General features: G+C 70.1%; 46 protein-coding genes and 3 rRNA genes (2 of these 49 running past the window's edge). 14 read left to right on the forward strand and 35 right to left on the reverse strand.

Annotated features, from left to right (window positions below; genetic code table 11):
• The 3 genes from BN6_RS08920 to rrf form a co-directional block, all read left to right on the forward strand.
• Positions 1 to 397: ribosomal RNA gene (locus BN6_RS08920) — 16S ribosomal RNA — on the forward strand; it begins 1120 nt to the left of the window's first position.
• 353 nt (positions 398 to 750) lie between these two features.
• Positions 751 to 3830: ribosomal RNA gene (locus BN6_RS08925) — 23S ribosomal RNA — on the forward strand.
• Between the two features lie 115 nt (positions 3831 to 3945).
• Positions 3946 to 4062 (forward strand): 5S ribosomal RNA (gene rrf, locus BN6_RS08930).
• Together the 16S, 23S and 5S rRNA genes form the textbook arrangement of a ribosomal RNA operon.
• Before the next feature lie 131 nt (positions 4063 to 4193).
• On the opposite strand, the gene BN6_RS08935 is transcribed toward rrf, so the two are convergent.
• The 4 genes from BN6_RS08935 to BN6_RS08955 all read right to left on the reverse strand — a co-directional run bounded on the left by BN6_RS08935 (position 4194) and on the right by BN6_RS08955 (position 7276).
• The gene (locus BN6_RS08935) at positions 4194 to 5129 is read right to left on the reverse strand and encodes an NAD(P)/FAD-dependent oxidoreductase (RefSeq protein WP_015099252.1); all 936 of its coding nucleotides are present in this window, start codon (positions 5127 to 5129) and stop codon (positions 4194 to 4196) included.
• Between the two features lie 308 nt (positions 5130 to 5437).
• Complete coding sequence (locus BN6_RS08945; protein ID WP_015099254.1) at positions 5438 to 6028, reverse strand: LURP-one-related/scramblase family protein; 591 nt, start codon at positions 6026 to 6028, stop codon at positions 5438 to 5440.
• Positions 6029 to 6035: 7 nt separating this feature from the next.
• Positions 6036 to 6374 (reverse strand): nucleotide pyrophosphohydrolase, encoded by a 339-nt coding sequence (locus BN6_RS08950; RefSeq protein ID WP_015099255.1) that lies wholly within the window; start codon positions 6372 to 6374, stop codon positions 6036 to 6038.
• Positions 6371 to 7276, reverse strand: a complete 906-nt coding sequence (locus BN6_RS08955; protein WP_015099256.1) for an AraC family transcriptional regulator — start codon at positions 7274 to 7276, stop codon at positions 6371 to 6373. The genes BN6_RS08950 and BN6_RS08955 overlap by 4 nt, the downstream gene beginning before the upstream one ends.
• 71 nt (positions 7277 to 7347) lie before the next feature.
• Here BN6_RS08955 and BN6_RS08960 point away from each other — a divergent pair, with 71 nt between their 5' ends.
• Positions 7348 to 8142 (forward strand): NAD(P)H-binding protein, encoded by a 795-nt coding sequence (locus BN6_RS08960; protein ID WP_015099257.1) that lies wholly within the window; start codon positions 7348 to 7350, stop codon positions 8140 to 8142.
• On the opposite strand, the gene BN6_RS08965 is transcribed toward BN6_RS08960, so the two are convergent.
• The 12 genes from BN6_RS08965 to BN6_RS09020 all read right to left on the reverse strand — a co-directional run bounded on the left by BN6_RS08965 (position 8108) and on the right by BN6_RS09020 (position 25932).
• Entirely contained in the window at positions 8108 to 8755 is a 648-nt protein-coding gene (locus tag BN6_RS08965) for a class I SAM-dependent methyltransferase (protein WP_015099258.1), read from the reverse strand. The two genes, BN6_RS08960 and BN6_RS08965, sit on opposite strands and share 35 nt — an antisense overlap.
• 44 nt (positions 8756 to 8799) lie before the next feature.
• Positions 8800 to 10911 (reverse strand): DEAD/DEAH box helicase, encoded by a 2112-nt coding sequence (locus BN6_RS08970; protein ID WP_015099259.1) that lies wholly within the window; start codon positions 10909 to 10911, stop codon positions 8800 to 8802.
• Positions 10904 to 12223, reverse strand: coding sequence for a BREX system ATP-binding protein BrxD (brxD, locus tag BN6_RS08975; RefSeq protein WP_015099260.1), 1320 nt, complete (start codon positions 12221 to 12223; stop codon positions 10904 to 10906). The genes BN6_RS08970 and brxD overlap by 8 nt, the downstream gene beginning before the upstream one ends.
• The gene (gene pglZ / locus BN6_RS08980) at positions 12223 to 14850 is read right to left on the reverse strand and encodes a BREX-2 system phosphatase PglZ (RefSeq protein WP_015099261.1); all 2628 of its coding nucleotides are present in this window, start codon (positions 14848 to 14850) and stop codon (positions 12223 to 12225) included. Before pglZ ends, brxD begins: the two co-directional genes overlap by 1 nt.
• The gene (locus BN6_RS08985) at positions 14847 to 18503 is read right to left on the reverse strand and encodes a hypothetical protein (RefSeq protein WP_015099262.1); all 3657 of its coding nucleotides are present in this window, start codon (positions 18501 to 18503) and stop codon (positions 14847 to 14849) included. The genes pglZ and BN6_RS08985 overlap by 4 nt, the downstream gene beginning before the upstream one ends.
• Before the next feature lie 127 nt (positions 18504 to 18630).
• On the reverse strand, positions 18631 to 19062 hold the full coding sequence (locus BN6_RS08990; RefSeq protein WP_148302780.1) for a hypothetical protein: 432 nt from the start codon (positions 19060 to 19062) through the stop codon (positions 18631 to 18633).
• A 71-nt stretch (positions 19063 to 19133) separates the two neighbouring features.
• Positions 19134 to 19898: a hypothetical protein gene (locus tag BN6_RS08995; protein ID WP_015099264.1), complete on the reverse strand. Its 765-nt coding sequence runs from the start codon at positions 19896 to 19898 to the stop codon at positions 19134 to 19136.
• Between the two features lie 7 nt (positions 19899 to 19905).
• Positions 19906 to 20217, reverse strand: a complete 312-nt coding sequence (locus tag BN6_RS09000) for a type VII secretion target (protein ID WP_015099265.1) — start codon at positions 20215 to 20217, stop codon at positions 19906 to 19908.
• On the reverse strand, positions 20214 to 20867 hold the full coding sequence (locus BN6_RS44820; RefSeq protein WP_085983490.1) for a YbaB/EbfC family nucleoid-associated protein: 654 nt from the start codon (positions 20865 to 20867) through the stop codon (positions 20214 to 20216). The genes BN6_RS09000 and BN6_RS44820 overlap by 4 nt, the downstream gene beginning before the upstream one ends.
• 91 nt (positions 20868 to 20958) lie before the next feature.
• Positions 20959 to 24843: a BREX-2 system adenine-specific DNA-methyltransferase PglX gene (gene pglX, locus BN6_RS09010; RefSeq protein ID WP_148302781.1), complete on the reverse strand. Its 3885-nt coding sequence runs from the start codon at positions 24841 to 24843 to the stop codon at positions 20959 to 20961.
• Between the two features lie 58 nt (positions 24844 to 24901).
• Positions 24902 to 25075, reverse strand: coding sequence for a DUF397 domain-containing protein (locus tag BN6_RS09015; protein WP_015099268.1), 174 nt, complete (start codon positions 25073 to 25075; stop codon positions 24902 to 24904).
• Positions 25072 to 25932 (reverse strand): helix-turn-helix domain-containing protein, encoded by an 861-nt coding sequence (locus tag BN6_RS09020; RefSeq protein WP_015099269.1) that lies wholly within the window; start codon positions 25930 to 25932, stop codon positions 25072 to 25074. Before BN6_RS09020 ends, BN6_RS09015 begins: the two co-directional genes overlap by 4 nt.
• A 127-nt stretch (positions 25933 to 26059) precedes the next feature.
• On the opposite strand from BN6_RS09020, the gene BN6_RS46540 reads away from it, so the two are divergent.
• Positions 26060 to 26374 carry a hypothetical protein gene (locus BN6_RS46540; RefSeq protein ID WP_015099270.1) on the forward strand — a complete coding sequence of 105 codons (315 nt, stop codon included), beginning with the start codon at positions 26060 to 26062 and terminating at the stop codon, positions 26372 to 26374.
• 72 nt (positions 26375 to 26446) lie between these two features.
• Here the strand turns inward: BN6_RS46540 and BN6_RS09030 are convergent, their stop codons facing one another.
• From BN6_RS09030 to BN6_RS45410, 7 genes are all read right to left on the reverse strand, one after another.
• A complete protein-coding gene (locus tag BN6_RS09030; protein ID WP_231905155.1) occupies positions 26447 to 27172 on the reverse strand; it encodes an ESX secretion-associated protein EspG in 726 nt (241 codons plus the stop codon).
• A gap of 50 nt (positions 27173 to 27222) precedes the next feature.
• Positions 27223 to 28503 carry a PPE family protein gene (locus BN6_RS49495; RefSeq protein ID WP_015099273.1) on the reverse strand — a complete coding sequence of 427 codons (1281 nt, stop codon included), beginning with the start codon at positions 28501 to 28503 and terminating at the stop codon, positions 27223 to 27225.
• 13 nt (positions 28504 to 28516) lie between these two features.
• Positions 28517 to 29065, reverse strand: a complete 549-nt coding sequence (locus BN6_RS43385; protein ID WP_158509354.1) for a DUF3558 domain-containing protein — start codon at positions 29063 to 29065, stop codon at positions 28517 to 28519.
• Positions 29066 to 29088: 23 nt separating this feature from the next.
• Complete coding sequence (locus tag BN6_RS09045; RefSeq protein ID WP_015099275.1) at positions 29089 to 29457, reverse strand: PE family protein; 369 nt, start codon at positions 29455 to 29457, stop codon at positions 29089 to 29091.
• Between the two features lie 104 nt (positions 29458 to 29561).
• Entirely contained in the window at positions 29562 to 33764 is a 4203-nt protein-coding gene (gene pglW, locus BN6_RS09050; protein WP_015099276.1) for a BREX system serine/threonine kinase PglW, read from the reverse strand.
• Between the two features lie 202 nt (positions 33765 to 33966).
• A complete protein-coding gene (locus BN6_RS09055; RefSeq protein WP_015099277.1) occupies positions 33967 to 34797 on the reverse strand; it encodes a DUF6338 family protein in 831 nt (276 codons plus the stop codon).
• Between the two features lie 5 nt (positions 34798 to 34802).
• Entirely contained in the window at positions 34803 to 35009 is a 207-nt protein-coding gene (locus BN6_RS45410) for a hypothetical protein (RefSeq protein ID WP_148302782.1), read from the reverse strand.
• A 151-nt stretch (positions 35010 to 35160) separates the two neighbouring features.
• On the opposite strand from BN6_RS45410, the gene BN6_RS09060 reads away from it, so the two are divergent.
• A complete protein-coding gene (locus tag BN6_RS09060) occupies positions 35161 to 38790 on the forward strand; it encodes a caspase, EACC1-associated type (protein WP_041312344.1) in 3630 nt (1209 codons plus the stop codon).
• A gap of 7 nt (positions 38791 to 38797) precedes the next feature.
• On the opposite strand, the gene BN6_RS09065 is transcribed toward BN6_RS09060, so the two are convergent.
• Together BN6_RS09065 and BN6_RS09070 are read right to left on the reverse strand one after the other, a co-directional pair.
• Positions 38798 to 39163: a peptidase inhibitor family I36 protein gene (locus BN6_RS09065; RefSeq protein ID WP_015099279.1), complete on the reverse strand. Its 366-nt coding sequence runs from the start codon at positions 39161 to 39163 to the stop codon at positions 38798 to 38800.
• Between the two features lie 46 nt (positions 39164 to 39209).
• On the reverse strand, positions 39210 to 39968 hold the full coding sequence (locus tag BN6_RS09070) for a DUF72 domain-containing protein (protein ID WP_041312346.1): 759 nt from the start codon (positions 39966 to 39968) through the stop codon (positions 39210 to 39212).
• Between the two features lie 28 nt (positions 39969 to 39996).
• On the opposite strand from BN6_RS09070, the gene BN6_RS09075 reads away from it, so the two are divergent.
• On the forward strand, positions 39997 to 40740 hold the full coding sequence (locus tag BN6_RS09075) for an arylamine N-acetyltransferase family protein (RefSeq protein ID WP_015099281.1): 744 nt from the start codon (positions 39997 to 39999) through the stop codon (positions 40738 to 40740).
• Positions 40741 to 40793: 53 nt separating this feature from the next.
• Here the strand turns inward: BN6_RS09075 and BN6_RS09080 are convergent, their stop codons facing one another.
• On the reverse strand, positions 40794 to 41534 hold the full coding sequence (locus BN6_RS09080; RefSeq protein WP_015099282.1) for a DUF72 domain-containing protein: 741 nt from the start codon (positions 41532 to 41534) through the stop codon (positions 40794 to 40796).
• Positions 41535 to 41600: 66 nt separating this feature from the next.
• Between BN6_RS09080 and BN6_RS09085 the strand changes: the two genes are divergently transcribed.
• Both BN6_RS09085 and BN6_RS09090 read left to right on the forward strand, forming a co-directional pair.
• Complete coding sequence (locus tag BN6_RS09085; RefSeq protein WP_015099283.1) at positions 41601 to 41885, forward strand: type II toxin-antitoxin system Phd/YefM family antitoxin; 285 nt, start codon at positions 41601 to 41603, stop codon at positions 41883 to 41885.
• Positions 41882 to 42277 carry a PIN domain-containing protein gene (locus tag BN6_RS09090; protein WP_015099284.1) on the forward strand — a complete coding sequence of 132 codons (396 nt, stop codon included), beginning with the start codon at positions 41882 to 41884 and terminating at the stop codon, positions 42275 to 42277. The genes BN6_RS09085 and BN6_RS09090 overlap by 4 nt, the downstream gene beginning before the upstream one ends.
• A gap of 101 nt (positions 42278 to 42378) precedes the next feature.
• Here the strand turns inward: BN6_RS09090 and BN6_RS09095 are convergent, their stop codons facing one another.
• The 5 genes from BN6_RS09095 to BN6_RS09115 all read right to left on the reverse strand — a co-directional run bounded on the left by BN6_RS09095 (position 42379) and on the right by BN6_RS09115 (position 47734).
• Entirely contained in the window at positions 42379 to 42831 is a 453-nt protein-coding gene (locus tag BN6_RS09095) for a hypothetical protein (protein ID WP_015099285.1), read from the reverse strand.
• A 145-nt stretch (positions 42832 to 42976) separates the two neighbouring features.
• Positions 42977 to 45088 (reverse strand): 3-hydroxyacyl-CoA dehydrogenase NAD-binding domain-containing protein, encoded by a 2112-nt coding sequence (locus BN6_RS09100; RefSeq protein ID WP_015099286.1) that lies wholly within the window; start codon positions 45086 to 45088, stop codon positions 42977 to 42979.
• Positions 45085 to 46305, reverse strand: a complete 1221-nt coding sequence (locus tag BN6_RS09105) for a thiolase family protein (RefSeq protein WP_015099287.1) — start codon at positions 46303 to 46305, stop codon at positions 45085 to 45087. The genes BN6_RS09100 and BN6_RS09105 overlap by 4 nt, the downstream gene beginning before the upstream one ends.
• An 86-nt stretch (positions 46306 to 46391) precedes the next feature.
• Complete coding sequence (locus tag BN6_RS09110; RefSeq protein WP_015099288.1) at positions 46392 to 46841, reverse strand: ABA4-like family protein; 450 nt, start codon at positions 46839 to 46841, stop codon at positions 46392 to 46394.
• Positions 46838 to 47734: a hypothetical protein gene (locus BN6_RS09115; RefSeq protein ID WP_015099289.1), complete on the reverse strand. Its 897-nt coding sequence runs from the start codon at positions 47732 to 47734 to the stop codon at positions 46838 to 46840. The genes BN6_RS09110 and BN6_RS09115 overlap by 4 nt, the downstream gene beginning before the upstream one ends.
• Before the next feature lie 86 nt (positions 47735 to 47820).
• Here BN6_RS09115 and BN6_RS09120 point away from each other — a divergent pair, with 86 nt between their 5' ends.
• A complete protein-coding gene (locus BN6_RS09120) occupies positions 47821 to 48522 on the forward strand; it encodes a MerR family transcriptional regulator (RefSeq protein WP_015099290.1) in 702 nt (233 codons plus the stop codon).
• A gap of 30 nt (positions 48523 to 48552) precedes the next feature.
• Here the strand turns inward: BN6_RS09120 and BN6_RS09125 are convergent, their stop codons facing one another.
• Together BN6_RS09125 and BN6_RS09130 are read right to left on the reverse strand one after the other, a co-directional pair.
• Entirely contained in the window at positions 48553 to 49839 is a 1287-nt protein-coding gene (locus BN6_RS09125; protein WP_015099291.1) for a ribonuclease D, read from the reverse strand.
• 67 nt (positions 49840 to 49906) lie between these two features.
• The gene (locus tag BN6_RS09130) at positions 49907 to 50623 is read right to left on the reverse strand and encodes a response regulator (protein WP_015099292.1); all 717 of its coding nucleotides are present in this window, start codon (positions 50621 to 50623) and stop codon (positions 49907 to 49909) included.
• Between the two features lie 254 nt (positions 50624 to 50877).
• Here BN6_RS09130 and BN6_RS09135 point away from each other — a divergent pair, with 254 nt between their 5' ends.
• Positions 50878 to 52050 carry a dipeptidase gene (locus BN6_RS09135; RefSeq protein ID WP_015099293.1) on the forward strand — a complete coding sequence of 391 codons (1173 nt, stop codon included), beginning with the start codon at positions 50878 to 50880 and terminating at the stop codon, positions 52048 to 52050.
• Between the two features lie 66 nt (positions 52051 to 52116).
• Here the strand turns inward: BN6_RS09135 and BN6_RS09140 are convergent, their stop codons facing one another.
• Entirely contained in the window at positions 52117 to 52665 is a 549-nt protein-coding gene (locus BN6_RS09140) for a DUF3000 domain-containing protein (protein WP_015099294.1), read from the reverse strand.
• An 85-nt stretch (positions 52666 to 52750) separates the two neighbouring features.
• Between BN6_RS09140 and hemE the strand changes: the two genes are divergently transcribed.
• Genes hemE through hemQ form a run of 3 tightly spaced genes read left to right on the forward strand, consistent with a single transcriptional unit; the run spans position 52751 to position 55932 of the window.
• Entirely contained in the window at positions 52751 to 53803 is a 1053-nt protein-coding gene (gene hemE / locus BN6_RS09145) for a uroporphyrinogen decarboxylase (protein ID WP_015099295.1), read from the forward strand.
• A complete protein-coding gene (hemG, locus tag BN6_RS09150) occupies positions 53800 to 55227 on the forward strand; it encodes a protoporphyrinogen oxidase (RefSeq protein WP_015099296.1) in 1428 nt (475 codons plus the stop codon). Before hemE ends, hemG begins: the two co-directional genes overlap by 4 nt.
• 12 nt (positions 55228 to 55239) lie before the next feature.
• Entirely contained in the window at positions 55240 to 55932 is a 693-nt protein-coding gene (gene hemQ / locus BN6_RS09155; RefSeq protein ID WP_015099297.1) for a hydrogen peroxide-dependent heme synthase, read from the forward strand.
• 99 nt (positions 55933 to 56031) lie between these two features.
• Here hemQ and BN6_RS09160 read toward each other — a convergent pair whose 3' ends face one another.
• Positions 56032 to 57671 carry the 3' portion of a S8 family serine peptidase gene (locus BN6_RS09160; protein WP_015099298.1) on the reverse strand. It continues 1618 nt past the right edge of the window, so 1640 of the gene's 3258 nt are visible here — the last part of the coding sequence; its start codon lies beyond the right edge, outside the window; its stop codon occupies positions 56032 to 56034.

A 57671-nucleotide genomic window follows, 5' to 3' on the forward strand; every position in this document is an offset into this window, starting at 1 on the left:
CATGGGAGACTGCCGGGGTCAACTCGGAGGAAGGTGGGGATGACGTCAAGTCATCATGCCCCTTATGTCCAGGGCTTCACACATGCTACAATGGCCGGTACAGAGGGCTGCTAAGCCGTGAGGTGGAGCGAATCCCACAAAGCCGGTCTCAGTTCGGATCGGGGTCTGCAACTCGACCCCGTGAAGTCGGAGTCGCTAGTAATCGCAGATCAGCAACGCTGCGGTGAATACGTTCCCGGGCCTTGTACACACCGCCCGTCACGTCACGAAAGTCGGTAACACCCGAAGCCCGTGGCCCAACCCGTAAGGGGGGGAGCGGTCGAAGGTGGGACTGGCGATTGGGACGAAGTCGTAACAAGGTAGCCGTACCGGAAGGTGCGGCTGGATCACCTCCTTTCTAAGGAGCACCTCTCGCCTCGGTCTTCGGATCGTGGTGGAGACCACGCCTGCGGCGGATGATCGCAGGGTGGGGCTCACAGATGTGGATGCTGGCTAGTGCAGAGCTTCGGGTTGTCGATGGAGTCAGTACTGTCCCTCCGGGGGCGTGGAAGGGTCTGTCGAGGGTCAAGGGTTTCTGTTCGGTACGCTGTTGGGTCCTGAGGGAACACGTGTTTCGTGTTTTCTTCGGCGAGAAACGACAGGACGGTCTCCGTCCGCGAACCGCCCGGTGTTGAGTCGGGTCGGCGTGGGCTGTGTGGGATGGTGTCTGGTTGTTCTTTGAGAACTGCACAGTGGATGCGAGCATCTTTGTGGCAAGTTATTAAGGGCATACGGTGGATGCCTTGGCACCAGGAGCCGATGAAGGACGTAGGAGACTGCGATAAGCCTTGGGGAGTTGTCAACCGAGCTGAGATCCAAGGATTTCCGAATGGGGAAACCCGGCCCCAGTCATGTGGGGTCACCCGCGCCTGAACACATAGGGCGTGTGGAGGGAACGCGGGGAAGTGAAACATCTCAGTACCCGCAGGAAGAGAAAACAACCGTGATTCCGTGAGTAGTGGCGAGCGAAAGCGGAAGAGGCTAAACCGTATTCGTGTGATACCCGGCAGGGGTTGCGTGTGCGGGGTCGTGGGACCTACTGGCCAGTTCTGCCGGACTGGCAAAGAGTGAGAAAACACTGTGGTTAGCGGAACGCGTCTGGAAAGCGTGGCCGTAGAGGGTGAGAGTCCCGTACGCGAAAACCCGGTGTCTCTTTGTAGTGTTCCCAAGTAGCAGCGTACTCGTGAAATTCGCTGTGAATCTGGCGGGACCACCCGCTAAGCCTGAATACTCCCTGGTGACCGATAGCGGACTAGTACCGTGAGGGAAAGGTGAAAAGTACCCCGGGAGGGGAGTGAAATAGTACCTGAAACCGTGTGCCTACAATCCGTCGGAGCCTTTCGGGGTGACGGCGTGCCTTTTGAAGAATGAGCCTGCGAGTTAGTGCTGCGTGGCGAGGTTAACCCGTGTGGGGTAGCCGTAGCGAAAGCGAGTCCGAATAGGGCGTTTGAGTCGCGTGGTCTAGACCCGAAGCGGAGTGATCTAGCCATGGCCAGGGTGAAGCGTGGGTAAGACTGCGTGGAGGCCCGAACCCACCAGGGTTGAAAACCTGGGGGATGAGCTGTGGTTAGGGGTGAAAGGCCAATCAAACTCCGTGATAGCTGGTTCTCCCCGAAATGCATTTAGGTGCAGCGTCGTGTGTTTCGTGCCGGAGGTAGAGCACTGGATGGTCTAGGGGGCCCACAAGCTTACCGAAATCAACCAAACTCCGAATGCCGGTACGTGAGAGCGCGGCAGTGAGACTGCGGGGGATAAGCTTCGTAGTCGAGAGGGAAACAGCCCAGAACGCCGGCTAAGGCCCCTAAGTGTGTGCTAAGTGGGAAAGGATGTGGGGTCGCTCAGACAACCAGGAGGTTGGCTTAGAAGCAGCCACCCTTTAAAGAGTGCGTAATAGCTCACTGGTCAAGTGGTCCTGCGCCGACAATGTAGCGGGGCTTAAGCACACCGCCGAAGCCGTGTCATTCAGATTATGTCTGGATGGGTAGGGGAGCGTCGTTCAGCCATCGAAGCGCCGGAGTGATCCAGGTGTGGAGGCTGGACGAGTGAGAATGCAGGCATGAGTAGCGAAAGCAGAGTGAGAAACTCTGCCGCCGGATGACCAAGGGTTCCTGGGCCAGGCTAATCCGCCCAGGGTAAGTCGGGACCTAAGGCGAGGCCGACAGGCGTAGTCGATGGACAACGGGTTGATATTCCCGTACCCGTGTGAACGCGCCCATGGCGAACCTTGTGATACTAACCGCCCGAAGCCCGCTCTGATTCTTCGGATGAGGGGCGATGTGGAGCGCGGGACCTGAACTTGTAGTAGTCAAGCGATGGGGTGACGCAGGAGGGTAGCTCCGCCAGTGAGTGGTAGTACTGGTGTAAGCGTGTAGGCCGTCTGGTAGGCAAATCCGCCAGGCATTCAAGGCTGAGACGTGATGCATAGCCGATTGAGGCGAAGTAGGGTGATCCCATGCTGTCGAGAAAAGCCTCTAGTGAGTGTTCACGCGGCCCGTACCCCAAACCGACACAGGTGGTCAGGTAGAGAATACCGAGGCGATCGGGCGAACTGTGGTTAAGGAACTCGGCAAAATGCCCCCGTAACTTCGGGAGAAGGGGGGCCGAGGGATTTGAAGCCCCTTGCGGGCTAGGATTTTTCGGCCGCAGAGACCAGCGAGAAGCGACTGTTTACTAAAAACACAGGTCCGTGCGAAGTCGCAAGACGATGTATACGGACTGACGCCTGCCCGGTGCTGGAACGTTAAGGGGACCGGTTAGCTCTTCGGGGCGAGGCTGAGAACTTAAGCGCCAGTAAACGGCGGTGGTAACTATAACCATCCTAAGGTAGCGAAATTCCTTGTCGGGTAAGTTCCGACCTGCACGAATGGCGTAACGACTTCTCGACTGTCTCAACCACAGGCCCGGCGAAATTGCACTACGAGTAAAGATGCTCGTTACGCGCGGCAGGACGGAAAGACCCCGGGACCTTTACTATAGCTTGGTATTGGTGTTCGGTTCGGCTTGTGTAGGATAGGTGGGAGACTGTGAAGCGGCCACGCCAGTGGTTGTGGAGTCGTCGTTGAAATACCACTCTGGTCGTACTGGATGTCTAACCTCGGTCCGTGATCCGGATCAGGGACAGTGCCTGGTGGGTAGTTTAACTGGGGCGGTTGCCTCCCAAAGGGTAACGGAGGCGCTCAAAGGTTCCCTCAGCCTGGTTGGCAATCAGGTGTCGAGTGCAAGTGCACAAGGGGGCTTGACTGTGAGACCGACAGGTCGAGCAGGGACGAAAGTCGGAACTAGTGATCCGGCCATGGCTTGTGGAAGCGTGGTCGCTCAACGGATAAAAGGTACCCCGGGGATAACAGGCTGATCTTGCCCAAGAGTCCATATCGACGGCATGGTTTGGCACCTCGATGTCGGCTCGTCGCATCCTGGGGCTGGAGTAGGTCCCAAGGGTTGGGCTGTTCGCCCATTAAAGCGGTACGCGAGCTGGGTTTAGAACGTCGTGAGACAGTTCGGTCCCTATCCGCCGCGCGCGTAGGATACTTGCGGAAGGCTGTCCCTAGTACGAGAGGACCGGGACGGACGGACCTCTGGTGTGCCAGTTGTCCTGCCAAGGGCATTGCTGGTTGGCTACGTTCGGAAGGGATAACCGCTGAAAGCATCTAAGCGGGAAGCCTGTTCCTAGATGAGGTATCCCACCCTTCGTGGGGTAAGGCCCCCAAGAGACCATTGGGTTGATAGGCCGGAGATGGAAGGCCGGTAACGGCTGGAGTTGACCGGTACTAATAGGCCGAGGACTTGCTCACAAACATGCTACGCATCCACTGTGCGGTTCTGAAAGAACCGAACCGGACCACCACGGTCCCAGGCCGAACTGGTCTCGGGGGTTGGGGTGCCTACGGGTTGGTAATTTCATAGTGTTTCGGTGGTCATAGCGGTGGGGGAACACCCGGTCCCATTCCGAACCCGGTAGTTAAGCCTTCCAGCGCCGATGGTACTGCACTCGTGAGGGTGTGGGAGAGTAGGACGCCGCCGAACATTCTTTCGCCTTCAGGGGCACTCGTGACGGGTGCCCCTGAAGGCTTTTTCGCGTTCTGTGCGACGGCTGCGGGGGGGGGGTGCGCAGCCGAAAGGGGGAATGGCTGTGGCGGGGCGTGGCCGGGGAACGGTCAGGTCAGGTCGGTGAGGATCGCTTCGGCCAGCAGGGTGCCGGAGAGCCACGCGGTTTCGACCTTGGGGTGGCCCCAGGCGTCGCCGGCGATGCCGACTCGTTCCGGGCCGTAGTGGAACCGGGCGGCGCCCGGCTCGGCGGGACGGGCGAACGTCCACCGGTGCACGTCCACCGACAGCGCGGCGGGCAGTCCGAGCAGCTCGCGGACCGCCGACTCGATGTCGTCGGCCGCGGCGCCCGCGTCGGCCACGAACTGGTCGGCGAACTCCGACGTCGTGTGCGCGACGAGCACCGGGGCGCCGTCGCCACGGCGGCTGCCGTCGTCGAACAACGTCGTCAGCACGGGGTGCTCGTTCACGAACGCCCCGGCGAAGTCCCAGGCACGTTCGTCGAACCGCAGGGTCGCCACCATCGACGGCAGCCACGCGTGGCCCATGGCCGCCTGCGTGGTCTGGCTCAGGCCGGGGTCGACCAGGCGCACGGCCTGCGGCCCCGGCATCGCGAGGACCACGGCGTCGGCGGGCACGCCGTCCACCCTCGGGCCGGCGTCGACCCATTCCACGAGGTGCCCGGTCCGGACGTCGAGGCCGTCCGCCAGGTCCTCGACCAGCGACCGCAGGCCACCCGGCGCGGCCCACCGCTGCGGGCCGGTCGTGGTGCTCCACCCGGACGGCGAGTGCACGGCCATGGTCGACGTCCACGGGCGCGCCAGCCCGGCTTCCCGCCACCGCTCGGCCACTTCGGAGAACCGCGGCGACGAGGCGGTGAAGTAGCCCGCGCCGATGTCCGCGTGCCGACCTCCATACCGCTTGGTCGCCATCCGTCCGCCGCAGACGTGCGCCCGTTCGAGTACTCGGACCGTCACTCCGGCGACAGCCAGCGCACGTGCGCAAGCCACTCCAGCGATGCCCGCGCCGACCACTGTCACCTGCACGAAGCCATCCTGTCAGAGCCGGTCACCGGTTCGGTGGCCCGTACCGCTGTCCGAGCGATCCGGCTGCGCGACCGGGTGACGTGAGGTCGACTTTTCTTTCCCCTCCATAGCGTGGGGCGCATGAAAAGCCAGGGCTGGGACGCTGTGGGTGCGGGGGAGGCCGCGGTGCGATGGCGATCGCGTTGGCGCAGGGGGAGACACTCGAGGGCGAGGCCGTCTCCGACCTCGCCCACGTGGGTGTCGGCCCTACTGGCGATGATCCTGCTGGTGTCCCTGATCCTGCTGCTGCTGACCTACCTCTGACCGGCTCAGCGGGCCTGGAGCGCGTCCACGGCGACGGCCTGTGCGATCACCAGGCGGCGGTCGACGGTCGGGTCCTGGATGCGGATCAGGTAGTGGTCGCGCAGCCACGTCTTCTTGTCCACGCTGAACACCGGGGCGCCGTCGCGCACGAAGTCGAAGTGGTAGCGGAACGGGAACGGCAGGTCGTTGATCAGCGGCAGGAAGCCCCAGATACGGCGCAGGACGGCGATGCCCTGGTTGCGCTCGCTGCCGGTGGTGGTGCCCGAGCCGGGCTGCTCGACGTGCCAGGTGGAGTTCACCAGGGACTTGCCGAAGTCCTTGCGGAACAGGCCGATCGGCTGCCCGTCGCCGGCGGTCACGTCGTAGCCGCTGCCGAGGTCGATCACCTTGCGCGCCTTGAACCCGGCGAGGACGTACTGCTTGTCCGCGCCGGTGAAGATCGTCACCTGTTCCTTGAACGCCATCCGCTTCTGCTCGACGAACGCGACCGGTTGGCCGGGCGCGCCGTGGCCGTCGTCGGCGAAGGCTTCGTAGCGGTTCACCATCATGGTGACCTTCTGGTGCAGGTGCAGCGTGTCCAGGGACTGGATGTCCATGGCCCCCTCATTCGACTGGCCGGAGGTCTCCGGTAGGGAAGCGCCGTTCGTTGCGGTCGATCTTGGCGAACGCCGCCTCGACGAGGTCGACGTCCAGCTTGTCGGCCAGGCGCACCAGGTAGTGCATCACGTCGGCCAACTCGTCGCGGACGTTCCAGGCAAGTTCCTCGTCGCGCATGGCGTTCGCCGCCTCCTCGGGTGTGAGCCACTGGAACAGGTCGGTCAGCTCGCCCACCTCGCCGGACAACGCCATCACCAGGTTCTTGGGCGTGTGGTAGGTGTCCCAGTCGCGGGCGGCGGCGAACCGGCGCAGCGCGTCGCGCAGGTCTTCGAGGCTGTTGGTCATGCCCGCAGAGCTACCACACGGTGGTCGCTGGGCCGAACGCCGCGTACCCGTTTGAACGCGGTGCTGAACGCGAAGCCGTCCCGGTAGCCGACCGCACGCGCCACCGAGTGCACGGTCGCGTCGGGTTTGGCCAGGAGATCCGCGGCGACCGACATGCGCCACTCGGTGAGGTAGGTCAGCGGTGGCACGCCGACCTGCGCGGTGAACCGCTTGGCCAGCACCGCGCGGGACACCTTGGCCCGGTCGGCGAGCTCGCCGACCGTCCACGTGCGGGCCGGCTCGTCGTGGATGGCGCGCAGCGCGGGGCCGACCACGGGGTCGCCGAGCGCGCGGTACCAGGCGGGCGGGTTGGCCTCGGGGCGGTCGAACCACTCGCGCAGCGCGAACACCAGCAGCAGGTCCAGCAGGCGGTCGAGCACGCTCTCCTGGCCCGGCTGGTCCTTGGCGATCTCGTCGGAGAGCAGGTCGACGGTCGGGCACGGCCCGCACGGCACGACGAACGCTTGCGGGAGGGCGTTGAGCAGCCGGTCGGAGATGCTGCCCTCGACCTCGTAGCTGCCGGTCAGGACGCGCGTGCCGCCTTCATCGCCCAGGCGGTAGGTGCGGGTGCCGACGATCCACCGGTCGCAGCCCGCCAGGCTGGTGTCCACCTGGGGCGGTGTCGCCGGGTCGTCGGCCAGGACGAACGGCAGCGGGCCGCGGATCAGCCCGACGTCCCCGGCGCGCAGCCGCATCGGCTGGTGGCCGTCGGCGACCAGCCAGGCGTCGCCGTGCGAGGTCATGACGGCCGTGAGCGAGGCCGGTCCGGCGTAGCGCACGGCCCACGGCGGCGACGCGGAGGAGCGGCACATCAGTGCGCTTTGGGCGCGTACGCCGCGCAGCAGGTCGGTGAGAGCGTCCACAAAGACGATTGAACATGCGATCGGGCGTCTCGACCATGTTCCGTCCAGCACCATCTTGATTGGGTGGTGGCATGACAATCCTGGTTCTCGGAGCGACCGGCAAGACCGGCAGCCGCGTCGCCACCGCCCTGGGCTCGGCCGCCCGCCCTGCCTCCCGCTCGTCCGCGCAGCGCTTCGACTGGTCCGACGAGTCCACCTGGGACGCCGCCCTGGCCGGTGCGTCGGCGGTCTACCTGGTGCCGCCCGCCACGAACCTCGACCCCACCGAGGTGGCCGCGTTCGTGCCGCGGGCCGTCGCGGCCGGCGTGACCCGGATCGTGCTGCTGTCCGCGCGCGGCATCGACCCGGAGGACGGTCGCGAAGCCGCCGTGCGGGCGTCCACTGTGGACTGGACGATCCTGCGCCCGACCTGGTTCCAGCAGAACTTCAGCGAGGACTTCCTGGCGCCGATGGTGCGGGCGGGCGAGGTGGTGCTGCCGCTGGGGCCGGGCGGGCACCCGTTCATCGACGCGCAGGACATCGCCGACGTGGCCGTGGCCGCGCTGACCCGGGACGGTCATGCCGGCCGGGTCTACGAGCTGTCCGGCCCGGAGGCGCTGTCGTTCCCGGCCGCGGTCGGCCTGGTCGCCGAGGCCACCGGCCGGCACATCGAGCTGGTCGACGTGCCGGGCGCGGTGATCGCCGAGGCGTTGCGGGCCAACGGTTTCTCCGAGGAGTACGCGACCGTCCTGGGGTACGGGCTGGAGGCGATCCGGGACGGCCACGACGCCGCGCCGTCCACCGGCGTGCAGGAGGTGCTGGGTCGTGAGCCGCGCCCGTTCGCGGACTACGTCAAGGCTGCGGCGTCGTCGGGCGCGTGGGCGTAGCCAGCACCAGCAGGTGCTCCTCGTCCGGCTGGCCCTCGCGGTCGGGCGAGAAGACGGCGCGGTGCGTCTCGACGACGTCCAGCCCGGCCCGCTCCACGTGGCGGAGCAGGTCGGGCGCGGCGAAGCTGGTGACGTGCACGGTGTTGCCGAGGAACGGCACTTCGAGGTCCTCGACGTCCATCGGCACGGTGACCAGCGCGGCCACGCCGTCCGGTTTGAGCCAGCGGGAGATGTCGCCGAGGACCTTCACGGCGTCGGCGCGGGACATCATGAGGAACGGGAAGAACGCGCACACCGCGTCCCACGACCCGTCGGCCGAGTCCCACTCGCGGATGTCGGCGTGCACGAAGTCCGCGTCCGGCACCTGCTCGCGTGCGATGGCGACCATCTCGGCGGAGACGTCGACCCCCATCACCCGGTGCCCGGCGGCGGTGAGGTCGGCGGCGACGGGCTTGCCGGTGCCGCTGCCGATGTCGAGCACGCGGGCGCTGTCCGGGAGGCGGTCGAGGAGCAGGCGCAGGCCGGTGTCCACGATGGGCGGCCGGCCGAACGCCTCCTCGTAGCCGCGGCCTACGGCGTCGAACAGTTCGGCGGCGGTGAGCGGTCGGTCCACGTTCGGTACCTCCGGTTCGTGATTGCGCGGTCCAGTCCCGCCGATCATGGTCCCGTCGAGTCGCGGTGGTGGCGTCGGGGCGCGTCGAGTGCGGCTCGTGCACCGGCGAGGTCGACCAGACGTTCCGCGACGGTCGCGATGGCGAGGTCCTCGGGGAGGGCCGCGGCGAACTTCAGCCCGGAGACGGCGCTCGGGTTCACCTCGGGCGGGCGGAGTTCGCACATCGACAGGGAGCGGTGCATCTCGTCGACGGTCAGCTCCGGGCGGAGCCGCAGTGCGTGGTCGCCGATCCGTTGCCGTGGGTCGACCAATTCGGGGAGCGACGCGTGCAGCGTCCGGTTGGCGGCGGTGCCCGCCCACGTCCACCAGTGCACCTCACCGGTCGACGACCAGCCGACCACTGTGGCGTCGGCGGCGGTGTGGGTGCTGTGCCGTTCGCGCAGCTCGGCCAACGCGGACACCGCGCGCCGCGTGAGGTGCACCCCGGTCGGGTCGTGGCCGAGGACGACGTTGCGCATGCCCTGGGTGATGTCGTAGGACATGCCGCCGCCTCCGCTGCCCCACCGCGCCCGGCCCGGGAGGTCTGTCGGCTGCACGTGGCACCGCCGCCGCGACCAGTCGACGTGGGTCACCAGCCACGTCCGGCCGGCCAGCAACAGCACCCGTGGGCCGTCCACGTCGGCCAGCAGGACGTCGTCGCCCACTTGGCCGATCTCCTCGCGTCCGGACAGCACCAGGAACTCCGGCGGCGCGGTGAACACCGCCGTGATGTCGGAGAAGTGCCGCCGACCGAACCTTCGTTCGGCCTCCGGACCGATGAACGCCAGATCGCCGTCGAGGTCGAGGAAGCCCGCGTCGAGCAGGTGGGCGAAGATCCGCGGTGAGTCATCCCCGAAGACCGGCAGTCCTGCCCACCGCTCGCGCCACGTCCGCAGCCCGATCGTGTTTTCCTGCAACGCCGCCGCGATGAGCTGCTGGGCGACGATGTGCCGCGGCGAGGGGGGCGCGGTGATCGGCTCCACCCAACCTGCCGCCCACCGGTCCAAGAGCCCTGCGGCGGTCAGCGTGGATTCCTGGCCGAGGCACAGGATCAGGCAGTTGCGGCTGCTGTCGGGACGTCGTCCGGTCCGACCCAGCCGTTGCAGGAACGAGGCCACGGTGCGCGGCGAGTCGATCTGGATCACCCGGTCCAGGTCGCCGACGTCGATGCCGAGTTCGAGGGTCGAGGTAGCGACGATGACGCAGTCCCGCGCCTCGGCGAACGCCTCTTCCGACCGACGCCTCTCGCCTGCGGACAGTGATGAGTGCGAGAGGAACGTCGTCACGTCGCGCGTGCGCAGGGCCGCGCCGAGCTCTTCGGCCCGGCGGCGGCTGTCGACGAAGACGAGTCGTTTCTCGCCCTTGTGCAACGCGGAGATGACCTTCGCCGCGTTGTCGACCGTGCCCACGTGGTCGAGCGTGACCTCCGGGGTGACGGAGGAGGTGGCCTGGGGCGCGACCACCTCACGCGGCCGGTGGCGAGCGCCTCCCTGGAGCCAGGTCAGCAGTTCGTCCGGGTTGCCCACCGTGGCGGACAACCCGATGCGCTGGAGTTCCCGGCCGGCGACCCGCGCCAGTCGTTCCAGCAGCGCCAGCAGGTGCCATCCCCGGTCGTCGCCCGCGAAGGCGTGCACCTCGTCCACGACGACGGCCCGGAGATCGCGAAAGGTGCGCTGGGTGTCGACGTTCACCGACACCAGCATGGCTTCCAGCGACTCGGGCGTGGTGAGCAGGACGTCGGGCAGGTCCCGCAGGATCCGACGCCGTTGTCCTTGGCCGACGTCGCCGTGCCATACCTCGGCACTGCGCCCGAGCCACCCGGTGTAGCCGGCCAGTCGTGGTGCCAGGTTGTTGAGCAGAGCCCGCAACGGGCAGACGTAGAGCACCGAGATGCCGGACCACCGTTCCGACGCCATGCGGGTCAGCGTCGGCAGCATCGCCGCCTCGGTCTTGCCCCCGGCGGTGGGGGCCAGCAGGAGGCAGTCCACCCCGGACAGCACCGGCCCGACCGCCGCCGCCTGGAACGGTCGGAGACCGGGCCAGCGCAGGGTGTTCACGACGTGGTGCTGGACAGCCGGGTGGAGCGCGGCGAGCGCTGCGGCCGTCGCGTCAGACATCGAGGTCGATGTCGTCCGCCGACGTGGCGGCGGCTTCCCGTTCGACGCTCGTCAGTTCGGCGCGTTCGACCGCGACGGTGTAGTCGCTGCGCGGGTCGAAGTCGGGGTGCAGCTCGATGGTGTCGAACACGTTCAGCACCAGCTTGCGCAGGAACACCCTCGGTGCGACACCGACTTTTCCGCCGAGGCGGCCGGCCACCGATGCGGCGAAGTCCCGGAGGTAGGCGTCGTCCACCAACTGCAGGATGCGTTGTGCGGCAGGCGATCCATTCGCATAGAGGCTACGCACTCGGCTGCCGAGCTCGACCAGGCGGTCGAGGGTGAAACCGGTCAGCCGGACCTGCGGGGCGCGCGCGTTGTCGAACCGGTTGTCCGTGCCGAAGTCGGTGTGCAGCCGATCCGCCAGTGGCTGGAGCAGTTGCACGCCTTGACGTCCGTCGAAGAAGGCCGGTGTTCCGGTGACCATCAGGTACAGGCCGGGGAAGCGGCCCTTGTCGATCTCGTCGATCAACTGGCGCAGGGCGTTGAGCGCCTTGGCCCGCGCATCACTGCGAACCCGTTGCAGGGTTTCGACTTCGTCCAGCACCAGGAGCAGCCCGGGGTGCCCCGCGTCGCGGAGCACGGTGAGCAGTCCCTGCAGGAACCCCAAAGCCTGGAAGTGGTCGATGTCGCCCTTCACCGCTGCGGCGCGTTTCGCGGAGGAGGCCACGTGGGGCTGCCCGGCCAGCCACGCGGCCAAGCCGTCGGCGGTGTCCGTGTTGCCCTCGGCCACCGCTCGGCGGTAGCCGCGGAGGCCGGTCGCGTAGCCCGGTGTGGTTCGGGCCAGTCCGCCCAGCCGCAGCTCCAACAGGTCGTCCACCGCCGAGCCCAGGCGCTGTGCGTCGGACGCGTCGACCTCGCCCTCGGCCAGCACGTCCTCCTCCAGCGCGAACAGCCAGCTGTCCAGCACGGCGCGGAACGCACTGGGCGGCGCGGCGGCGGTCGTCAAGTTCTCACACAGCCGCCGGTACACCGTTTCCAAGCGGTGCAGCGGGGTCTCGGTCTCCGAGATCTGCACTTCGCTCACCGCCATGCCGGCGGCTTTGGCGCGTTCGGCCAGCCAGCGGGCCAGGAAGGTCTTCCCCGCTCCGTACTCGCCGCGCACGGCCTTGAACTCGGCGGCACCCGAAGCGCACGCCGACAGCTCCTCGTCCAGGGTGGGTGCCAACCGGTCCAAGCCGACCGCGAACAGGTCCAAGCCGCTTTCCGGTACGGTTCCGCGTCGCAGCGCGGCCAGCACCGCCCTCCTGCGTGCCGGACTGACCGTCGTCATCAGCGCCCCTCGGGAAACTGCTCGTCCAGCAGCTTCTCATTGATCACGAGCGTGCGCCCGCCGTCGATCAGGTCCACGACCGGGAACTGGTCGATGTTCAGCACCCGGCCGAGCGCGGCGACCAGACCGCGTGGATTGCGTCCCGGCGTCCCGGCGGCCTGGAGAGCTTCCGCGACCGGTAGCCGCCCACCGGCGGCGAGCACCGCGTCCACGACATCGCGGAACACCTCGGCCTTGAGCACCCGGTTGGCGGGCTGGCCCCGGTGGGTGTTGACGAACGTCTCGCCGGCGACCAGCCGGGCACCGCGTGATTCGTCCCCGGTGAACAGGTCCGGCTGTGCGGGTGCCGGCTCCCGCCTGGCTCGCGGTGGGCGGGTGGGCTTGCGGGGTTCCCTGCCCGTCCACCAGTCCGGCTGGCCCTGTGAATGGACGGCCCAGCCATCGAGTTCGTCGGTACCGGGCGGCAGCAGCACCACGAGCGGGATCGCCACCTCGGCGAGCGACGCCCCACCGTGGTAGCCGTGGGAGCGGGACCCGTAGCGGACGGACTCCGTCGCGGCGAGCACGGCGGTGCCGCCGTCCACGAGCACCCGTGGTCCGGCCAGGACGACCTCGTCCTCATGGACCTGGTCGCCCGGTTGCCGCCAGCGTGCCGTGCCGGTCGGGTCGGGGCGGTGGCGCGAGCCGTGTTCCAGCACGTGGCCGTGGTCGCTGGTGAGCACGACGACCCAGCCGTTCTCGGCAGCCCGTTCCAGCAGCGCCGGCAGGTACGCGACGTCGCGGTAGTGCCAGCCCGGGTCGTCGGACTGCCTGCCCTTGGCCAGCGCGTCGTCCACGGTGTTCAGCACGACCGCCAGCACCTGCGGTTCCGTCCTCGGGGCGAACTCGGCGTCGAGGGCCGCTCCGAGGTCCAGGCCCGAGGTGCCGGCGACACCGGCCTTGTGCACGACGGTGGCCCTGGTGCGCGGCGGCCAGAACGGGTGCTTCGGGAAGGCACGTCGTTCGGTGTCGGCGTTCCCGCTGGACAGTGACGCGGTGAGCAATGACGTGCGGCTGTAGGCCGTTTCGGTTGGGAACGCCGCGAGCACCGCCTCCCGTCCGCCGTCCTCCGACCGCACGACCTCGGTCCAGCCGAGCCTCGGGTTCTCCGCGATCGACAAGGTGATGTCCGCCGCCGCCGCGCCGGACATGCCGTCCACCACGATCAACAGCACTTTGTGCCGGCGAGCGAGCGGCGCGATCATCTCCGGCAGCACGGTCTCCACGCCCAGCACGCCGTTCGGCACCGTGTAGGCGGCCTCGGCGAGAGTTCCAGCGAACCGGATGTCGAGTTCCGCGCGCCGTTTGCCCACCCGGGACGCGATCCGCTCGAACGCCTTGGCGACCTCCGGGGACGACGAGCCGTGGCGCACCCTGATCAGCTCGCTGTCCACCCAGGCCAGGTCCCTCGCGTGCCGGCGCAGCGCGTCCGAGGTTGTGGTGATCTCGGACGGCCGGGAATCCAGCCAGCGGCGCAGCCGCACGGCCGCGTGCAGCCTGCGCACCTGCGCGGACTGCTCGGTGGCGTCGTGGTGCGCTCGGACTTCCGCGAGGTCGCGGTCGTCCAGGGTCTTCGCGGCGCGTTCCAGCCGGGAGGTGAAACCGCTGGGCAGCACGCGGCTCACGTAGGCGATGGCCGAACCGTTGAGCTGGGCGAGCAACGTGTCCGCGTGACGGATTCGCGGCCACACGTCCGGGGAGTCGGTGCCCGTGGCGATCTCGACCGCAGCCGTGGCCGCAGTGGCGATCGCGGCACGGTTGGGTTCGTCGGGACCGAACCGGGAGTGGGTGAACGCGCCGAGCGCGTGGGCCGCAGTCAGGTCGTCCTCCGGTGCGCCGGTCAACACGTCGGCGACCAGGAGTTCCGCGAGCACGTCGTCGCGCGCTGCGGCCAACCGCAGCACCACATCGGCCGCACCGCCCAGCCGCTCCACGAGGTGGGCGGTGATGCCGAGCCGTTCGGCGGGGGCGAGAGCCTGCCAGCGGGCCCGGTTGCCGGGCACGTCCGCCGCTGTGATGAGGGACGTGAGGTCGAGCGCCGTGGAGTCCACGGACAGCCGGGCGCGCACCACGTGCCGCAGCGCCACCTCCCGGCCGAACGACAGCCCCGTGGTGTTCGGCAACTGGCCCGTGCGGGCCAGGTCGACCAGCGCGTCGACCAGCCAGCCGTTCTCCCGACCGCGCAGGCGGGGGTCCAGCTGTCGGACTTTGAGCAGGTCTTGGAGCAGGGTGTACTTGCTGACGTCGTGCAGGTGGGCGCGGTGCAGCCGGGCCATCACGGCCTCGCCGAGTTCCCGCTCGTCGCGATCGGTGAGCACGACGAGCACCTCGTACGCGGACTTGCCGGCGGGCGGCGCGGCGAGGGCGTCCAGCACCGACAGCACGGAGGGGCATGCGACGTACCGGACTGGATGTCCGCCGATCTCGCCGTCGCGGTCTCCGTGCCACACGGGCTCGCGTCGGGTGCGCACGCCGATCACGACCCGGCGGCCGACTGCGGTCGGGTCCTTGTCGAGGCCGTCGACGATGTCGGAAACCCGGCTGACGACGGCGTTCTCGACGGCCGAGTCGAGGTCTGCCGGCGTCATCCGCGTTCCACGATCCGGTAGGTCACCTCGATGGTGACGTCGGGGTGCTCCTCGCCGAACCTCGTCAGCTCCGCCATCACGTCGGTCAGCCTGCCGGTCGCCTGGTGCACACCGCCACCGGGATTCAGCGGAGTCGGTTCTGGCGAGGGCGGAGGCGGCGGCGTCGGCTTGCTGATGAGCGCGATCAGCCGGCGCTTCGCCTGGTCGAGCGCACGCCGCAGCGGTGTCGCGTGCTCGTTGGCGTTCACACCCTGACGCAGCTCGGCCGCGATGTCGGCCGCAGTCGGGTCGTCCAGCATCTCGAAGATCGCCCAGTCCGCGGCGCGCAGGGCCGTGGACACGTCTTCCGCGGTCTCCAGCGATCGGCTGATCACCATCGGCTCGATGTCGTGCAGGTCGGCCGCCGCGACCGCGGCGACCAGCCCGGTCGGGTCCGTGACGGTGTGCAGTTCGATGGCCAGGTCGCTCGCGGCCACCGCCGTGGCGTAGCGGCCCCGGGAAGCCGAGCGGTCCAAGCCCAGGCGTCCGCTGTGCTGGTCGAGCAGCTCGACGAGACCGACGGCAGGCAGCCGCAGTTGGTCGACCTTCTTGCCGACCACGCGGGCGAACCGGGCCACCGCTCGCGGCGAGATCACCGCAGTGCGGAGGTCGGTGCCGGTCAGCGCGGCGGCGAGCAGGCAGGCCCGGTCCCACTGCTCGGGGGTCGGCAGCGCCTGCCGGTACAGCACCATGTCGTCGGCGACTGCTTCCGGGCTCTCCGGCGGGTCGACCAGGCGGTCGCGGTGCCGCCACGCCCGGTGCGTGAGTTCGGCGAACGTGGCGATGACGAGGTTCTCCACCCGGCGTTCCATGCCCAGGTCGCGCAGCCAGCCGCGCACCGTGCGCACCGGCAGGTCGGCGTCCTGCTCGTGCTCCCGCGCGGCCCGCCGCTCCAACTCGTCCGCCCAGTGGCGGCTGAGCACGAACGGTCCGTTGTGCTCCTCGCCGAGCTTCAGCGGGTGGGCGATCCGGCGCAACGCCTCGCGATGCGGGCGGTCGACCTCGACCCGACCCTCCGGTGCGTCGGCGGCCCGCCGGATGATGGTGAGCGTCGTGCGCAGGTCCGCGTCCCGGACGAGGTCGCCCTTTCGTTGCGGGTCGAAGTCCGGGTGGTCCGGGTAGGTCATCGAGTGCACCTGGTCGACCAGCGACTTCAGTGCCTCGGCGAACGAGCGGCCGGCGTCCACCCGGGGCGTCACGGTGGCGTCGAGGCTCACCAGGTGGTCGTGCCAGTCCTGGACGATCTCCTCCTTCGGCCTGGTCACCAGGCCGTAGGCGTTCTTGAGCGCTTCCTTCAGCTCCGAGTGCAACGAGGTCCGCAGGTTGCCCAGCAGGTCCCGGGCGCGTTGCCGGTCCTCTGCTCCGATCGTGCGGGTGTGCTCCTCCAGCCGGGCCCGGTCCGCCAGCAGGTACTCGACCTTGATCAACCGGCCGAGCTTGTCCAGCACGTCCGAGGTGAAGAAGCCGGGCAGCCACGCGACGGCGGACCGGTTGCCCTTCTCCGCGCGCAGTCGGACCACCCGGTGGTAGTCGTCCGCGGCCGAGGGGCTGTCGGGGTCGAACGGGTAGTCCAGCAGCAGTCGCCAGCGGTCGTCGTAAGACGGCTCGAACAGGTCGTCCCGCAGGTCCTGCTGGTCCCGCACGTTGCCGTAGACGATCTCCAGCACCCGCCTGCTGCCGCGCCACGCCACCGGGTGCTCGATCGGGGTGGTCCCGGTGTCGGTGACGCCCAGTTCCTTGAACAGCAGTTCCCGCACGAGCCTGCGGCGCGCCGGCTGCTGGTCGAGCGTCGTGACCCGTTCCAGGATGGCGTTGACGTTGACGCCGACCAGGTTCAGCCGCACGCTCGGGTCCGAGCCCTCGCCGAGTTGGAGTTCGGCGACCCGGCTGGCCCAACTGCGCAGCCTGCGCACCACCTCGGCGACTTCCTGGCCCGGGATGGGGGTGGTGATCGTGCCGTGGTTGAGCGCGGTCAGCCGCCGGGCGGTCAGGTCGCGCAGCGCGTCCACGTCCGGGGCGAGCGCTGCCAGCAGCAGCGTTTTCACCAGGCGGTCGTCGCTGCGGAATGCCTGCAGCACTGCCGGCCCGACCGCGGCCTGACCGGCGACCTGCTCCTCGCGCAGATCGCGGTCACGCAGCAACATCGGCCGCAGGGTGCGCTGGTAGAGCAGACGAGCCTCGTCGAACTCGTGCTTGAGCTGCTCGGTGAACGGCTGGTCGGCGCCGTCCGCGACGGCGTCGAACAGATCGCCCAGCGGCACCAGTTGACCCAGCTTGATGTCGTCCCGCCGGTTGACCAGGATCTGCCGCATCAGCAGCAGCGCCGTGCGCTCCCGTTGCAGGGCCGACGACACGTGCACGAGCGTGTCCATGAACGCCGGGCTGAACGGGTAGGTGCGCTCGAACGAGTCCCCGTCCCCGCTGCCCAGCAGCACGTCCCGCACCGATCCGGGCAGGGCACCGGTGCGCTGGAACGCCTGCCGCACCTGCTCCTCGCCGCCGGGCAGCCTGCGCAGCACCCGTTCCCGGGCGATCACCGGGAGGTTGCGGTCCTCCAAGGGGATCTTCTCGATGCGGCCGTCCCAGTGGTTGAGGCGGTCGTGGAAGGACTGGAGTTCCGCGCCGGTGCGGTCCGCGCCGATGCCGAGTTCCCGCAGGTCGCGCTGGCGCGCGATGAAGCTGATGATCGGTGCGGGCCGGTGGGCGTCGCCGGCTTCGACCAGCTTGGCGACCTTCTCGGTCTCCCGGCTGATGAACGCCTGGTCGCCGATCTTGCCCGCGAGCCAGAGCACCAGTTCGTCCAGGAAGAGCACGATGCCGTCGTAGCCCAGCGACTTGGCGTGCCGGCTGATCTCCGACAGGCCCTGGTCCAAGGGCTTGAACGCGCTGGCCGCGCCGCGCACGGAGTCGACGTAGTTGGGGAAGTACGCCTGGACGACCTTGGTGATCAGGTTGTCGGAGGCGGGGCTGCCGATCGGCGCGTCGAACCCCTCGTCCAGCTTCTCCGGCGTCATCACCGCGCCCAGATCGCCCCAGCCGGTGTCGGCCTCGTTGGGGAAACCGGAGAGGAACTGCTGGTCGCCGAGCTTCTCGCGCAGCTTCCGCGCGTCCTCCAGCAGCCCCTGCGCCCGATAGACCTGGGGAATCGGGGCGTCCGACCGGTACCGGCGGACGTGGTCCACGTAGCCGCCGAGGATCGCGGCCTCCAGGCTCTCCGAGCCGGTGAGGTGGTAGGGGACGAGCAGGAAGCGCTTCTCGCCCAGCCACCGGTGCCGGGTCGTGACCTCGGCCAGGTCGGGTCGGTCCAGCGCCCGGGAGTCACCGTCGAGCAGGGCGTGCAGGACCGCCATGAAATGGCTCTTGCCCGACCCGAACGAGCCGTGCAGGTAGGCGGCTTTGGAGCTGTGCTCGTCCAGCGCGGACTTGATCAGCTTCAGCGCCTCGCCGAACGCCACCCGCAACTGCGGGGTGACCACGTAACTGCGGAGCGCGTCGTCGCGCTTGCTGTCGACACCCTCGGTGAGCTTGAGGACGAAGTCGCCCCGGTGGACGCCTTCCGGGATGTCGATGAGTTCACGCAGCAGCGGCGCGGAACCCGACGCGGCGGTGGTCACGCTGTGAATCCCCCTGGTTCGTTCGGTGGCGAAACCGACGGTAGCCGTTCACCGTAGCGTTCCACCCACCGGCCTGTGGTCATCGCACTGTCGATATAGGACCGTCGGCAAGGGGCGTTTCACGCTGTCACCCGGTTGGCGTAGAGGGGCGGAGGGTGGTGCGCCCTGCGACGAACGCCACGCCTCCGAGGAGGACCACCACGAGCAGGAGCAGGAGGTAGATCCAGTTCGCCGGGGAGACCGACCAGGACCGTCCGTCCGACGCGAGGCTGATCGCGGAGAGCCTGGCCCCGGCGGCCACCCCGGAAGACAGCAGGACGCAGACACACAGCACAGCGAGCCCACGCCGCGCCTTGCGCGCACCAGCCAGGTCCAGGTGCTCGCCCCGGACGTGCACCCGGGCGTTCACCAGGACAGCACCCGCCAACACCAGCGGCAGGACGCTCACCGGCCCGAAGATCCACGCGGTGGCGTCCAGGGCGTTGCCCGGGGTGCTCAGGCTGATCCCGACGGCCACCAGCAGCAGCGCCAAGGCGACCGCCGCCGCGATGAGTGCCACGCCGAGCCGGGTGCAGGACGTGCGCAACTCCTGTGCGCGTGGAGCGGAGAGCCAGAGCCAGGCCGGGCCGGTCACGACCCGGGCCGCCAATCGGACGGGTCGCCGTCCGTGACGCTCGCGTCGGAGATGGTGCCGGCACCCGGGGTGGACCAGGTCGAGCCGAGGTCGTGAACCTTCTGCCGGATGGCGGCCTGTTCCATCTCCACGGTGTTGGTGTGCCCCGCCAGCGCTATGACGGCGGTGACGATCAGGCCCAGTGACACCGACACCGTCGTGGCCAGCGCGCCGATGGCCACTGGGATGCCGACGATCGTGCACGCTATCGCGATCGCGCCGATCGCGCCGACGAGGAACACCACGAACGCCCACTTGATCGCGAGCCAGAAGTTGTCGATGGAGTTCGCCAGGCCGGCCAGCGAGGTGCGGACCTGGTTGGCGACATCCTTGATCGAGTTCAGACCGGCCACCTGCGCCGGGATCACGTTGCGGTAGACGCGGGACGCGCGGCCCTCCCACTCCGCGGTCGTGCGGAGCTTGTCGAGGCCGAGGGTGCCGGCGATGTCGCCCAGCACGTTCCCGACCTCGGCGACCCACTGCTCGCCGACCTGCTTGAGGCGTTCGGAGTTGCCGGGCTGGTCCCACAGCGCCCCGACCCGGTCCCAGAACTCCCGGGCCAGGTCCGCCAAGGCGGTCATCCCACGCTGGATGGGTGACACGAGGTGTTCGAGGCCGAACGGGACCCAGCTCAGCACCCCGTTCACCTGGTCGAAGAACTCACGGATCCGCGCGTCGATGTCCCGTGACTGCTGGTGGGCCTGCTCCGCGTACTCGTTCACGACGCCCTCACTCGACGATTTTGTTCAGCGCGTGCATGTTCGCTTCGTCTTCGCGTTCATAGGTGTCGGCTGCGGCCCGCAACTGTTCGCCGATCAGGCGGAACGTGGCCGAAGCCTGGGCGAGCAGGCTCTCCATCGTCCGCCGGGCGTCGTCGTACGTGCGGTCCAGGCCGGCGTCCACGGCCCACTTCGACACGTCCGCTCCGGTGAGCGCGAACCCGTCGATCGCCGTGCGCGGACCGTCCACGCGATCGGCCGCGGACTCCCACGCCGCGGCGTCGGACCGCATGGCTTCGAGGGCGACGGCGATATCGGTCATGGCAGCAGCCCCAATCCGCGTAACAGGGTGTGCGGGTCGCGCGCCAGCGCGTTGAGTTCGGCGATCGCGGGGCTGTCCGGTCCGGCGGCGAGGTGCGCGGGCGCGCTGCGAACGCGCAATCCGGCGAGCACTTCCCGCAGTTCGGCGATCAACTCGGAATCACGTGCCTGGTTCACCCACTGCGGGTCGACCTTCAAGGCCGTGACCCGGCCGCCGTGGGAGGTGCCATGTACGTGGCCGCCTTGGCTTTCGACGGACACCGGACCGGTCGCCTCGGCGAGGCGACGGGTGAACGCGGTGAGGTCCGCCGCGACCTCGTCCAGCAGCCGCACGGCGTCCTGTGGGGTGATGGGGCGGTACGGCGGCGGTGCCGGTGCGTCCGGGCTCTCGGGTGGCTGCTCGACCTGTTTGGCCAGGGCGCGCATGGTGGCTTCGTTCGCAGCGGCCAGCGTGGCGTCGCCGAGCCGGCGCGGGTCCACCAGCCGCCGCCAACCCCGGTCCAGCGAGACATCGCGGATTTCGGCGGCTTCATCCACGGTGACGGTCACGCCGTCCGCGTGGCCGCTGAGCGGTTCTGCCGGGTGCTGGGAGGCCGGTGGTAGGCCGGTCGGCGGTGGACGGTCGTGCTCGTCGTCCTCCTCGAAACCCAAGCGGAGAACTCCGCCCACATCTCCCCCTGCTGTCGCTTCGAGTAGTCGCCTGACTGCTGACTGTATCGACGGCAGGGGGAGGCGCGCAGCGTTATCGAGCGGACGGCAACTCGTATCGAGTACCCCGACGTTGACCGGTCTGGATCAGGTCACCGCGCTCCACGAGTTGCTTGAGCAGCTCGCGGGCCTGCGCGGACGGCAGCCCGGTGACCTCGGTGGTCTGGGATGTCGTCAGCGGGCCGTTCGCGGCGAAGTCCAACACAACGGCGAACTGCTCGGCGGTGAACGCCCTGTCCACCTTGGGCTGCTTGGGCTCCTTAGCGGCGGCAGGGCGGCGGGTGCCACGGCGGGGGAGCGGCGAGACGTCCATCTTGGTCGCGGGCCGCCAGGTCGGCAGGTCGTTGCGGGCGATGCCGGACTCGCCGAGCTGGTTTTCGAGGAAGCCCTCGTAGATCACGTAAGGGGATTCGCCAAAGACGGGGTCCACGTCGCTGTGCCACTGCTTCACCCACGGCAGCACCTCGTGCAGGCCGGCGAGCAGCGGGGTGAGGCGGTCGGCGGGCCAGCCTTCCTCGGTGTGGCGGTGGCTGATCAGCACCGCGAGCGCGTGCGCCTGCTCGCGGTGGTCCCAGCCCGCCCAGCCGAGCAGGAGGCTGCCGTCACCGTCGCGGGTCGCACCGGGGTAGGAGACGAAGCGTTCCTTGGGGACGTCGAGCTTGCCCCGGTGCCGCCAGTAGGAGTTGCGGAGGAAATCGCCGGAGCCGTACTTGGGCGGTACCGGGATCGTGCCGAGTCGGGTCTCGACTTCCTTGCGGACGACTGGGTCGGTGACGTCCTTGCCGAGTTCGGCGGCGATGTCGTCCTCTTGGCGCTGGAGGTCCCAGACGTGCTCCCAGTCGGCGCGCTTGCGGAGGCCGGCGGGCTTGTAGCGCAGGACGGGGAGGAACGGGACGTGCTCGTCGTCCACGAGGGCGGCGACGATCTCGGAGAGGTCGACGTCCTGGTTGCCGAGCGCGTCGGCGGCCCAGATGCGGGCGACGTCGGTGAACGCGGTGTCGGGGCGGAGCAGGTCGGTCAGTTCGGAGACTGAACGCATGGTCGGCTGTTCCGCGCCGTTGGCGTCCTCGGCGTACCAGAGGTGGCGGGATTCGAGGCGGTCTTGCAGCCACTCGCGCAGGGCGCGTTCCTGTTGCTTGTCCCAGGGTTCGACGGACCAGCGGCGCTTGCACTCGGGGCGTTCGATGAGGGCGATGTCGCGGCGCTTGTAGATGAGGTCGATACGGGCCTCGACCACGCGGCGGTAGTCGTCGGGCCAGTGGGTGGGGAGTTCGGTGATCGGGGTGGAGTTGTGGCGGGCGAACCACTGGGTGTCGGTTTCACCGGCGGCGACCGTGCGGGCCAGGACGATTTCGAAGGCCCGTTCGCCCAGGTTGAGGGCGGGGACGGTGGAGGGATCTGGGATGACGACGCTGGCGGCTTCGGCGTCGGAGAGCAGGCCGTAGCGCCGGTAGACGTCCCAGTCGAGTTCTTCCTGCTCGGCGATCATCCGGGCGCGGAAGGTGGTGTAGTCGTCGTGGGCGCGGGAGAGGAGGTCGCGGGTGGGGATTCCGGCTTTGGCGACGGCTTGCGGGGTGCTGTCGCTGAGTTGCTGTGCGAGCGTGTCGAGACGGCGCGCACGGGCTAGCGGCAGGTCAGCAGGAAGGGGGAACTGCTCCAGTTTGGTGCCGGTGAACTCGTAAAACGGTTCCCAGGCATCGTGCATGAACCCGCCGGTTCCGGACTGGCTTCCCTTATCGTGACATACCTGCTTCATCCAGAAACACCCAGCGGAGGAGTTCAGCGCCCCGAGGAGTTGGAGGTGATCATCCTCTGTCGTTTCGGCTGGCAGCTTGATCACCGGTGCGGACTGCTTGAAGACCTTGCCGCCCCGATTGAGTACGAAGTGATTGTGTGTAGCGACAAAAGCAAAGCTAATTAGAAAAGTGGAACGCCAGCGCGTGGGGTGAAAATCGGAATACGCGAACCAGTCGATGCCCCGGTCGATGTGGTATCCGGAAAGTGCTCGCCTACGAAAGAGGAGTACTCGGTTTGGCCACAGGTGTTTTTCTGACGCTTGGGTGAGGCGGGTTGATCGGGCGTCTGCTGTGTAGGGGAAAACTGCATCGAATTCGGGTGAGTGGTCCCAGTCTCGCAGTTCTGCTCCGATAGCAAATGTTTGTACGGTGTTCCCGAGTGAGAGCCGACGGGCTGCTGCGGAGTCAAGTACGTATGCATCGTCTTCCCGCGTTATTGCCAAGAATCCGATAAGTTCACAATGTTGATTAAGTTTTCGTTGTGAAGTTCTCTCAATGTCTGTCGTCAACGTGTCCGCCCCGCCGCCGCTGAGAGACCAGGGGTGCTGGAATAGGCGTTCGCGGGGGAAGTCGGTGACGCTAACCCAGTCTGACTCGCTGCCCACTCGGTCGATCTGGCTGGTGATTGCCGTCCACACGATGCCGTTCGCCGGATCGGTCGGTTGGCCGGGCTCGCCTCGGATGCCGAGTACGGCACGCACCGGCTGGCTTCGGTCCGGGGAGCGGCGGCGGCCGACGAGGATCACCGTTGGCGTTCCGTGGCCAGGGATGAAGGCGCCTGACGTGTCGATCACGTGGGTCAGTTCAATTGTCGGGAAGAATTCCTTGATCAGCTTGGTGCCGAACTCGCGCTTCATGAAGCCGTTCGACGTGATCTGGCCGACGTAGCCCGACTCCCGGCGGTCCGTGCCCGCCCTGCGTGCCAGGTCAAAGAAGCGTTGCGCGAACGGCACGGTCAACTGGAATTGCCGGTGGCACGCCGTGTAGTACCGGCGGTACTCGGCGTTCAGCTTCGCGTCGCTCACCGTGATGTACGGCGGGTTGCCGACGACCACGTGGTACGAACCCTCGTCCAGCAACGTCGGGTAGTCCTCGACGTCCTCAGACTCCATCTGGATTCCCACGAACTGGTCGAGCCCGGCCAACGTGTCGCTCTTTTTCGCCAGCAACGAATCGCCGATGGCGACCGTGACCGCCCAGCGCTGACCCGCCGCCTGCTCGATCGTCCGCACCCCCGCCAACCACCACGCGGCCAACGTCAACCGGAACCGGGCGATGGCCACCGCGTACGGGTTGATGTCCACGCCGTGCACCGAGTCCAGCGCCTTACGGGCGATCTCGGTGTCACTCAGGTTGAGGTCCCGTTCGCGCCACGCGCTCGCCAACCGCTCGAACGCGCCGAGCAGGAAGTGGCCCGAGCCGCACGTCGGGTCGATCAACCGGAAGCCGTCCAGCCCGAACTCGTCCAGGGCCGGCGTCAGCGTGTAGTCGAGGATGAACTCCTCCACGAAGTCCGGCGTCTGGAGCAGTGCGAACTTGTCCTTCGCAGCCTGTGACATGTCCTGGTACAGGTCGCCGAGGAAACGTGTGTCCCACGTGTCGTCACGGAACTCGTGCACCAGCGAGCCGTCCGGCCTGCGCGTACGCCAGAAGCCGATCAACGCCTTCGCGCCGTCGTGCGACATCGGGATCAGGTACGCCGGGTTGTGCTTGCGGTCGAACAACGCCTCGCCCGCGTCGCTGCGGCGCAGTGAGTCGAAGGTCTGCTCGACCCAGTCCGCATCCGTGGCGTGCGGCTGCTGCCGGAAGAACGCGCCCTGCGCGTCTTCCGCCTCGGCCAGGCGGTCACCCGAGCCCGACAGCATCGGACGGATGAGTTTGTTGTCTTCGCTCCACCGCACGAACACGGTGCCGAGCACCCACGCCACGGCCGCCTGGGTGACCTGCTCACCGATGAACGTGCCCAGCGTCGCCGACGTCAGCGCGGCCTCGTGCCTCGCCGTGAGATCGGCCATGACCTCGGGCTCGCGGTCGACCTGCTCGCGGAGGTCGTTCTCCAGGATCAGCACCTGCTTTTGCAGGTCGGCCAGCAGCGTGGAGCGATCGAGAGAGGGCGTTGTCACAAGGAGCCAGGGTAGGGGAGCGGGATGGGCCGGGTGCCGGAACCACCCCACTGCCCGCTTAGCTCTCCTTGAGCGATCGGACGAACGCGCGGAAGGCCGGCGTGGGGATCGCGAGGTGGCCCGATTCCGGGTGCTTCGAGTCCCGCAAGCCGGTCACCGGTCCCGGTGACACTTCCACGCAGTTGCTGTCATTCCCGCTGTAGCTGCTCTTCCGCCAGTCGGACGCGGTCATCGGAGTTCCTCCTCGCTCGCGGTGAACTCGCGCGCGATGGACGACATCAGCTCGACTGAGCCGGCCTCGTCCAACGCCACGGTCGTCAGCTTCTCGACCGTCAGCCTATAGAGCGCGACCAGTGCCGGGTCGTCCAGGAACAGGCCGGTGGTGCGGTCTTCGACGTGCACCACCGGTCGGTCGGCGGGGAAGTCCAGGATGACGAACTGGCCGAGCAGACCGGCGTGCCCGGCGACGGTCGACGGGATCACCCGGACGGAGGTGTTCGGTCGTTCGCACAGGTCGGTCAGGTGGCGCAGTTGCCGTGCCATGACCTTCGGGCCGCCGATCGGGAGGCGGAGCGCGGCCTCGGTGAGGATCAGGTTGACCGCGGGTGGCGTGCTGCGGGCCAGGATGGCCTGGCGGGCCATCCGCCTGCCGACCCGGACCTCGATGGTCGGCTCGCCCTCGTCCACCTGGATGGCGGAGATGATCGCGTGCGCGTACTCCGGTGTCTGCGCGAGCCCTGGGATGAGCATCAGCTCGAAGTCGGTGATGACACTCGCGCGGGTCTCGAAGTTCAGGTACGTGCGGCTCTGCACGGTCGGGTTCGCGGCCTCGACCAGGCCCGAGCCGTCACCGCCGCGAGCACGGTCCAGGAGTCTCGTGCGGGTCGGGCCGATCACGCCCAGGACCGCCAGGATCGCCGAGACCTCCTCGGGCGTGGCCTCCCGCTTGCCGTTCTCCAGCCTGCTGACCGTGCTGATCGAGACGCCGAGCGCGGTGGCGACGTTTTGCAGGGTCAACTCGGCGTCCCGGCGCAACTGTTCGAGTTCGAAGCCGATTCCCCTGGTGCTGACCCCGGACTGCTGCTTCACGAGACCGACTCCTTTGCGATGAGTGCAAAAAATTGTCGGGCGAAATTGTTTTTTGCTCCGAAAACTCACCCGATTGAATGAGCGTAGCGCCTTGCGCGCGGGAATCGGTGATGCAACTCTCGAAATCATGAATGGAATCGCGGTCGATGAACTGATCTGCGAGCACCTGGCCCTGGTGCTGATCGGCGTCACCGACGGCTCGGACGAGCTGGCCCTGACCGTGGCACGTTCGGAGACCAACCGGCTGGTCGAGGCGCTGGCGCTGTGCCTGAACGGCCACCCGTTGGACGGCCTGGGTCGGTGTGGGACGTGCGGATCGGCGGATTGCCTGCTGCGCCGGGACATCCGACTGGTGCTGCGGCCGGTGGGCGACGGTCCGCGCACGTCGGTCGAGGAAGACGTGCTCTGGCTCGCCGCGTACGGTCTCGGCGATGACGCCTGAGAAGCCCCTCGGGGAGATGGATGTGGCGGAACTCCTGGCCAACCAGGTCGACCAGGAGCCCGCCGAACGCGCTCAGCCGGTGGCGGACAACAGTTCCGACACGGAGTGAACCAGTCGCTGGTGGTCGGCCGGGCTCAAGGTCGACCAGTCCCGACCGTCGCCTGACGGACGGCGGGTGAACTGCCAGCGCCCTTCCTCGGTGTCGTAGAAAGATACCGCGTACGGGCCTCGGACCCGCGGTCCAGGGCTGCCGTTGCGCAGCGGACGGACCGCTGTGCCGAACTGACCCATCCGCGTCACACCACCCAGCACCGAGGCGATCTTCTGCGCGTCGGGACGTGGCACACCGTTGTCCCGCAACGCCAGCTCCATCTTGGACGCCGACGCGCCCGCCACCGACGCGGCCTTCTCCAGGTCGGTCGCGAGCAGGCTGATCGAACGCGAGCGGGGAGTCTGGTGCGTTGGCAGCAGCGATACCACGGCGTCGGCCAGACCGCTCTCATCGATCCGTTGCAGGACAAGCGTTTCCGTCGTCAGCATCGCGAGCACGGCGTGACCACGCCGGGCCGCCGCCACCGCCCGGATACGGGGTCCGTCGTCCAGCCGGAGTCGGGCGTCGACCTCCCTTTCGGGGCGGGCCAACAGTTCCAGCCAACCCGCGAGCCTCGGGTCCAGGTCGCTGCGCTCGACCAGACCCCGTGCGGCCAGGCCGCGCCAGGCGCCGGCCAGCAATGCCCGGCGTTCGTCGGAGGTCGCGCCGTGCGAGGAGATCGTCAGGATCGTCGGGTACTCGCCCAACTTCAGGTGTTCCCAGCACAGGTCGAACTCCAGCCGGGACAAGGCGAATCTCACCGGTGGTCGTCCCCGATCACCGGGGGCGCGACGTTCGGCAGGCTCTCCTCGCCCCAGATGTCCGCGAGTTCTTCCAAGTAGGGCGCGGCTTTGTGCTCGACGTCGTCCTCGCCCTGGCCGCGTTGCGGGGCTCCCGCGAAACCGCCCGCCATCGGCGACGGACTTGCCGGGCCGCGAACCGGGCTCCCGGCCGTGCCGGCGCGGTTCGACTGGGCGTCCGGCGCGATGCCCGACGAGTTGCCGGGACCGAACGGTTGGCCCGGAGTCGTCGGCAGGCCGCCGCCGAACTTGGGCGTGCCGCCGATGTGCGAGCCGCCGGAGAGCGGGCGGACCGGCGTGCCGTCCGGTGACCTGAGGTCGCGAGTGTGGCGGGGACCGTCGGCGGGCGGGCGTGGCGGGTTCGGCTGGACGGCCTGCCGGTCCCGCTGGCCAGGTGGGGTGGGCAGCGGCCGGAAGACCGGCGGGTGGACCGGGGGCGTCGGTCCGGGCGTCGGGTGAGGTGTCGGGGACGGCGTCGGCGTCGGTGTCGGCCGGGGAACGACCTCGGCGGGCGGTTGCACGACCGAGGTGTGCGTGTCGTCGCCTGAGGAGAACGTCGGTGGCGGGGTCACCGGGGGCTGCGCCGACTGGCGTTGCGAAGTAGAAGTCGTTCCTGCCGAACTGGGGTCGGAGAACTGCGGCGTGTACTGGTCGTGTGCCTGAGGTTGCTCGAAGGTCGGCTCCGCCACCTGCGTGACGACCTGGGGCGGTGGCACGAACTCGCCGAGCGCGTCGACGGCGGAGGACGCGTCGTCCCGGTACCCGTTCATCACCCGGACCGCCTCGCGCTTCGCCTCGTTCGCCGCGCTCTCCTGCCCGTCCTGGTCGGTCTGTCCGCCGACCAGGTGCTGGAAGCCCGCCGGGATGCCCCAGTAGTCGTCGTTGGCGGTGGATGTCACCTGCACCGGCTCCGGCATCGCGGTCTTCGCGCCGCCGTAGTACGAGGTCTGCGAGGAGAACGCGTCGTGCGTCTTGACGCCGGCCGTGCGCAGGTCGTCGGCCCACTTCACCAACGGCGCGGAACTCGCGCTGAACCGCTCGCCCGCCGCGCCGACCCAGACCGCGTCGGCGTCGCGAATCGCGGACTCCAGGTTCGACTTGGCGTTGCCCATGACGGCCCGGAAGTTGTTCCACGCGTCGTCCACGGCGCGGGCAGCAGAGTGGCCGGGACCGCCGTGGATCTTGTCGTAGAGCTCGCGGTGCGACTGGGCGTCGAAGTTGTGCTCACCGATCCCCATCAGCGGCACCCTCTCACTTCAGCAGGTTCTGCATCGCGGCCTCGGCCAATTGGCGGGCTCGATCGCACGGCTGGGGAAAGTTCTCCGGCTTGTCGGTGGTCAGGGAGAACCCGGCGGCCAGGTACTGCCCGGCGGCCGTGTCGACCACCACGTCGCACCGGTGCGGGTTCAGCGTCGTGGTCACGGTGATGGCTTTGAACCCCGCGATCGGGTCGATGGCGGTCGGCTTGCCGACGCGCTTGCCTTCGGTCCAGACCTCGATGCCGTCGGTGGTGACCGGAACGATGGAATTGGCACCCCCGGTCACGGGCCACTGGCAGCCCGTGGCCTCGATCGTGGCTATTTTCACCTGTTGCCCGGGGCGTTTGATGAGGAAGTCCGTCAATTGTTCCTGCGTCAGCATCTCGCAGGGGTTCTTCCCGTCGAGTTTCACTTCGCGCAGCCGGGTGGTGGCCGGTGCGGGTACGGACGACGTGGTGGCCAGTGCGGTAGTCGACTCGGGGCGTGCCTGGCTACCTTCAGGGGCACACGCACCGAGTACGAGGACAGCGGCCAGCGCCATAGGCAGAGGTCGTCGCATCGCGGTCAGATCCCCCTGGCCTGTGGTCGCATCGCGTCGGTGTTGGTGTCTTCGACCAGCCGGTAGGTCTTCGCGGCGTTGTCGAGCTGTTCGATGTTGTGGTCGAGTTCGATGATGAACTTCCTGGTGACTTCGAGCGCGACGGTGGCGTTGGCGCTGAAGGTGCCTGCGGCGTCCTGCGACACTTCGTCGTCCGCCATCGCCGGCGCGTCGACGAGAGTGAACTCCTCTTGGAGGATGAAGGCATGGATCGTGTCCCGGACCTCTTCATACCGGGCCTTGAGCGCCAGGATCTGCTCCGGTGCGACGTGCATGGCCACCGGGGCAGCGGCTGGAGCGCCCGCTCCGCCACCGCCGTCCGCCACGAACGGCATGAGTTCCCCTCTTCTTAGCCTGGTCACACTGTGTCCAGTAGTCATTGCTGTGCGTATGCGCAGTCGGGCGTGCGGGAGTCACGTGCCTGAGCGGCACGTGACTCTCAGCCCGCTTGTGGGTGCAGTATTCCGGCCGGCGGCCAAGGAGATCTCGCGATGATCCACTCTTCCGGCGAATTCACCCTGATGACGTAACCATTGATGTGAGGGGCCTTCGTCTCGTCCTCCGCCGGGCACAGCAGCACCACCGTGTCCGGACCGGGCGGGCCGCCCGCCGTCCGGCCGTAGCGGGCGCGGTCGCACAGCTTCTCCAGCAGCGCTTGTGCGGCCGGGTAGCGCCCGAGCGGAGTGAGGCCGTCCAAAGCCAGCACGTGGCGGCGCGTCCAGTCCGCTTCCAGCCGCCGGCACGCCTGCTCCACCACCCGGTGCAGGTTGAGCTGATCGTTGCTGCCGGGCTCCGCCGCGTCCGCGCGCAACACCCGGTCGAAGTCCGGGATGCGCAACTCCTTCGCGACTTCGCGCAGGGCTGCCACGAACGCGGTCGTCACGTCCACGACGGGCAGTCCCAGGGCCAGTTCCACCGCCACCCGCGCCCGAGCCCACCGCTTGAGCCGGACGGTGACGACCCGGATGCCGCCGCGCCGGGCGACGTCGGCCAACCGCGCGTCCACGTCCCCTGCGGCCGTCCCCTCGATCATTGGCCGGCTCGTCGAGCCCGTGGACGAGGTGAGGTCCGGCGTGACGGCGGTGAGCTGCGGTGCGGGCGGACCGAACCGCTCGCCGTCCCATCGCACCGCGAAGCCGGCTTCGACCAGCAACTCCTTCAGCGCACGCCCGGTCGGCAGCCGGTCGAGCCCGGGGAACCGGTTGTCGACCCGCCGCTGCACCGCTTCGGCGCTCAGGCCGTCCGTCGGCAGCCCGGCACCGGCCTGCGCCAGGCGAAGGGCCCGGACCGCAGGCAGGTCACGCGGGTACAGCTCCATGCGCACGTTCGACAGGACCGCTCCGGATCCCGCCGCGGCCAAGCGGACCAGCCGCTTCTCGTCGAAGGCCTCGCCGAACCGCTCCACGCACGCGGCCAGTTCGCGGACCACGGCGGTCGGCGTGGGCAGGGGATCCTGTGCGGCGAGCGCGGTCGCCGCGTCCGCCAACGCGGTGGCCAGGTCGAGCAACGCCTCGTCCGACGGCGTCTCGACCGGCTCGTCCTGGCCGACCTGCAACGCCAGTAGCAGGCGGTCGTGGTGCCTGCGCAGCACCAACCTGCTCTCTTCCCGGATCGAGTCCGCTTCGTAGACAGCGCGTAGCACCGCGTACGCGTAGGCAGTCCGCAGCCCGGGGTCCGTCGTCTCGGCGAAGCCGTGCCGGGCGATCAGCACCTCGGCGAGCTCTTCTGCGGCGGCCACCCGGCGCAACGACGCGAGCGCGTCGACCACCTCGTCGAGCACGCTCTCCAGGACGTCCAGTTCCGACCACGCCTTGCGGCGGGCGGTCAACACCTGGGCGATGCGCCCCGGCGTCACGTTCGTGCGGTCGGCCACCGCCCGGTTGGTCGGCCACCGGGTAGCGGGCAGCGCTCCCCCCGCGTCCGGCAACCCCAGCAGAAGGCGGCTGATCGCGGCCTGCGTGTCGTTGCGGCGCTTGGCCGTCGGCAGGAGCAGCGGGACGATCGCGTCGAGCGGGAGGCGGCCGGAGTCGGCGTCCTCAGGCAGTGGCAGCGGGCGCATCGCGCTCGGGTCGGACACCAAGCGGGTGCGCCACGCGGCGATCCGGTCGAGCAGTTCCGTCCGCGTCTTCCGGCTGAGCCCGCGCGCTCGGCGGACCTCGTTGAGCCGGAGGTCCAGCAGGTCTCCGACCGTGTTCGCGCCCAACCGGTTCGCCACGGCCACCGCGCGCAAGGTGAGGCCGGCCGCGTCCAGCGCGGTGTCCAGACCGGCCCGTTCGGCGGCCTCCTGCCGCAGCTCCGCCGGATCGTCCGAACCCGAGGACGAGATCGCGGCGGGACCGGTCTCGTCCAGCGCGGTGAACACCTGCCGCCACGCCTCGCGCATCTGCTCGGCGGAGGCGAACCGCTGCTCGGCGTCGCGGTGCAGCGCCTTGCCGAAGAAGGTGCGCAGCGGTTCGCGCAGGCCGGCTTCGAACAGCTCGCTCGCGATGGTGGCCGGGTGACCGTGGAACCTCGGGTTGGTGCCGTCCTCACCCCACGTCGGCAGTTCCAGGCTGGCCATCTCGTGCAGCGTGACGGCTGCGGCGTAGCGCTCGCCGTGCGCGTCGTAGCCGGGCCGCCGATCCGTGCCGAGGAACGGGTCCAGGTAGCCGCGCGTACCGGCCTGCACGTCATTCGGTGGTGCGCCCGCCAGTGAGAAGTCGAACAGCACCAACGCCTGCCCGGTCTTCGGGTGACTGCGCAGGCCGAGGTTGTCCGGCTTGATGTCGCGGTGCGCGACACCCTTGCGTTCCAGGTAGGACAGCGCGTCGAGCAGTTGGTCGCCGAGCAGCTGGAGCTTGTCCGGCAGCAGGGCGCCCTCGTCCCGCAGCACCTGGGCCAGCGAGCGCTCCCCGGCGTAGTCGATCTCGATCGCGTGTCGGCTGCCCAGGGGGAACAGGCTCCGCCGCAGCACGACGATGTGGTCGTGGCGCAGGTGCTCCAGCGAGTGCGCTTCGTCGACCAGCCGGTCTTCCGCCTCGGCCGACCGGGACACCTTCACCACGGTGTCGATGCCGTCGTGGTCGACCAGGTACGCGCGGGCCGTCGCGCCGGTGCCCAGCACCTTGCGCACCACGTAGTCGGAGTCCGCGAGGCGCTGGCCGAGGCCGGCGTCCCACGGGTCCTCCCGCTCCGCGCCGGTGGCGTCGAGCCTGGTGGCGTCGGCCAACTCCTCCAGGAAGAGCGCGAGGTCGGGGAACCTGTCGGCCACCACGGGGGTGGTGGCCAGCGCGATCACCGCGTCCAGGTCGTCGGGGATGCTGTCGTCGGCGGCCTGCGGGTGCAGGCCGTCGTGGTCCTGGGCCCGGTCGGCGGGTGCCGCGGGAGCCTGTCCGGTGAGCACCAGGTACGCGATGGCACCGACGCCGAAGACGTCGATGGCGACCGTGCCGTCCGGGTCGTCGGTGAAGTCCGGGGCGAGGTAGGGCGTCGCTGCGGCCTCGATGTGCGCTGCGGCCCCGCTGCTGGGGCGCAGGCGGTGACCGGTGGTCGGACCGGACAGCCCACGCGCGGCCGCCTGCCACTCACCCACCTGGAGCTGTGGCCGGAGCCAGTCACCACCGGTCGGCTGGACGATCACCGCGCGAGGGGACAGCGCCCGGTGCACCAGCCTGCGCTCGTGGGCGTAGTTCACCGCCTCGGCGAGCTGGCGCACGAGGTCCAGGCGGGTCGGCAGGTCGAGCGCGGCGTGGTGCTGTGCGATGTAGTGGTCCAGCCGGACCGCTTCCGGCTGCTGCTCCAGCAGCAGCGCCGGCCCCAGTTCGTGCGCGACGAAGTCGACCGGGCGCAACAACCCGGGGTGCCGGATGCCCTGGCAGGCCCGGAACTCGCGTTCCGCCGCGGCCCGGATCGACTCGCGCTTGTCCCGGTCCGCCTCGCGCTCGTAGAGGTAGATCCGCACCCGGCGGTACTCGCCGGGCATGTCCTCCCTGGTCGCGTGGTGGTCCTGCCAGGTGGGGCCGCTCTCGTAAGGGCGCGGCTCGATCTGCCACGCACCGACGGTCACGCTGCGCCGTGTCGGGTGGATGCCGATGCTCTTGAGCAACCGGGGCAGGGCGATGAAGAATTCCGGTGGCACCGGCGAGCGGCTGACCTGGCCGGTGAGCAGGTCCGAGCCGATCTTCGCCAAGGAGGTGCCGTGCTCGGGACCGTAGACGCCGTGGCGCTGCGACTCGCTCAGGCGGCAGTCCAGGCCGGCCTCGGAAAGGAACACCGCCGCGGCGACGTACGGGACGTGCACCCCGTCCCGGCGTGCGGCCTGGAGCAGCAGGCTCTTCAGCTCCATGGCTTTCTGGTTCGCCAGTGCCAGCGGGTTGTCGAACGTGCGCACCCGACCGTTGGGACGGTGCTGGACCCAGATGCTGTTCTGGTTGGTCAGCCTGCCTTGGAGGCTCTTGATCTCGACCAGGTGCAGCCCGCTGGGCGTGGCGACCAGCAAGTCGACTTCGCGGACGTGTCCGTGCTGGGAGGTGAAGGTGAAGTTCGACCACGCCTCGAACGGGTGACGGTCCGGAAGCAGGTCGCGGACCTGCCGCAGCGCGGCGCGCTCGTGGCCGAACGCCGACTGCGTGATCTCGTGCCACCGTTTCGAATTCTCGTCCACTTGGGCTTCGTGCCTCCCTGACTGCCGTTCAGTCCGATCCATCGTGCCAGGTCCGTGTTCGAACCGGGTCTGTCGTCCGCCCGGAAGCACGAACGCCCTCCGGCTCCGCGCCGCACCGGCCGGATCCGGGGCGCCGAAACGACTACCGCACAAACCCTCGGCACAGATGGTGACCTGTTTCCGGCGCCACGCCGAAGAGGTATCAGCGAAACACGCCGAGCAGCGCGGGGATCGCTGTCTGCGCGGCCAGCAGCGCCGTCAGGCATCGCGGATCGGTCGTGCAGAATCGGGCGAACGCGATGGCGTGATCCCTCCGCGAGTTCGTCAGCACGCGGTGGGCCGGTGCGCTTGCCTTGTTGTCCACGGTCATGAAGAGGACTCGAATGGCCCGCACCTTGTCGTTGCCGACGATCACCCGCTCCCAACTCTCGTCGAGCGGTAGTTCGGTCCCGTCCGCGTCGACGCGGCGCAGGGGGCGGGTCAACACCAGTTCTCGGTTCTCCGGAACGACATCGGCCGAGTAGGACTCGCGAGTACCGATGTACCCGGTTCCGTCGTCGAGGTCGACCTGCACCTGGGTGATCAGGCGTTTGCCGCGGAGCAGTTCCCGCTTCTCGGCTTCCACCCGCCCGGCCAACCGGGCGAACACCGTCACCCACGCGCTCTCCTGGGCGATTTCGCCCTGGAGCCCCTGGTACGGGAACAGGCTGTAGAACAACGCCGCCGAGGTGATCGAGATCGTCACGAACAGCGCGGCGGTGGTGCCCACCAGCCAGAGGTTGTCCGGGAGGTACGAGTTCCGGGTGAACAGTTCGCGGGGGTCGGCGAGTGGCGCGGCGGTGGTGGTGCGGAGGAGGCCGAGCACCAGCAGGCTCGTCCCGCTCAGCAGCACGCCGCCGAGCAGCACCCGGCTCGTCTCCACGAACACGCTGTCCTGGCGGCCGGGGCGCGCCCGCTGGCGGAGCAGTTCCAAGGCGATACCGGGGACGACCATGAGCAGGAAGATCCCGATGGCGACCGGGGTCGTCGGCATCGGGATCAGGACTCCTCGGGCCCGGCAGGCCCGGCAGGCCCGGCAGGCCCGGCGGGCGTGGCGGGCGCGGCAGGACTGGCGGGCGTGGGGTGCGCGGGTGGACGGGGTTCCACCGGTTCGGAGAGCCCGACGGGGTGCGAGGAGTCGATCACCATCCCCTTGCCCTGGTGGTCGGTCTGAAGAGCTTTCCCGCCGGATTGCGGTTCGGTCATGATTCTTCCCGGAGTTCGGTACGAGTTGTGCCTGATGGTGGCATGGCGATTGGTTCCATCGGGTGATGATTGGAGGAATTCGGGACGCGGTCGAATCGTATGGCCATCGTGTTCCGCAGATGTCTGCACGTCGAGACCATGGAGACCGTACGTGACCGCGCTGACCAAGCGAGCCCTGCTGATCGGCACGGAGAACTACACCTCCGGGCTGTCCGCGCTGCCCTGCACCCGCGCGGACACCCAGTTGCTCGCCCAAGTGCTCGAACACCCGTCGCTCGGCGCCTTCGACGAGGTCGAGATCCTCCAGGACGCCGATTCCCGCGCGGTTCGGCACCGGCTCGCCGAGTTCCTGGGAGCGGCCGGCACCCACGAGCAGGTGGTGGTGTTCCTGACCGGGCACGGCAACGCTTCGATCAGCGGCGACGGCAGGTTCTTCTTCGCCACGACCGACACCTGCCCCGGCAGGTGGGACGACACGGCGGTCAGCTCCGAATACGTCAACGACCAGCTCGAGCAGTGCGCCGCAGCGCAGAAGATCGCGATCTTGGACTGTTGCGAGAGCGGCGGCTTCACCAGGGGGTTCAGCACCCGCGTGAGCAAGGGTGCACGAGGTTCGCTGCTGCGCAGTCGCGGGGTCTACGTGTTGTCGTCCTCCAGTGCCGAGGAGGAGTCCTTCACCGGCGGCGTCGACTCGGCGGGACTGCCGGCTCCGTCACTGTTCACCGGTGAGCTGGTGCAGGCCCTGGCCACCGGGCAGGCCGATCGGGACGGCGACGGGGTCATCGGCGTGGACGAGCTGTTCCGGCACGTGTCCGAGCAGGTCCGGGCCAAGCACCCGAGGCAGACGCCGGAGAAGTCCGCCCTCGGGGTGAACGACGAGATCTTCATCGCCAAGACGTGGCGTGGCCCGACGCTGCGGCTCGCGCCGATCGGCCTGCGCTCCACCGCGGGGGCGCCCCGCAAGCAGGTCGTGGCGGCGAGTGCGCCGGAGGACCCGTGGCAAGCGCTCATCGACTACTACCGGTCGTGTGTGCTCGCCGATGCCGCCGAGCCGGTGTTGATGCGCACGGACCAGGTGGGGACCTCATTCGTGTGCGTGCCGGGTCCCGAGCGCATCCTGACCGGGATCCTGGACGACGACGGCACCTGCGAACTGCCGCCCGGCGCCGAGCGGCTGGTCCGCAGAGTGGCCGACGACGACTGCGAACTCTGGTACGGCTACCCGGCGATCGTGCTGCTCAGCGGCGCCAACCGGGTCGCGGACGTCGCACCCCTGTTCGTCCGCCGCGTCGCCCTCGTCGAGGGCGCGACGGGACCGAGGCTGGAGCCCTACGGTCCGGTCGAACCCCACCGCAAGCTGGCCACCAAGCTCCTCGGCGAGGAAGAGGCGCAGACCTTCGCGGACGAGTACGAACCGACGTGGCACGCGGGGTCGCACAGCCAGCTCGTCAAGGACGTCAACTTCCACCTCGGTGATCCCTATCAGCTTCGTGACGTGCACAAGCTCCAGCCGTCCGCGCTCGATGCCCGGCTCGACCTCGAGACCCCGCTCAGCGGAGCGCGCAACGCCGCGTTGCTGTTCGCGGCACCCCGCGACATCGACGCGACCAAGGGGCTGCTCAAGGATCTCGACCGCATCCGGCAGCAGAGCCGGACGATCGCCACCACCGCGTTGGCCGAGCTGCTCGCCCCCGGACAGTCGGGAGCCGCCTCGGCGTGGCAACTGGTGGCACCGATCGCGCTGAACGACCGGCAGCGCGAGGTCATCGCCTCGGCGATGGGCCGCCGGCTGACCGTCGCGACGGGGCCGCCGGGAACCGGCAAGAGCCAGCTCGTCGCGAACCTCGTCGCGACCGCCGTGGCCAACGGCCAGACGGTGCTCGTCGCCTCGACCAACAACCAGGCGGTCAACGAGGTGTCGCAGCGGGTCGGGGCGATGGTCGCGGGAGCGGTCGTCCGCACCGGCAGTTCCGACTACCGGCGGGAGGAAGCGAACACGCTCGCCGACCTCGCTGCCCTGGGACCGGGTCCGGGCAACGTCGCCACCGCGCGGGCCCAGCTCAACCAGGCACTGGCGGCGCAGGAAGCCGTCCGGGCCGAATTCGGGACGAAGGCGCGATTCGAAGAGCACCTGCTCAGGCTCGCGCGCGAGCGCGAGGCCGCGCTGGCGAGATGGGCGGCCATCGGCGGCGACCCCGTGTCGCTCCCTGTCGGCACACCGTGGGACCACTGGGTGGCACGTGCCCGCAAACTGGCCGGCGCGCGGTTCTTCGGCCGGACGCGACGAGCCCGCCTGCTGCGCGACATCGGCTGGACCCGCGACCCGGTCGGCGAGGTGTGCATGCGCGCTGCGGATCGGGTCGCCGCCGAACTGTCGTGGCGCCAGAGCAGGGCGTACGCCGAGCGGCAGCGCACCGACGACGAACTGGTGGCTGCCGCCGGCCACGCGGACCGGGCCGTCCAGGTCGCCGCGACGGCGGACCTGGCGGCAGCGGTGACCGAGGGCGCACGGCGCGGCTCTCGGGCGATCAACGCGCTGTTGCAGGCCACCCGCTCGGACTGGGCGGAGGTCAAGCGCGTGCTGCCGCACGTGCGGGGCTGGGCTGTCACCAGCCTCAGCGTGCGGAGGTTTCCCACCGACCCCGGCCTGTTCGACCTGGTGATCGTCGACGAGGCCAGCCAATGCCTCATCCCGCACGTCCTGCCACTGCTCTACCGGGCCAAGCGGGCGTTGATCATCGGCGACCCGATGCAGCTGCCGCCGGTCCAGCAGTTGGCGGTCGCGGCGGAGAAGGGCGCGCAGCGCACGTCCGGGGTGAACGCGGCGTGGTTGGAGGACGTGGCGGCGAACTACCGCCGGCACTCCGCGTTCCACATCGCCGAGCGCGCCGCCGCCGGCAGCCTCCTGCTGGACGAGCACTACCGGTGCCACCCCGACATCGCCGGCGTGTCGAACCGGAGGTTCTACGACCGCGGGCTCGCCGTGCTCACCGACGTGGCCGCGCAGAAACGCGCACCCCTGCCCGCGCTCGCCTGGCACGACGTCCGAGGTGACGCCCGGCGCGCGTCCGGGAAGTCCTGGTGCAACGACCAGGAGGTCGAGGAGGTGGTGCGCTGTGTCGACCACCTCCGCACCGTCCTCCCGGCCGGGGCCGGTATCGGCGTGGTGACTCCGTTCGCCGGGCAGAAGGAAGCCCTCCGACGCCGATTCGCTGCCGTCGACGACGTTCGGGTGGGCACGGTGCACACCTTCCAGGGAGGCGAGCGCGACGCGATCGTGTTCTCGCTCGTCGCCTCCCCCGGGATGTCGTCCGGGGCCATCGGGTGGCTGCAGCGGCAGAGCTTCCTCTGGAACGTGGCGGTCACGAGGGCACGAGCCCACCTCGTCGTGGTCGGTGATCGTGCGTTGTGGACGGCACAAGGGGGAATCGGGTCCGCGTTGTCGGAAGCGGTCGACGCGGAGTTCCAGGACGGTGCCGGCGCTGTGGACGGGCCACTGGGTCAACGGCTGTTCGAAGCCATGTCCACCGTCGAACACATGACAGCCGCCCTCGCGGTGCCCCTGAACGGCTACCTGGCCGACGGCCTGCTCGACGCGGGCAGCGCGCGGCGGGCCGTGCTCCTGGACCGGTCGGAGGGTGGTGACCCGGCCGGACGGCTGCGGCGCGCGCTGGCCAGAACCCGCCTGCTCGGCGATCCGGCCGACCGGCGCTCGGCGGTCCGGGTGCCCCTGTGGCGCCTCTACGACCGGGAGGTCCATCCCCGCGAGTGGCTTTGCTGAGCTGTCATCACGAGCCCCAGACCTGGATGGCTCGGACCACGAAGGGGGCGTCGGGGACGTAGGTTCCTCTGCCCGGGTAGGTGGTGAACTCGGCTTCGGTCGAGCAGGTGGGGCTTTGGTAGACCGAGGCGTCCCTGGTCAGGTTGTTCACGAAGGAGCGGGCCACCAGGTCGTCCTGGAACGGGATGCACTCGTTCGGGTTGGCGGATTCCAGGTCCAGGCGTTGGGACTTGCCCGTGTAGTTCGGGCCTGACCACGCGCAGAACTCGCCCCGGTCGCAGGTGGGGGCGGGTTGTTGGGCTGTGGCGGTGCCGCTGGAGATCAGGGCGGCCGCGGTGATCGTCACGGCGGTCAGCAGGCTCTTCGTCGTCATCGCCGGGCACCTCCACGGGAATTGTGGGGTGGCGCCGGGCGATCGGCTACTCGGGAACCAGCCGGGCGGCCAGGGCTTTGGCGTCGCGTGGGGCCATGACCTTCGCGTCGTTGTCGAAGTACGCGTAGACGTCGTGGGTCCGGGACCAGGCGCGGATCTTGGTGGCCCAGCGGTCGAGGGACTCGTCGGTGTAGCCGCTGGTGTAGAGCTCCTCTTCGCCGTGCAGGCGGATGTAGACGAAGTCCGCGGTGACCGCTTCCAGTTCGATGAACGTGTGCGCCGTGTCGGCGATGACGCACGCGATGCCGTGCTCCTCCAGCAACGGCAGGAACCGCCGGTCTCGGAAGGACTCGTGGCGGACTTCCAAGGCGTGCCTGAGCGGCCTGTCCTCGTGGACGCGGGGAAGGGCTTCGAAGAACGCCGTGAGGAGGCCGGGGTCGAACTGGAGGGTCGGGGGGAGTTGCCAGAGGAACGGGCCGAGTTTCGTGCCCAGGGTGAGCACTCCGGAGTCCAGGAACCTGGTCAGGGCGTCGTGGGGGTCGCGCAGGCGTTTCATGTGCGTGATGAAACGGCTGCCCTTGATGGCGAAGATGAAGTCGTCGGGGGTCTGGGCGGCCCACGACTGGAAGCTGGTCGGTTTCTGGAGTGCGTAGAACGTGCCGTTGACCTCCACCGAGTCCAGCTCGCCCGCGAGGTGCTCCAACTCCCGTTTGTGCGGCAGGCCCTTCGGGTAGAACACGCCGCGCCACGGCGGGTAGGTCCAGCCCGACGTACCGATGCGGATCACATCACCATTGACCTCCATGGGGGTCCGTGGTGCAAGTTTGTCCCTCATGGACACCAGCACCACCGACGCCTACCTCGACCGGATCGGCGCGACCCGGCGGAGTTCGCTGCACGAGCTGCACGAGCGGCACCTGGGCGCGGTGCCGTTCGAGAACCTGAGCATCTACCTCGGTGAGGTCATCACGCTCACCGACGAGTGGCTGGTGGACAAGATCGTCCGCCGCCGGCGGGGCGGGTTCTGCTACGAGCTCAACGGCGCGTTCGCCGCGCTGCTGACCTCGCTCGGGCACCCGGTGGAGCTGTTGTCCGCCAAGGTCTTCGCTGAAGACGGGGTTTACGGGCCGCCGTTCGACCACCTGGCGCTGCGGGTGGGCGACCTCCTCGTGGACGTGGGGTTCGGGCGGTTCAGCCTGTGGCCGCTGGACCTGCTCAGCCGGGCCGGCCAGGTCGACTCGGCGGGGGTGTTCCGGCTGGTCGACGCGCCCGGGGGCGATGTCGACGTGCTGCACGACGGGGTCGTGCAGTACCGGCTGGAGCTGCGGCCCCGCGCGCTGGAGGAGTTCCGGGCCACCTGCTGGTACCAGCAGACGTGGCCGGGCTCGCCGTTCCGGCGCGGGGCGCGGTGTTCGATCGCCACGCCGGGTGGGCGGGTGACCGTGGCGGGGAACCGGCTGATCGTCACCGAGGGCGACGTGCGGCGTGAGGAGGAGTTGGACGATGACGGGGTTCTCGCGGCCTACGCCGAGTACTTCGGGATCGTGTTGGATCGCGTGCCCCGGTTGAGCGGGTGAGCGTGGGCGCTGTGAGGGCGTGGTGAGGGCGCGCGAGGGTGCGGGGGAGGGTGTCAGGCGGTGAGGATTGCGGCCAGGGCGCGGGCGTCGTGCGGGGCCGCGCCGTGCATGGTGTTGTCGAAGTAGACGAACACGTCGCGGTCGGCCGACCAGGTGCGGATCTTGTCCGCCCAGCGGCGCAGGGCCGGGTCGGTGTACTCGCTGACGTAGAGCTCGCGGTCGCCGTGCAGGCGGGCGTAGGCGAAGTCCGCGGTCGGCTCGTCGGGTTCCGGGAAGCGGCCCGCGGACTCGGCCGCGACGAGCGCCACGCCGTGCGCGGTGAGCAGGTCGGTCACCTCGGGGACCAGGAACGTGGGGTGGCGGATCTCCAAGGCGTGCCGGACGGGCGGGCCGGGCAGGTGGTCGAGGAACGCGGCCAGCCGGTCGGGCTGGTAGGCCAGGGTCGGCGGGAGCTGCCACAGGATCGGGCCGAGCTTGTCGCGCAGTTCCAGGACGCCGGAGGCGAAGAACTCGTCGATTGCCTCGTCGGCGTCGCGTAATCGGCGGAAGTGCGTGATCTCCTTGTGCGCCTTGACCGCGAACACGAAGTCGTCGGGCGTGCGGTCGTACCAGGACCGGTAGGTGTCGGGTTTGTGCAGGCCGTAGAACGGGCCGTTGAGCTCGACGGTGTTGAGCATCCGCGAGAGGAACTCCAGCTCCAGTCGTTGCTGGAGGCCGCGGGGGTAGAAGTCGCCACGCCAGTGCGGGTACCGCCAGCCCGAGGTGCCGATTCGGATATCACCCATGGTAGTCAATGGTGCCCCCGTCAGTGACCGGCGAAACGTGTAGCACACCTGTAGCACAGTGGGTAGGATTGTGGCATGGGTGTCGCATCGATCGGGCAGCGCGAGCTCCGCAACGACAACGCCGAGATCATGCGGCGGGTCGAGGCCGGGGAGAGCTTCGTGGTGACCCGCAACGGCCGGCCGGTCGCCGACCTGGTGCCGCACGTCGAGGGCGACCGCCCCCGGCGCACGCTCGCCGAGACCCAGGCCCGGTTTCGCCGCCTCCCCCCGGTCGACGCCGACCGCTGGGCCGCCGACCGCCGCGCCGACGACGACGTGTTCGGCGCGGACGACCCGGCGCAGGACCCGTGGCGGCGGTGACCCGGCGGATCCTGCTCGACACCGGCGTGGTGATCCGGCTGGAGGAGGTCGACCTCGGCGACCTGGCCCGCGCCGAACCGGCGATCAGCACGGTGACGGTGGCCGAACTGGCCTACGGGCTGGACGTGGACGACCCGGTGGAGCGCTTCGCCCGCACCGAGCGCTACTACGCGGCCCTCGACCAGTTCGAGGTGCTGCCGTTCACCCTGGCGGCGGCCAAGCTCTACGGCACGCTGGCCGCCCTGGTCCGCCGCTCCGGCCGCAGCCCCCGCCCGCGCCGGCTCGACCTCCAGATCGCCGCCACGGCCGCCGCCCACGGCCTCCCCGTGCTCACCACCAACCCGCGCGACTTCGCCGGCCTGGAGCGCGTGGTCGAGGTCGTCGGCGTGTGAGTCGCCCCGGCGGCGCCGGACACCACCGGGGCGACCTCCCACGTGCCCGGCCTCCCGGCGGCCGGGCGTCCTTCCCGTCCATCGGGAAGCCTGTGGCGCCCTCAGAAGCCCGCGCCGTCCAGCGCGCCGCTCACCACGCGGTCGACCTGGTCCTGCTGGGGGTCGCGGGCGAGGGCGGCGGTGCAGGGGCACTGGGCCAGGTCGTTGCCGCACAGGTAGACGCCGAGCACGCGCAGGCTGCGGGCGGTCTGGCGCAGGCGGGCGGCACCGCGCAACCGGACCTGGCCGTAGACGGCCTTCGCCAGCTGGTAGGGGACTCCCGGGCCCAGGTCGACGCACGCCTGGCTGTCCAGCTCCTCCGCCACGTGCGCCAGCGGGCGGCAGCCGCACGCCTTCGCGGAGCGCACCAGGCGCTGGTCCAGGCGGGCCACCAGCCGGCGGGCCACCTCGTCCCGCCACCCGCGGTCGGCGCGGAGGTAGGCGACCAGTTCCTCCACCCGCACCGGGTCCGGCAGCGGACGTCGGGCGCGGGCTCTTCGGCGGTGCGGCGTCATGCCACCAAGATCGACCAAGACCCACTGGTATGAGTGATGCTCACCCGGCTGCGCGGACAGGAGCACACGCTCGGGTTACGAGCCGGTGACGCAGCGCGCCCGGCCTCCCCCTGGGGGAAACCGGGCGCGTCACGGACAACGCAGGTCAGGCGGGTACGGAGGCCACGCCCGGGGCGAGGAACCTCTTGCCCGTCACCTTTTCGGAGATACCCGACCGGTCGAGGTACGGGGTGATGCCGCCGAGCCAGAACGGCCAGCCGGCACCGAGGATCATGCACAGGTCGATGTCCTGCACCTCGGCCACCACGCCCTCGTCCAGCATCAGCCGGATCTCCTCGGCCAACGCCTCCAGCGCGCGCGCCTTGACCTCTTCACCGGTCAGCGGCTTGTCGCCGAACTGCCACAGCGCCTGCACCTCGGGGTCCACCGCCTGCTTGCCGGTGCTGTCCCACTGCCACACGGCGTTCTTGCCCGCCGCGACGAACGCCTTCATGTTCTCCGACACGCCGAACCGGTCGGGGAACGCGCCGTGCATGGTCTCCGCGACGTGCAGCGCGACCGGCGCGCCGACCAGTTGCAGCAGCACCAGCGGCGACATCGGCAGGCCCAGCGGCTCGGTCGCCTTGTCGGCCACCTCGAACGGCGTGCCCTCGTCGACGGACTTGACGACCTCGCCCATGAACCGGGTCAGCAGCCGGTTGACCACGAACGCGGGCGCGTCCTTGACCAGCACGGACGACTTCTTGAGCTGCTTGCCCACGGCGAACGCGGTGGCCAGCGTGGCGTCGTCGGTCTGCCCGGCCCGCACGATCTCCAGCAGCGGCATGATCGCCACCGGGTTGAAGAAGTGGAAGCCGACGACCCGCTCGGGGTGCTTGAGCCCGGCGGCCATCTCGGTGATGGACAGCGACGAGGTGTTGGTGGCCAGCACCGCCTCGGCCGAGACGAACTCCTCGACCTCGGCGAAGACCTTCCGCTTGACGTCCAGGTCCTCGAACACGGCCTCGATGACGAAGTCCGCGTCGGCGAACGCCGCCTTGTCCAGCGATCCGGTCACCAGCGCCTTGAGCCGGTTCGCCTTGTCCGGCGACACCCGCCCCTTGGCCAGCAGCTTGTCGACCTCGCCGTGCACGTAGCCGACGCCCTTGTCCACCCGTGCCCGGTCGATGTCGGTCAGCACGACCGGCACCTCCAGCCGGCGCGCGAACAGCAGCGCCATCTGCGAGGCCATTAGGCCCGCGCCGACCACGCCGACCTTGGTGACCTTGCGGGCCAGCGACTTGTCCGGCGCGCCCGCCGGCCGCTTGGCCCGCTTCTGCACCAGGTTGAACGAGTACAGCCCGGCGCGCAGCTCGTCGCTCATCACGACGTCGGCCAGCGCCTCGGTCTCGGCCGCGTAGCCCGCGTCGAGGTCGTTGGCGCGGGCCAGTTCGAGCATCTCCAGCGCCCGCAGCGCGCCCGGCGCGGCACCCTTGGTCTTGCCGTCCACGATCGCGCGGGCGCGGGCCACGGCCGCGTCCCACGCCGCGCCGCGGTCGATCTCGCGGCGGGCCGGCGTGACGTCGCCGCGCACCACCGAGGACAGCCACAGCAGCGACTGCTCCAGGTAGTCCGCCGAGTCGAACAGCACGTCCGCGATGCCCAGGTCCAGCGCCTGCCGGGGCTTGAGCATCCGGTTCTGGTTCAACGCGTTCTCGAAGATCACGGTGACCGCGTCGTTCGCGCCGATCAGGTTCGGCAGCAGCTGGGTGCCGCCCCAGGCCGGGAACAGGCCCAGGAACACCTCGGGCAGCGCGATGGCCGCCGCGTTGGACGCCAGCGTCCGGTAGTGGCAGGACAGCGCCAGCTCCAGGCCGCCGCCCATCACCGCGCCGTTGACGAACGCGAAGGTCGGCACGGTCGACTCGGTGAACCGGCGGAACACGTCGTGGCCGAGCTTGCCGATGGCCAGCGCCTGGTCCCGGCCGGAGGCGTTCTCCACGGCGGTCAGGTCCGCGCCCACCGCGAAGACGAACGGCTTGCCGGTCACCGCGATGGCGGCCGGGGACGCCGCGACGGCCTCGTCGAACGCCGCGTTCAAGCTCACCAGCGACTGCGGGCCGAACGTGGACGGGCGGGTGTGGTCGTGGCCGTTGTCCAGCGTGATCAGGGCGACCTGGCCGGTCACGCCGGGCACGCTGACCAGCCGCGTGCGCGCGACGGTGACGACCTCGTCGGGGAACAGGGCCTTGGCCTCGTCGGCGGTCAACGTGGTCACTTGGCGTCTCCGTTCCAGTGGGGGTTCTCCCAGATGACCGTGCCGCCCATGCCGATGCCGATGCACATGGTGGTGATGCCGTAGCGCACGTCGGGGCGCTCGGCGAACTGCCGGGAGAGCTGGGTCATCAGCCGCACGCCGGAGGAGGCCAGTGGGTGGCCGGTGGCGATCGCGCCGCCCCACTGGTTGACCCGCGGGTCGTCGTCGGCGATGCCGAAGTGGTCGAGGAACGCGATCACCTGCACGGCGAACGCCTCGTTGATCTCGAACAGGCCGATGTCGTCGATGGTCAGGCCGGCGCGCTTGAGGGCCTTCTCCGTCGCGGGCACCGGGCCGATGCCCATGACCTCGGGTTCGACGCCCAGGAACGAGTAGCCGACCAGGCGCATCCCGACCGGCAGGCCGAGCTCGCGGGCGGTGTCCTCGTCGGCCAGGATGCAGCCGGTCGCGCCGTCGTTGAGGCCCGCCGCGTTGCCCGCGGTGACCCGGCCGTGCGGGCGGAACGGCGTCTTGAGCCTGGCCAGGTCCTCGACGGTGGTGCCGGGGCGCGGCGGCTCGTCGGCGGTGGCCAGGCCCCAGCCGTGCTCGGCGGACCGGGTCGCGACCGGCACGAACTCCGGGCCGATCTTGCCGTTCTTCACCGCGTCGGCGTACTTGGCCTGCGACGCCGCCGCGTAGGCGTCGGTGCGGTCCTTGGTGATGGCCGGGAACCGGTCGTGCAGGTTCTCCGCCGTCGAACCCATGACCAGCGCGGACGGGTCCACGATCCGGTCGGACAGGAACCGCGGGTTGGGGTCGACGCCCTCGCCCATCGGGTGCCGGCCCATGTGCTCGACGCCGCCCGCGATCACCACGTCGTACGCGCCGAACGCGATGCCGCTCGCGGCCGTGGTCACGGCGGTCATCGCGCCGGCGCACATCCGGTCGACGGAGTAGCCGGGCACGGACTTGGGCAGGCCGGCCAGCAGCGCCGCGGTGCGGCCGATGGTCAGGCCCTGGTCGCCGATCTGGGTGGTGGCCGCGATGGCGACCTCGTCCACCCGCTCGGGCGGCAGTTCGGGGTGGCGCCGCAGCAGTTCGCGGATCACCTTGACCACCAGGTCGTCGGCACGCGTCTCCGCGAAGATTCCCTTGGGGCCGGCCTTGCCGAACGGCGTGCGCACGCCGTCCACGAAGACCACGTTTCGAACGCGTGCCGGCGCTACTGGTGCGGCCACGGCGTCTCCTCCACTTGTGGTGACGGGTCGATCCACCGGCCGGCGGCGCGACTCCTACCGATCGGTAACCCCAACTCTAGCCCATGTTACTCATCGGTAACCACCGTGGTCGCCCTGTCGGGTGTGTCACAGAACGCCCTGATGGCCAGGAACAGCGCGAAGCCGAACGGCGAGAGGATGATCGTGAACACCAGCAGCGGCCCCATCAGCAGCGGGTGCAGGCCCAGCCGCCTGCCCTCCCGGTACATCCAGGCGCCGACCAGCAGGTCCCACGCGAGCACCTGGGCCCACACCGCCGACGCGCCCCATGCCGTGTTCAGGAACTCCCTCACCGTGTCCAGTCGCGGACTGCTCATGGTGGCCCACAGCTCCGGGAGGTGCCCGACGACCAGCACCGTGTACACCACCAGGGGCGGCACGGCGATCAGCGGCGAGGACATGATCCGCGAGGTCGCCCGCCACTTCGGCGCGAAGACCATCAGGGCCCAGAACGGGACCGTCAGCCAGAACGTGATCTCGAACAGGAACCCGGTCATGCGGCCACGGTCTCCTTCGCGGACCCGGTCGGCACGGGACGCCCGCGCAGCGCCCACCCCGCCGCGGCCACCGTCGCCGCGGCCAGGCCCAGCAGCGCGAGCAGGGTGGTGGTGTCCGGGCGGAACACCGGCTGGCCGCGCAGCGCCTGCCACAGCGCCAGCGTCACCAGGCCCGCGTAGGACAGCGTGAGCACCCACACCAGTCTGGTGTTCGCGCGCCGGCCGAACGCCAGGGTGAGCAGCGGGATCACCTGCAGGGCGTGGATGCCGACGAAGTGCGGCACCCGCAGGTCGCCGCCGGCCGTGCTCCAGCCGGTGACCGGCAGGTAGGGGCCGCCGTCGGGCAGGCCGACGGTGTGCGCGCCGATGATGCCCTCGACGTCGGTCGGGCCGGCCATCAGCACGCCGAGGGCGAGTCCGACGAGGCCGAGCAGCAGGCCGAGTCGGATCGCCAGGCCGGTCGTGCGGTCGGTGAACCTCGACCGGAGCAGCGCCGCGGCGATCAGCGCGTGCATCGCCCAGATCGACGCGATCGTCACGCCCATGATGTCGAACAGCGCCGCGTCGAACGGGGTGGTCGCGTTGAAGTGGCTCTGCTTGCCGCGCAGGACCTGGCCGACGACGATCACCATCTCGGCGGTGCCGCCGACCGCCACGACCGTGCCCGCCCACCACGTGGTGCGCCGCAGCCGGGTCGTGAAGGTGAGCATCCAGGCCAGCGTGGCACCGTAGAGCGCCAGGGAGATGCCGAACTTGAACGGCTTGAACCAGATCGGGGACCCCACCAGAATGCGGTCGTCCACGACCAGGCCGACCAGCGAGACGACGGTGGCAGCTGTCATGAGCAGGGTGAACAGCACCAGTGGCGGGTGCCACTTGACGAAGCGGGGCACAATCGGCTCCTAGGGATGGATAGCAGCACTTCCTACTATCGGATAGCTACAGTATCCATACTGAGAGATGTCTCAGGAAGAGGGTCATGCGCATCGCTGAGCTGAGCCGCCAGACCGGCGTGCCCGTGCCGACGATCAAGTACTACCTGCGGGAGGGGCTGCTCCCGGCCGGCGAGCTGACCAGCCCCAACCAGGCCCACTACGGCGAAGGGCACCTGCACCGGCTGCGGCTGGTGCGCGCCATGGTGGAGGTCGGCGGGCTGTCCATCGCGGCCGTGCGCGACGTGCTGGGCGCGCTGGACGACCCGGAGAAGTCCCTGCACAGGGCGATGGGGACGGTGGAGACCGCCGTCGTCGGGACCGGCCTGGTCTCCGACGACGAGGTGGCGTACGAGCAGGCGCGGGAGTTCGTCACCCGCCAGGGGTGGGCCTACCGGCCCCGGTCGCACGCGTTCCAGTCGCTGGTGGGCGTGCTGGCGTCCGCGCGGGACATCGGCCTGGACTCGTTCCCGGACCAGCTCGACGGCTACGCGCGGGCGTGCGAACCGCTGGCCGCGCAGGACCTGGACTACGTGATGACCGCGCCCACCAAGGACGCCGCCATGGAGATCGTCGCCGTGGGGACCGTGCTGGGCGACGCGGCGCTGGTCGCCGTGCGCCGGCTCGCGCGCCGGGAGCTGTCGAGCCGCCGCGACCCGGTCGAGCGCGAGCCCGGGAAGCCGGCCGCGGTCGGGCTGGGGTCCGGGAAGCCGGGACCGGCCGAGCCGGGGTGCGTGGAGGACGAGTAGCGGGCCGCCGGGTGGGGCGGCCCGCGTCGGTCAGCTCGTCGGGGGTGGTTCGGGCTGCGCCTGGGACAGCGCCTGGGATTGCGCCTGGGACAGCGCCTGGGACAGCGGCCCGGCGGTGAGCCCGACCTGCCAGTCGCGCGCCCCGCCCTCGCGCAGCACCGCGGCCACGCCCTCGGTCGACGTGTCGGCCGGCGGCTGCCAGCAGGTCCGCCGCACCAGGTCGGGCAGCAGCAGGTTCTCCACCGGCAGCGTGTTGGCCTCGGCCACGGCGGTCAGCGCCGTGCGGGCGGCGGCCAGGCGGGCCGCCGCGGCCGGGTCCTTGTCCGACCACCGGTTCGCCGGCGGCGGTCCGTCGTGCTGCTGGGAGGTCTCCGGCAGTTCGGCGCGCGGCAGGGCGGCGGCGCGTTGCAGCGCGCCCAGCCACACGGCGACCATGCGCCGCTGGGCCCGGCCCCGGAACACCGGGAGGGCCAGCAGGCCGGCCTCGTCGGGCGGGTTGCGGACGGCGGCCTCGACCAGCGCGCTGTCCGGCAGCACCCGGCCGGGTGCGATGTCGCGTTCCCGGGCCAGCGCGTCGCGGGTCTCCCAGAGGGAGCGCACGGCGGCGAGCTGGCGCGGGCTGCGGATGCGGTGGATGCCCGAGGTGCGCCGCCACGGCTCCGCCCTCGGTTTGGGCAGCGGAGCGGTGCGGGCGGCCTCGAACTCCTCCAGGGCCCATTCGAGCTTGCCCTGCTTCTTGAGCTCCGCCTCCAGGACGTCGCGCAGCTCCACGAGCAGCTCGACGTCGAGGGCGGCGTAGTTCAGCCAGTCCGCGGGAAGGGGCCGGCGCGACCAGTCGGCCGCGCCGTGCCCCTTCTCCAGCCGATAACCGAGCAATCGCTCCACGAGCGTGCCCAGCGCCACCCGTTCGAAACCGGCCAGCCTGCCCGCCAGCTCGGTGTCGAACAGCACGCTCGGGCGGAGGTCGAGTTCGGCGAGGCACGGCAGGTCTTGCGACGCCGCGTGCAGCACCCACTCCGTTCCGTCCAGCGCCTCGACCAGCGGGTCGAGCCGACCGCCCAGGGCGATCGGATCGACCAGCACGGTCCCGGCGCCCGCCCGGCGCAGTTGCACCAGGTAAGCGCGTTGCGAGTAGCGGTATCCCGAGGCTCGCTCGGTGTCCACCGCAACCGGACCGGTCGCTCCGGCGAGCGCGTCAGCGGCACGCCGGAGCGCCTGAGCGTCGGCCACGACCGGCGGAACCCCATCAGCGGGTTCCGTCAGCGGGACCGGATCAGCTCCGGTTGGTTCGGTTGGCTCGTCGGAGGGTACGTCCACGGCGGAAGACCCTACGACGAACGCACCACTCGCGGGTGTGTTCGGCCCGTTCAGTGTGGCGACCCGGTCAGCGGATCACGCCGGCACGCATGGCCAGCGCGACCATCTGAGCCCGATCCCCGGTGCCCAGCTTGCGCCCGATCCGCGACAGGTGGGACTTCACCGTCAGCGCGGAAAGGCTGAGCGCTTCGCCGATCTCCTTGTTGCTCTGGCCATCGGCGACCAGCTGGAGGACCTCGACCTCACGCGCGGAGAGCTCCCGCGGCGTGTTGTCGGTGCCCGGCACCCGGGTGCCCGCGGCAAGCACGGGCGCGACGCTCGGATCTGCGTAGACGCCGCCGTCGAGGACCCTGCGCACCCCGTCGGTGACCACCATCGGCGAGGCGGACTTCAGGAGGTACGCCTGGGCGCCCGCCTGGAAGGCCGACCTGACCGCGTAGGGGTCGTCGGAGGACGCGAGGACCACGATGCGGGGCCAGCCCTGGGCACGGAGTTCCGTGACCAGGTCGATGCCGGTGCCGTCCGGCAGACCCAGATCGAGGATCGCGAGATCGCACGGTCCGGTTGCGAGTGCCCGCGCCCGAGCCTCCGCGACCGAAGCCGCCTCATGCACTGTCCCGGCTCCCATCTGGGTGAGCCGAGCCGATATCGCCTCCCTCAGCAGTGGGTGGTCGTCGACCACCAGCACTGAAAAAAGCTCCTCCCGCGGGTGCGGGACCATGTTCGCCGGCAACGAGCCGGCTGGCGTGGTACGAACGGCCTGACCTAAGCCGACGGCAGCCACGTCACTACCTCCCTGGAGTCGGTCGTGCCCCCCGACCGGCACCGGGACTTTCGTCCAATCAGCCGCGCCACTGATCGACCGAAAGTGGTGTCGTCTGGGGCAGCGTAGCCGCCCAAGCGGGTCTACGGGACGATCAATCGGGTATCTATCCCGAATGAGTTGTCACTGATGGCCCCTGTTGTCACACGATCGGCTGACAACTGGATAGGGCGCGTAACGCGAGTTCCTCTCACGACGACACATAGGAGTTGCCGGTGGCGAGCACCACACTGCGAGGCCGGGCCGAGGATCTGCTGGCCCGCGTGCCCCTCGTCGACGGGCACAACGACCTCCCCTGGGCGCTGCGCGAGCTTGTCGCGCAGCCGCATATCGGTGAAAAGTCAACGGCCGGCGACGGGTCTTCAGGTGCCCGACAGGTGGACCTCCGGGTACTCCAGCCCGCCCTCCAGACCGACTTTTTGCGGTCTCGGCAGGGCCGGTTGGGGATGCAGTTCTGGTCCGTGTGGGTCCCGTGCTCCCTCGCGGGCGACGCAGCCGTCACCGCCGTGCTGGAGCAGGCGGAGTTGGTCCGGGAGCTGTGCGCCCGCTACCCGGACGTCCTCGGGTTCGCCACGACCGCCGACGAGGCCTGGGAGGTGTTCCGGTCCGGCCGGACGGCCTCCCTGCTGGGGGCCGAGGGCGGGCACAGCATCAACTCCTCGCTGGGCGCGCTGCGGGCGCTGCGCCGGCTCGGCGTCCGTTATATGACGCTCACTCACAACGAGAACACCCCGTGGGCCGATTCGGCGACCGACACCCCCGAGCACGGCGGGCTGACGCCGTTCGGCGTCGAGGTCGTGCGCGAGATGAACCGGGTCGGGATGATCGTCGACCTGTCGCACGTCGCCGAGACGACCATGAACGCCGCGCTGGACGCCTCCAGCCTGCCCGTGCTGTTCACCCACTCGTCCTGCCGGGCGGTCGCCGACCACCCGCGCAACGTGCCCGACGCCGTCCTGGAGCGGCTCGCGGGCAACGGGGGCGTGTGCATGGTGACCTTCGTGCCCTCCTTCGTCTCTCCCGCCCACGTGGCGTGGGACCGGCAGCTGAAGGAGGCCATGGCAGCCGCCGGGCTCAGCCACAACGACATGCGGGAGCGCGAGCGTTTCGCGCGCAAGTGGGAGGTCGAGCCGCCCACGGCGACGCTGGACGACGTGGTCGCGCACGTCGAGCACGCGCGCGAGGTCGCCGGGATCGACCACATCGGGCTCGGCGGCGACTACGACGGCGTGCCGTCGCAGCCCGAGGGGCTGGAGGACGTCTCCTCGTACCCGAACCTCATCGGCGCGCTGCTGGAGCGCGGGTGGAGCGAGGACGACTGCGCCAAGCTCGCCGGCGGGAACGCGCTGCGCGTGCTGCGGGACAACGACGACGTCAAGGAAGGCTGAAGGTCGGCAGGCCCGGCCGTGGTGGACACGGTCTGCCACGGCCGGTCGGCGCAGCGGCGGCGCCGGTCAGCGAAGGGTGCTCACGCCGACCGGCGGCAGGCCGACCGCGGTGGCCATGACCTCGTAGAACGCCGTGCCGTGGGCGGCCAGTTCGGCGTCCCGGGCGGTCCACGAGGCGCGCAGTTCGAGGTCGTCGGTGCGGGCCGGGCCCGCGATGTCGCCGAACCGGGCCGACGAGGTCTGGGTCACCGTGCCGCCCAGCGCCAGGAAGCCCGCCCCGGCCACTTCCAGCGCCTCCACCAGCCACGACCAGCCGACCTCGGGCAGCAGCGGGTCGGCGGCCAGCTCCGGGTCCAGTTCCACCCGCACGTAGGCCACCAGCCGGAACACCCCGGACCACGCCTCGACACCGTCCGGGTCGTGCAGCAGCACCAGCCGCCCGGTGGACAGCTCGTCGGACGGGCCGGTGGCCTCCGCGGTCAGCGCGAACGCCCAGGGCGCCAAGCGCTGCGGCGGGCGCACCTCGGTCGGCTCCAGCTCGGGTCGGGTTCGCACCGACTTGAGCGTCGCCACCGCCCGCCGGAACAGTTCGGGCTCCGCCGCCAGTCCGGTCACACCACGGACTGTATGCCCCTGAACCCCGTTGAGTGAGCGCGGCGCGCCGGGACCGGACAGCGGGCGGCCGGCGGGTCGTGGGAGCATGGAGGACGAGATGAGCGACAACACCACCGCACCTCTGCTGGTCGCCGCGCGCGGCGGCGTCCCGGTGCGCACCCCGGTCTGGTTCATGCGGCAGGCGGGGCGGTCCCTGCCGGAGTACCGCAAGCTGCGCGAAGGCACGTCGATGCTGGCCGCGTGCCTGGACCCGGAGCTGGTCTGCGAGATCACGCTGCAACCCGTGCGCCGGCACGACGTGGACGGCGCGATCCTGTTCTCCGACATCGTGGTGCCGCTCAAGGCGGCCGGTGTCGACCTCGACATCGTGCCCGGCACCGGGCCGGTCGTGGCCAAGCCGATCGCCGGTCGGGCCGACGTCGACGCGCTGCCGGTGCTGACGGCCGAGCAGGTCCAGCCGGTCGCGGACGCGATCAAGCTGCTCAACGCCGAACTCGGCGACGTGCCGCTGATCGGGTTCGCGGGCGCGCCGTTCACGCTGGCCTCGTACCTGGTGGAGGGCGGGCCGAGCAAGAACCACGAGCGCACCAAGGCGCTCATGCACGCCGACCCGGAGCTGTGGCACGCGCTGCTGGGCAAGATCGCCGACCTGACCGCGGAGTTCCTGCGGGTGCAGGTGGAGGCGGGCGTCAAGGCCGTGCAGCTGTTCGACTCGTGGGCGGGCGCGCTGTCCGAGCGCGACTACCGCGAGTTCGTGCTGCCGCACTCCACCCGCGTGCTGGAGACGATCACCACCGTGCCGCGCATCCACTTCGGCGTGGGCACCGGCGAGCTGCTGCCCGCGATGCGCGAGGCGGGCGCGGACGTGGTGGGCGTCGACTGGCGCACCCCGCTGGACGTGGCCGTGCGCCGGCTGGAGGCCGCCGCGCCGCACCTGCCCAAGCCGGTGGTGCAGGGCAACCTGGACCCGGCGCTGCTGTTCGCGGGCGACACCGCGCTGCGCCGCGAGATCGACCGGATCGTCGAGGAGGGCCGGGCCGCGGCCGGGCACATCTTCAACCTGGGCCACGGGGTGCTGCCGGACACCGATCCGGACGTGATCACCCGGGCCGTCGAGTGGGTGCACCGGGAACGATGAGAGCGCTGCACGTCGCGGTGGTCGGTGGCGGTATCTCCGGCCTGGTCGCCGCGCACCGGCTGCGCTGCCTGCTCGGCGGGCGGGCCCGGGTCACCGTGCTGGAGCAGACCTCCCGGCTGGGCGGCAAGCTGCGCACCGGCGAGGTCGGCGGGCTGGCCTACGACGTGGGCGCGGAGGCGTTCCTGCACCGCCGCCCCGAAGCGGCCGAGCTGGTCGCCGAGGTGGGCCTGGCCGGGCGGCTGGTGCACCCGACCGGGGTGCCCGCGACGATCCGGGCCGGCGGCCGGGTGCGGCCGGTGCCCGCGCACACCATGCTCGGCGTGCCCGCGTCGGTCGAGGCCGTCCGGCAGGTGCTCAGCGCCGACGGGCTGCGCCGGGTGGCCGGCGAACCCGCGCTGCCGCCGATCGAGCTGGCCGGCGCGGACGTCGCGGTGGGCCCGCTGCTGCGCGAGCGGTTCGGGCCCGAGGTCGGCGACCGGCTGGTCGGGCCGCTGCTGGGCGGCGTCTACGCGGGCCGCCCGGACGCGCTGGGCCTGCGCGCCACCATGCCGCAGCTGGCCACCGCGCTGGACTCCGGCGTCGGGTCGCTGCTGGCCGCCGCCGCGACCACCATGCCCGCCCCGCCGCAGCCGCACGGCCGCAAGCCGCCGGTGTTCGGCACCCTGGCCGGTGGCCTGTCGGTGCTGGTGGCCCGGTTGGCCGAGCTGTCCGGGGCGGAGGTCCGGCTGGGTCAGCCGGTGCGCGGCCTGGCCCGCCGCGAGCAGGGCTGGCGGCTGGAGATCGGCTCGGCCTCCGCGCCCGCGCACCTGGACGTGGACGGCGTCGTGCTGGCCGTGCCCGCGCCGGCCGCCCGCAAGCTGCTGGCCGAGGCGGTGCCCGGCGCGTCGAAGGGGTTCGCCGAGGTGGAGGTGGCGTCGATGGCCGTGGTGGCGCTCGCGCTGCCGCCGGGCACGGAGCTGCCGGAGCGCTCCGGCGTGCTGCTGGCCGAGGGCGAGCGGTACGCCGACGGCACCCCGTTCACCGCCAAGGCGTTCACCTTCTCCAGCCGCAAGTGGGCGCACCTGGCGGGCGGCCCGGTGCTGGTGCGCGGCAGCGTCGGCCGGCACGGCGAGGTCGAGGCGCTGCAACGCGACGACGAGGACCTGGTGGCGGCGGTCCGGGCCGACCTGGCCGAGCTGACCGGCGTCACGGCCGCGCCGCTCGACGTCGTGGTGACCCGCTGGGGCGGCGGCCTGCCGCAGTACGGCGTGGGCCACCTCGACGTGGTGCGCGGCATCGAGGACGCGGTGGCCGAGGCGCCCGGGCTGGCCGTCGCCGGCGCGACCCTGCACGGCGTGGGCGTCCCGGCGTGCATCGCCACCGGGGACGCGGCGGCGGCCCGTGTCGCCGCACACGTGCTCGGCCGGGTACGGGACGCCGGGTGAGAGGATGAGGGCATGGCCCGCCTGAACTACAACGAACTCAACGACTCCATCCGCTACACCATGTGGTCCGTGTTCCGGGTCGAGCCCGGCCGGCTGCCCGACGACCGCGGCCCGGCCGCCGCCGAGGCGCAGGACTACCTCGACGGCCTGGCGGCCAAGGGCGTCGTGGTGCGCGGCGTGTACGACCTGGCGGGGCTGCGGGCCGACGCCGACTTCATGATCTGGTGGCACGCCGAGGAGATCGAGCAGGTCCAGGCCGCCTACACCGGGTTCCGGCGGACCGCGCTGGGCCGCGCTTCGGTGCCGGTGTGGAGCCAGGTCGCGCTGCACCGGCCGGCGGAGTTCAACCGCAGCCACATCCCGGCGTTCCTGGCCGGCGAGGAGCCGCGCAAGTACATCTGCGTGTACCCGTTCGTCCGGTCCTACGAGTGGTACCTGCTGCCCGACGAGGACCGCCGCAAGATGCTCGCCGACCACGGCAAGGAAGCCCGCGACTACCCCGACGTGCGGGCCAACACCGTGGCGTCGTTCGCGCTGGGCGACTACGAGTGGATCCTGGCGTTCGAGGCCGACGAGCTGCACCGGATCGTCGACCTGATGCGGCACCTGCGCGGCACCGAGGCGCGGCTGCACGTGCGCGAGGAGATCCCGTTCTACACCGGGACCCGGCTGCCGGCCGCGGAACTGGTCACCAACCTGCCCTGACGGCGGAGCCGGCCCCACCGCCGTGCCGTGACGGCGGGGCCGGCCACCGACCTGGTGTGACGGCGGAGGGGGCGTCCCGCGCGGGACGCCCCCTCGCGCTCACTTCCGGATCTTGTACGCGCGGATCACGGTGTGCGCGAACGTGTTGCCCTTGCTGTCCGAGCCCGTGACCCGCAGCGACGCGTAGCCGCCCGCGTCACCGTTGCGCACCAGCGCGGCGCGCCCGGCCACCGGAACGTCCTTCCACGTCTTGCCGTCGTCGAAGGAGACCTCGGCGTCCAGCTCGCGGACCTTGCCGTTGGGCGCGTCGTCCTGCTGCCGCACCACGAGCGGCACCCGCAGCACCTTGTTCGCGGGCGCGCTGCCCGCCGCGTCGAGTTCCGGCGCGAACTTGACCGTGGTCAGCGCCACGGGCTTGAACTCGGTGCCCGCCACCGTGTCCGAGCGGAACGTCCACGTGCCCGCGACCTTCGTGGAGAACTCCGTGGCGCCCGCGAGCGGGACGGCTTCGGTGTCCACCTTGAACTCGGCCTTGCCCGGCGGGACCTTGAACAGCCCGTTGGCCGCGTAGGTGGTCTCGCCGACCTTCACGCCGTCGCGGTACACGGTGGTGCGGGCGGAGGTGACGTCGTAGTCGCCGCTCGCCCCGTCGTGGTCGCTCCACAGCGGCACGCCGAAGCCGATCTCGTCGCCCAGCCGGGCCGCGTTGAGCGCGCCGGGGGCCAGGGCGGGGGAGAGCACCGGCTGGAAGTAGCGCTCCCGGTGGTCGCGGCCCGCGCGGTAGGTGTTGCCCTGGTTGAGCTGCCGGCCCTCCAGCCGGTCGGTGCTGTCGAACTGGAGCACGACCCAGTCCCACGCCAGATCCTCGGCCAGGACGTAGTCGACCGCCTTGCCGTCCACGCCGGGAGCGGTCAGCAGGGTGCCGCCGGAGCCGCCGCCGTCGGGCGGCACCGGGATGCCGCCGTAGCGGTAGGTGCGGCCCGCCGCGTGCCGGACGACCTGCTGGGTCACCTTGGCCAGTTCGTCCTTGCCGGGCGCGGCGGTGAAACCGTCGGGCGCCTTGCCGTGCTGGAGCCAGGCGAGCCGGTAGTTGACCGGGGTGTCGCCGGCGGGCGGTGCCTCGCCGTGCGCGTGGATGCCGGCGGTGAAGTCCTTGCCGGGCACCTCGGGGCCGAGGTGGGCCGTCGACACGGTGTCGGCGAACCCGCCGAAGAAGAGGCTGCCGATGCTCACCCGAGGCTTGCCGCCGTAGGACCGGTTGAAGCTGACGTCACCGATCTTGGGGACGGTGGTCGGGTCGGGGTAGGTGACCCGCACCGGCTTGGCGGTGCGGGCGTCGACCGCGATGGTGGTCTTGCCGGTCACGTTGAGCAGCGGCTGCACGACCAGGGCGACCTTGCCGCCGGTGACCACGCTGTTGTGCAGCAGGTACTGGCCCTTGGGCACCCTGGTCCTCGCGACGCCCGCGACCCGGGGTGGGAACGCGGTGATGTCGTTGTCCAGGCCGATGAGCAGGGTGCCGCCGAGGTCCCCGGGCTTGCCGTCGGCGTCGGTGTAGCTCACCACCAGGTCGTAGCTCTCCACCTCCCGGCTGATGCCGATGGCGGTGCGCAGGCCCGAGGAGGCGACGACCGCCCCGGAGTACACGCCGTCGAGCGTGCCGACCCGGGAGTTCGCGGTGACCGAGACCGTCGCGGTGCCGGCCGCCGGGACGGTGACCTTGGTCGCGCCCAGCGTGA

Source organism: Saccharothrix espanaensis DSM 44229 (assembly GCF_000328705.1).
GTDB lineage: Bacteria > Actinomycetota > Actinomycetes > Mycobacteriales > Pseudonocardiaceae > Actinosynnema > Actinosynnema espanaense.

What these genes read in the sequence shown, in the direction of transcription:
- BN6_RS09120 (WP_015099290.1), top strand. Translation starts at nt 47,821, where the DNA reads ATGCGCATCGCTGAGCTGAGCCGCCAGACCGGCGTGCCCGTGCCGACG.
- hemG (WP_015099296.1), top strand. Translation starts at nt 53,800, where the DNA reads ATGAGAGCGCTGCACGTCGCGGTGGTCGGTGGCGGTATCTCCGGCCTG.
- BN6_RS09065 (WP_015099279.1), bottom strand. Translation starts at nt 39,163, where the DNA reads ATGACGACGAAGAGCCTGCTGACCGCCGTGACGATCACCGCGGCCGCC.
- BN6_RS08970 (WP_015099259.1), bottom strand. Translation starts at nt 10,911, where the DNA reads ATGTCTGACGCGACGGCCGCAGCGCTCGCCGCGCTCCACCCGGCTGTC.
- BN6_RS08950 (WP_015099255.1), bottom strand. Translation starts at nt 6,374, where the DNA reads ATGACCAACAGCCTCGAAGACCTGCGCGACGCGCTGCGCCGGTTCGCC.
- BN6_RS09055 (WP_015099277.1), bottom strand. Translation starts at nt 34,797, where the DNA reads ATGCCGACGACCCCGGTCGCCATCGGGATCTTCCTGCTCATGGTCGTC.
- BN6_RS08960 (WP_015099257.1), top strand. Translation starts at nt 7,348, where the DNA reads ATGACAATCCTGGTTCTCGGAGCGACCGGCAAGACCGGCAGCCGCGTC.
- BN6_RS09045 (WP_015099275.1), bottom strand. Translation starts at nt 29,457, where the DNA reads ATGCCGTTCGTGGCGGACGGCGGTGGCGGAGCGGGCGCTCCAGCCGCT.
- BN6_RS09095 (WP_015099285.1), bottom strand. Translation starts at nt 42,831, where the DNA reads ATGACGCCGCACCGCCGAAGAGCCCGCGCCCGACGTCCGCTGCCGGAC.
- BN6_RS09000 (WP_015099265.1), bottom strand. Translation starts at nt 20,217, where the DNA reads ATGACCGATATCGCCGTCGCCCTCGAAGCCATGCGGTCCGACGCCGCG.
- BN6_RS46540 (WP_015099270.1), top strand. Translation starts at nt 26,060, where the DNA reads ATGAATGGAATCGCGGTCGATGAACTGATCTGCGAGCACCTGGCCCTG.
- BN6_RS09070 (WP_041312346.1), bottom strand. Translation starts at nt 39,968, where the DNA reads ATGGAGGTCAATGGTGATGTGATCCGCATCGGTACGTCGGGCTGGACC.
- BN6_RS49495 (WP_015099273.1), bottom strand. Translation starts at nt 28,503, where the DNA reads ATGGGGATCGGTGAGCACAACTTCGACGCCCAGTCGCACCGCGAGCTC.
- hemE (WP_015099295.1), top strand. Translation starts at nt 52,751, where the DNA reads ATGGAGGACGAGATGAGCGACAACACCACCGCACCTCTGCTGGTCGCC.
- BN6_RS09015 (WP_015099268.1), bottom strand. Translation starts at nt 25,075, where the DNA reads ATGACCGCGTCCGACTGGCGGAAGAGCAGCTACAGCGGGAATGACAGC.
- BN6_RS43385 (WP_158509354.1), bottom strand. Translation starts at nt 29,065, where the DNA reads ATGGCGCTGGCCGCTGTCCTCGTACTCGGTGCGTGTGCCCCTGAAGGT.
- BN6_RS45410 (WP_148302782.1), bottom strand. Translation starts at nt 35,009, where the DNA reads ATGACCGAACCGCAATCCGGCGGGAAAGCTCTTCAGACCGACCACCAG.
- BN6_RS09110 (WP_015099288.1), bottom strand. Translation starts at nt 46,841, where the DNA reads ATGACCGGGTTCCTGTTCGAGATCACGTTCTGGCTGACGGTCCCGTTC.
- pglZ (WP_015099261.1), bottom strand. Translation starts at nt 14,850, where the DNA reads ATGACGCCGGCAGACCTCGACTCGGCCGTCGAGAACGCCGTCGTCAGC.
- hemQ (WP_015099297.1), top strand. Translation starts at nt 55,240, where the DNA reads ATGGCCCGCCTGAACTACAACGAACTCAACGACTCCATCCGCTACACC.
- BN6_RS09075 (WP_015099281.1), top strand. Translation starts at nt 39,997, where the DNA reads ATGGACACCAGCACCACCGACGCCTACCTCGACCGGATCGGCGCGACC.
- BN6_RS08945 (WP_015099254.1), bottom strand. Translation starts at nt 6,028, where the DNA reads ATGGACATCCAGTCCCTGGACACGCTGCACCTGCACCAGAAGGTCACC.
- BN6_RS09085 (WP_015099283.1), top strand. Translation starts at nt 41,601, where the DNA reads ATGGGTGTCGCATCGATCGGGCAGCGCGAGCTCCGCAACGACAACGCC.
- brxD (WP_015099260.1), bottom strand. Translation starts at nt 12,223, where the DNA reads ATGACGACGGTCAGTCCGGCACGCAGGAGGGCGGTGCTGGCCGCGCTG.